The following is a 56,121-nucleotide window of genomic DNA, read 5'->3' as shown; positions in this document are numbered from 1 at the left end:
CGGGGCGGGCAGGTGCTTGGCGACGTACAGGATGCCCTGCTGGCCGTAGTTGAACGGGCTGCCGACGTCGAGCGCCTTCCACGGCAGCACATCCTCGGTGCGCTGTTCCAGACCCTGCTCCCCGGGCTTGAGTCCGAGGGTAGAGGCGACGGCGGAGAAGTCCCCGCCGAGCTTGAGGGTGGCCGAGGTGAAGACGACCGTCTTCTCGGTGAGGAGCTTGTCGCGCAGCTGCCCCCAGACCTGGAGCGGAGCGACGTAGAGCCGGAACCCGCCGCGGTCGCCGCCGTCGTTGAGCCAGAGCACGTCGGACTGGGCGCCCGATGCCATCCGCTCGGCGATGGTGAAGATGTCCTGGACCATGCCCTTGGCCTGCTGCACCCCGGCGTCGGCGCTGTCGCCGGCCTCCGAGCTCTGCTTCGGGAAGGCGCTGACGGCGGCGCGGGCGGCGTCACGGACGCGGGCCAGGGCGTCGAGCAGGTCGGCGCCGATGGAGTCGATCCGACCGACGTTCGTCTCGGCCATCGCCAGCTGGAGGGCATCGCTGGCCTCAGAGAGCTCGTCGGCGGCCTGGGACTCGTTGACGTGGCGCCGGGCGCGACGGGCGGCGCGCTCCACGTCGCCGGCACTGAGCTCGTCGGTAGCGGCCTGGGTGACGCGGGCGACCAGCTCGTGGGCCTCGTCGATCACCACGGCGTCGTACTCCGGGATCATCGGGATGCCCTCGATCGCGTCGATCGCGAGCAGGCTGTGGTTGGTGATCACCAGGTGCGACTTCGAGGCCTTCTCGCGGGCCCGCTCGGCGAAGCACTCCTCCCCGAAGGGGCACTTCGAGGCACCCAGGCAGTCGCGGGCCGAGACGGAGACCTGACGCCACTCGCGCTCGGTGTGGCGCGGAGCGGAGTCCTTGTCGCCGGTCGCGGCCGGGTCCGAGCTCTCGGCCTGGGACTCGGCCCACTCGCGCAGCTCGAGCACCTTGCCGGCCATCCCGCCGACGGTGACGTCCATCGTCATGGTGCCGTTGTCGTCCGGGACGCCTTCGCGGATCCGGTGGAGGCAGGCGTAGTTGGAGCGGCCCTTGAGCACGGCGTACGACGTGTCGAGCTCCTTGCGGTGCTCCAGCGCGCCCATCAGGCGCGGCAGATCGCGCTCGACGAGCTGGTGCTGCAGGGCCAGGGTGGCGGTGGCGATCACGACCCGGTTGTCGTGCAGCAGGCTCGGCACCAGGTAGGCCAGCGACTTTCCGGTGCCGGTGCCGGCCTGGACGATCAAGTGCTCCTCATCCACGAGGGCGGCGCCGACAGCCTCGGCCATCTGGATCTGGCCCTCGCGGGTGGAGCCGCCGAGGCCCTCCACCGCCTCGGCCAGCAGGGTGCGGACCGGGGACTCACTCACCGGTTCATCCTAGCTGTCGCCACCGACGAGACCCGAGCCGCCGAACCGCCCGGACCAGGCCGGGCAGGCCCGGTCAGAGACTCAGACCGCGAACTCGGCCAGGTCGGCGGCGAGGTCCTCCGAGGTCCGCCCGGCGATCAGGGTGCCCTCGGCGGTGTGCTCCAGCGAATCGATCTCCCCAGCCTGGTGGATCCGGTTGACCAGGTCGCCCCGGGAGTACGGCACCAGTGCGGTGAAGCTGACGGCCGGACGCGGCAGGTCGGCCTCGACCGCCTTGATCGCCGCCTCGATGCCCTCGCCGGTGCGGGCCGAGACCACCACGTGGTGCGGCTCGGCGCGCTGGAGCCGACCGAGCACCAGCGGGTCGGCGATGTCGGCCTTGTTGATCACGACCAGCTCGGGGATGTTCGCGGCACCGATCTCGGCGAAGACCTCACGCACGGCGCTGAGCTGGCCCTCGGGGTCGGGGTGCGAGCCGTCCACGACGTGCACGATCAGGTCGGCGTCGGCGACCTCCTCCAGGGTCGAGCGGAACGCCTCGACGAGCTGGTGGGGCAGGTGCCTGACGAACCCGACGGTGTCGCTCATCGTGTAGACCCGGCCGTCGGCGGCCTGGGTGCGCCGGGTGGTCGGGTCCAGGGTCGCGAAGAGGGCGTCCTCGACCAGGACGCCGGCGCCGGTGAGCCGGTTGAGCAGGGAGGACTTGCCGGCGTTGGTGTAGCCCGCGATCGCGACGGCCGGCACCTTGTTGCGCTGGCGCTCCTGACGCTTGGTGTCGCGGGTGCCCTTCATCTCGGCCAGGTCGCGCTTGAGCTTGGCGATCTTGGTGTTGATCCGGCGACGGTCGTTCTCGATCTTGGTCTCACCGGGACCACGCGAGCCGATGCCCGCACCGCCGGCGACACGACCACCGGCCTGGCGGGAGAGGTTGCCACCCCACCCGCGCAGACGCTGCTTCATGTAGGTCAGCTGGGCGAGCTCGACCTGCGCCTGGCCCTCGCGGGACTTGGCGTGCTGGGCGAAGATGTCGAGGATCAGGGCGGTCCGGTCGACGACCTTGACCCCGACCTTGTCCTCCAGGTTGCGCAGCTGCGAGGGGGCGAGCTCACCGTCGCAGATCACGGTGTCGGCACCGGTGAACTGGACGATCTCCTTGACCGCCTCGACCTTCCCGCGGCCGATGTACGTCGCCGGGTCCGGTGCCTGGCGGCGCTGGTAGATCGCCTCCAGCACCTCCGAGCCCGCGGTCTCGGCGAGCAGGGCGAGCTCGGCCATCGAGTTCTCGGCGTCGGTCTGGGTGCCGCTGGTCCACACCCCGACGAGCACGACGCGCTCTAGGCGCAGCTGGCGGTACTCGACCTCGGTGATGTCCTCGAGCTCGGTGCGCAGCCCGGCGACCCGGCGCAGGGCGTGCCGCTCGGCCAGCTCCATCGCGCCGACGGTGGGGTCGATCTCGGGGTCGTCGTCGTCGAACGGCTCGAACTCGGGCTCGTCGTCGAGCCGGTCCTCCCACCCTTCGGTGGCGTCGAGCTCGGCGTCGAGGGTGAACTCGTCCTCGGCCGCGCCTGCTCGGGTGGTGTTCTTGCGTGAAGTCATGAGACGACAAGAGTACGTCGGGCAGGGGTGCCCGACGTACTCCTTATTGTCACTTCGGGGGGAGCCGGATGCCGGCGTCGACGCGGATCGTCTCGCCGTTCATGTAGTCGTTGGTGATCAGCTCGCGCACCATGCTGGCCAGCTCGTCGGGGCGACCCAGGCGCTTGGGGAAGAGCACGCCGGCGCCGAGGTTGGCCTTGAACTCCTCGGGCTCGGGGAAGGAGTCGTAGATCGGGGTGTCGATCAGGCCCGGCGCGATGGTGTTGACCCGGATGCCGGCGGCCGACAGGTCGCGGGCCAGCGGCAGGGTGAGGCCGACGATGCCGCCCTTGGAGGCGCTGTAGGCGGCCTGCCCGATCTGGCCGTCGAAGGCGGCGACGGAGGCCATGTTGACGATCGCGCCACGGCCGCCGTTGGCGTCGGGCTCGTTGCGGCTCATCAGGGTGGCGGCCTGGCGGATCATGTCGAACGTGCCGATCAGGTTCACGTTGATCACCGCGGCGAACTTGTCCAGCGGGAAGGCGCTGTCGAGCTGGCCGTCGCGGCCGATCGTGCGGATGCCGTTGGCGATGCCGGCCGAGTTCACCAGCGAGCGCAGCGGCGCGATGCTGGCGGCGTGCTCGACGACCTCGGTGACCTGCTCGGTCTTGGTGACGTCGAGAGCCATGAAGATGCCGCCGATCTCAGCGGCGAGCTCCTCGCCCTTGGCGGCGTTGAGATCGGCGATCACGACGGTGGCACCGGCGGCGGAGAGGACACGGGCGCTCGCTGCGCCGATCCCGCTCGCGCCACCGGTGACGATGGCAGTGCTGTTGGTGAGCTCCATGCGCCGCAGGGTAGCGCGGACCGGGGGTCGATCCGATGCCCCGTTCCGATCAGGTGAACCGCGGCGCGGGTGCGGCTCAGGCCACCGACAGCGCGACCTCGATGTTGCCGCGGGTGGCGTTGGAGTACGGGCAGACCTGGTGGGCCTGGGCGACCAGTGCCTCGGCCTGCTCGCGCTCGACGCGGGGCAGGGTGATCTCCAGGGCGACTGCGAGGCCGAACCCGCCACCCTCGACGGTGCCGATCGAGACGTCGGCGACGACCTCGGACTCGCTGACGTCGGCCCCGGCCTGCTGGGCGACCAGGCGCAGCGCGGAGTGGAAGCAGGCGGCGTAGCCCGCGGCGAAGAGCTGCTCGGGGTTGGTCGCTCCCCCGGAGCCGCCGAGCTCGACCGGCATCCGGACGTCGGCGTTGAGGATCCCGTCGGTGGACTCGATGTGGCCGTTGCGGCCGTCCCCGGTGGCGACGGCGGTGGCGGTGTAAATAGGTGTCATGTGCACAACTGTATTGTGCACAATCGAATTGTGCAATCAAAATCTCGCCGTAGGATGGGGGCGTGACCGACTACCCACAGCTGGAGCTCGACCACCAGGTCTGCCTGCCGCTGTACGCCGCCTCGCGCGCCGTCACCCGGCGCTACACCCAGCTCCTGGCCGACGCGGGCCTCACCTACCCGCAGTACCTCTGCCTGCTCGGCCTGTGGGACGCCGAGGGACCGCTCACCGTCGGCGAGCTCGGCACCCGCCTGCACCTCGACTCCGGCACCCTCACCCCGCTGCTCAAGCGGATGGAGACGATGGGCCTGGTCAGCCGCGAGCGCGACCCGCACGACGAGCGCCGCGTCCTGGTCTCGGCCACGCCGGCAGGCTGGGCGCTGCGCGAACGGGTCACCGACGTCCCCTTCCGACTGGTGGAGTCGATGGGGATGAGCGAGGCCGACGGGGCCACCCTGCGTGGGTTGTTGGACCAGCTGCTGGGCGCGCTGGAGCCCCACTCCTGATCCCTCATCATTGCCACGCCGAGGTTTAGCCAGCCCTCACCCTTGGCAGCCCCGGCGCTGCGCCCTTAATATTGCTTGTCCCAAAGTTTGAGGAGAAGCAGTGGCCCTCCGGCGAAAGTCTCAGCGCACCCCGCTCGCCCGGGTGGAACGCGACGGCGTGCTGGCCGCGCTGGTCGCAGAACGTCGCCTGGACCTGCGGCTCAGCCAGGCAGAGCTGGCGGATCTGGCCGAGGTCGGCCAGAACGCGGTGGTCAACCTCGAGGCCGGTCGCCCCGTCCGCATCGAGATCCTGACGGCCGTGCTCAACGCACTCGGACTGCGGCTCGAGGTGACCCGCGGGGCCTCCCCGACCGTCGGCGTCTCACCCGAGCTGACCGCCATCTATCGACTCGATGGCCCCGCCGATGAGTGAGCACTCCCCCGAGGCCGAGTCAGATCTGGCGCGAGCGACCTCGATCGATCGCGCCGACGTCTACAAGGGCGGCCTGCTCGCGGCGCACCTCACCCGTACCTCCGGCGACGAGATCGAGTTCGCCTACACCGCGCAGTGGCTCGCCCAGGGCGGCGACCCCGTCGCGAGCACCCTGCCGCTGAGCGCGGCACCGGTCACCACCCGGGGCGGTGCGGTGCCGACGTACTTCGCCGGTCTCCTCCCAGAGGGGCGGCGCCTGACTGCGCTGCGCGCCAGTGTGAAGACGTCCGCTGACGACGAGCTCAGCCTGGTGCTGGGGATCGGGGCCGACACGGTCGGTGACGTCCGCGTCGTCCCCGAGGGCGAGCCACTCACCGCCGTCGAGCCGCTCCTCACCCTGTCGAGCTTCGCCCAGGCTGACTTCAGTGAGGTGCTGCGCAGCATCGGCGTCAGAGCCGATCGGGTCGGGCTGGCCGGCGTCCAGGACAAGGTGAGCGCGGCGATGCTCACCCTGCCGGTCGCCACCGCCGGATCGTCGTTCCTGCTCAAGCTCAACCCGCCCGAGTTCCGCCATCTCGTCGAGAACGAGGCCTTCTTCATCGCGGCAGCACGCGAGGCAGGGATCTCGACCGTGACGGCGGACCTCGTCCACGACCGGGCCGGCGCCACTGGACTCGCCGTCACCCGATTCGACAGGCTCGGCGTCGACGGAGCCACCACCTCCCTCGCTGTCGAGGACGGCTGCCAGGTCCTCGACCTCCATCCGGCCTCGAAGTACCGCGTCAGCACCGAGACTCTGCTCGCCGCGCTGTCAGCCCGCTGCGAAGCGCCGCGCCCGGCCGCGATGGAGTTCCTCGCCCAGATCGCCTTCGCCTACCTGAGCGGGAACGGCGACGCCCACGCCAAGAACTTCTCGATCCTGCGCGATGCCTCCGGCCGCTGGCAGCCCTCGCCCGCCTACGACCTGCCTTCCTCCCAGGTGTACGGCGACAGCACGATGGCCCTGTCGCTGGGAGGTCGACGCGACGGGAACCTCTCCCGCGCTCGCTTCGCAGCGCTCGGCGACTCCCTCGGCCTCGGTGCGCGCACGATCGACCGCACGCTCACCCGGGTCGCCGACTCCGCAGACCACTGGCTCGACGGCGTCGGCCTGCTTCCGTTCGAAGCCGGCCGACTCACCAAGCTCAAGCGCGTGATCGCCCATCGCCAGGCACTGCTGCGCGGCTGAGCCGGAGCTCCGACCGGCCCAGGGCTAGAGGTCGGTCGTCCCCGCCGCGACGATCTCGGCGGGCCCCTGCAGCAGGACCCGGTTGGCTGCGGTCCAGGTGATCGTCAGCCGACCACCCGGCACATCGACCGTGTACGCCGTGTCCCGCGGCGCCCCGTCGGCGTCGGCGGTCGTCACCATCACCGCACACGCCCCGGTGCCGCACGACCGGGTCTCCCCCGAGCCCCGCTCGTGCACCCGCATCGCGACGTGGTGCTCGGCGATCCGCTGGACGAACTCGACGTTGACCCCGTGCGGGTACACGTCGTGGTCGAAGCCCGGCTCCGCACTCAACGGTCCGACCGGACCGTCGGCGGCCAGCGACTCGACGAAGGCGACGGCGTGCGGGTTGCCCATGTCGACGTGGCGTGCGGGCCAGGTCCAGTCCCCGACCGAGACCGCGCTGGAGCCGAGCAGCTGCGGCTCCCCGATGTCGACGACCAGCTCGTCCCCGACCACCGCGACGGTCTTGATCCCGGCGCGGGTGGCGATCGGGATCGGGGCACCGGCGTCGACCAGGCCCTCGGCGATCAGGTGCCGGGCGAAGACCCGGGTGCCGTTGCCGCACATCTCGGCGATGGAGCCGTCGGCGTTGCGGTAGTCCATGAACCACTCGGCCTCGCTTGCCAGCGACGGGTCGATCACCGAGGTCCGCACCACCCGGAGCACCCCGTCGGCGCCGATCCCGGCCCGGCGGTCGCACAGCGCGACGATCCGCTCGACCGCGAGGTCACCGTGGACGGTGCCGTCGTGGTCGGGCAGCAGCACGAAGTCGTTCTCGGTGCCGTGTCCCTTGAGGAACGGGTAGCTCATCCGTAGAGGCCCTTCTTGTACGCGTCGCCGTAGTAGGCGTCCAGCTCTTCAACGCTCTCGCGAGCGCCTTCGTATTCCTTCGCGATCACCGCACGGCGTGGCACCTGCGGCGCCCGCGTCCAGGTCTCGGGCTCCCACAGCCCGCTGCGCAGGAACGCCTTGGCGCAGTGGAAGAAGATGTCGTCGATCTCGACCACCGCCGCGAGCACCGGGCGATGCCCCTTGACCACCATCTCGTCGAAGAACGGGGCGTCGGAGACCAGCCGTGCGCGGCCGTTGATCCGCAGCGTGTCGGTGCGACCGGGGATCAGGAAGAGCAGCCCGACGTGCGGGTTGGCCAGCATGTTGCGGTAGCCGTCGGCCCGCCGGTTGCCCGGCCGCTCGGCGATCGCGATCGTGGTGTCGTCCAGGACGTGCACCAGCTGCCCTGCCGGATCGCCCTTCGGCGAGGCGTCGGCGTTGCCCTCGGCATCGGCGGTGGCCAGCACGCAGAACGGGGAGGCGGCCAGCCAGGCACGGTCGACCTCCAGCAGTGCCGGGCGGCCCTTGTTCGCGGCCCGCTCGTTGGGCTCGCCCAGGATCGCGACGAGCTCGTCGACCGAGCGGACGTCGGTCCACTCCCCTGACGGCTCGGGCTGCTCGGGCTGCTCGCTCGGCTGCTGGCTCACCGCTCCAGCGTAGCGATCGCGTCGAGTGCCTTCTGGACCCGCGCGGGATCGTCGTACCGCACCCAGACCACGCGTGGGTCCTTGCGGAACCACTGGTCCTGACGGCGGGCGAACTGGCGGGTCTTGATCACGGTCCGCTCGATCGCCTGCTCCCGGGTGAGGTCGCCGGCCAGGAGCTGGGCGACCTCGCGGTAGCCGATCGCGGTGGCGGCCGTCCGGGTCTCGAGCAGCCCGCGTGCCAGCAGCGCCTCGACCTCGGCGACGAAGCCGTCGTCGAACATCTGCAGGACACGCTGCACGATCCGGGGCTCCAGCTCCTCGCGCTCGATCGCCACCCCGATCTGGATCGTGTGCGGGTCGACGTACTCGGCGACGGGCAGGCGAGCCGAGAAGGGCGCCCCGGTCAGCTCGATCACCTCCAGCGCCCGCACGATCCGGCGACCGTTGTCGGGCTCCATCCGGCTGGCGCTGAGCGGATCGAGCTCGCGCAGCCGCGCGAACAGCACCGCCGGGCCCGACTCCTCCAGCTCGGCCTCCAGCCGCGCCCGGACGGCCGGATCGGTGCCGGGGAAGTCGAACCGGTCGACGATGGCGCGGGTGTAGAGGGCGCTGCCGCCGACCAGGATCGGGGTCACGCTGCTGGCCCGGAGCGAGGCGATCAGGTCACGAGCCAGGGTCTGGAAGTCGGCGACGCTGGCCTGCTGACCGAGGTCGAGCAGGTCCATCAGGTGGTGCGTGACGCCCCGGCGCTGGGCGAGCGGGAGCTTCGCGGTGCCGATGTCCATGCCGCGGTAGACCTGCATCGCGTCGGTGTTGAGGATCTCCCCGCCGAGCGCCTCGGCCAGATCGAGGGAGAGGCCGGTCTTGCCTGAGGCCGTCGCCCCCACCACCGCGACGATCGGCGTCGTCCCCGGATCTGATGGATTCTCGGACCCGGGCGTGGCCGCCGTTTCGTGCATGGGCCTAGTGTTTCATCGACACGGTCCGCACTCGGACGGGCCGACGACCCGAGGGGGAAGCATGGGCTTTTTGGACGACGCGCTCGGCAAGGCTGAGGACCTGGCGCAGAAGAACCCGGACAAGGTGAAGGACGGCATCGAGAAGGCCAAGGACGTCATCTCGGACAAGACCGGCGGCAAGTACGACGACAAGGTCGACGCCGCTGCCGACAAGCTGACCGACAAGCTCGGCCTGGAGTGACCTCTCTCCATCTGACGCGGGGAGGCCGCCGGTGAGTCACGACCGCTTCGTCGTGGTCCCGGCGGCCTACCTGTACCTGCTGCGCACCACCGACGCCGGCACCACCGAGGTGCTGCTCCAGCAGCGCGGACCCGGGGTGCCCTACATGGCCGGACACTGGGCCGCTGCGGCCGCCGGCCACGTCGAGCAGGGCGAGACGGCGTACGTCGCGGTGGCGCGGGAGGCCGTCGAGGAGCTCGGCCTGCACGACATCGACGTCACGTTCCTCGCCTCGATGCACCGCACCGCGGGCGGTGAGGCGATCGACGAGCGGATCGACTTCTTCTTCACCGCCCGGACCTGGGCCGGCGAGCCCGCGATCCAGGAGCCGGACAAGGCCAGTGCGCTGGACTGGTTCGCCCTGGACGCGCTGCCGGCCCCGATGGTGCCGCACGAGGCCCATCTGCTGAGCCTGCTGCACGCTCAGGTCGCCTCGGGCGTGGCGGTGGCGCCGTACCTCACGTTCGGGTTCTCCTCGACCGACTAGTCGCAGCCTCTGGGCGCGCTTCACCCGACGACCTACGCTGGCCTCAGGCGCGGCCACTCGGGCCGCCTGACGCCAGGGAGAACCCATGAGCTTCTTCGACAAGGCCAAGGAGCGCGCCGCCGAGGCCGCCGGCATCGCCAAGGAGGCCGCCGACAAGGCCGGGGAGTCGATCAAGCTGGCTGCGGCAGGTGCCGCCCAGAAGATCGACGAGGGCGGCTACGTGGACAAGGCCGCCGCCAAGATCGACGAGAAGACGCACGGCAAGTACACCGACAAGATCGACAAGGTCGCCACCGGCACCAAGGGCACGATGGGCAAGCTCGTCACCGACGCCGGCGATCCGGAGACGGGCGAGAAGGTCACCGACGTGGAGTACTCCACCGAGTTCGGCACCGAGCCGACCGAGAACGCCGCTGACGCCGCCGAGGTGTTCAAGGAGCACCCCGAGGCCTGAACCGCGCCGATCGGCGTAGCGTGACAGTCACTGGGTGACGCTCACGCTACGCCGATCACGGCTGTGGATCAGCCGCAGACAGGTGCGTCCGGCAGCGGAGCCGGTACCCCGACCGTGGGCAGGCCCAGGCCGACCGTGCGGGTCTCTGCCTGCGCGGGCTTGCCCTGGCTGCGCTCCCAGACGTCGCCGGCCTTCGTACGACGCACCGCGTGCACCCCGGAGTCGGCCTCCAGGTAGTGCGGCGCACCACGCGTGATGGTGACGGTGACGACATCGCCGGGGCGGACGTCGACGCCGTACTCCAGGGAGCCGGCGGCGAAGTGGACCAGCCGGTTGTCGGGAGCGCGACCGGAGAGACGTCCGGTCTCGGTGTCCTTGCGGCCCTCGCCCTCGGCGACCATCACGTCGAGGGTGCGGCCCTCCTGGGCCTGGTTCTCCTCGTGGCTGATCCGGTTCTGCACGGCGACCAGTCGCTGGTAGCGATCGGTGACGACGGCCGGGTCGATCTGGCCCTCCATCGTGGCCGCCGGGGTGCCGGGACGCTTGGAGTACTGGAAGGTGAAGGCGCTGGCGAAGCGCGACTCCTCGACCACCTTGAGCGTCTCGAGGAAGTCCTCCTCGGTCTCGCCGGGGAAGCCGATGATGATGTCGGTGGTGATCGCGGCGTCCGGGATGGCGGCCTTGACCTTGTGGATGATGTCGAGGAACTTCTGCTGCCGGTAGGACCGGCGCATCTCCTGGAGCACCCTGCTCGAACCGGACTGGAGCGGCATGTGCAGCGACGGCATCACGTTCGGGGTCTCGGCCATCGCCTCGATCACGTCATCGGTGAACTCGGCCGGGTGCGGGCTGGTGAACCGGACCCGCTCCAGGCCCTCGATCTGGCCGCACGCGCGCAGCAGCTTGGAGAACGCCTGCCGGTCGCCGAACTCGACGCCGTACGCGTTGACGTTCTGGCCCAGCAGGGTGATTTCGGAGACCCCTTCGGCGACCAGCGCCTCGATCTCGGCCAGGATCTCGCCGGGGCGGCGGTCCTTCTCCTTGCCGCGCAGCGCGGGGACGATGCAGAAGGTGCAGGTGTTGTTGCAGCCGACGGAGACCGACACCCAGGCGGCGTACGGCGACTCGCGACGGGTCGGCAGCGTGGACGGGAAGACCTCGAGGGACTCCAGGATCTCGACCTGGGCCTCCTCCATCACCCGGGCGCGCTCCAGCAGCACCGGCAGCGAGCCGATGTTGTGCGTGCCGAAGACGACGTCGACCCAGGGGGCCTTGGTCGTGATGGTGTCGCGGTCCTTCTGCGCCAGGCAGCCACCGACGGCGATCTGCATGCCGGGTCGCTTGGCCTTCACCGAGGAGAGGTGGCCGAGGTTGCCGTAGAGCTTGTTGTCGGCGTTCTCCCGCACCGCGCAGGTGTTGAACACGACCACGTCGGCGGCCTCGCCCTGCTCGGGATCCCAGCGCAGGTAGCCGGCGCCCTCCAGCAGCCCCGAGAGTCGCTCGGAGTCGTGGACGTTCATCTGGCACCCGTAGGTCTTGACCTCGTAGGTGCGCGGCGTGCTCGCAGACTCGCTCGCGGGTGCGCTCACAGGGGTGTTGGCAGACGTCGACATAACGCCTGCAAGCGTACGGCGCTCACGGGGCCTCAGCCGAACCGACCGTGGACGTAGTCGGCGGTCCGAGGGTCGATCGGGTCGGTGAACATCGCCTCGGTGTCGCCGTGCTCGACGATCACCCCGGGCTCGCCGGCCCCGGCGAGGAAGAAGCCGCACTGGTCGGAGACCCGGCGGGCCTGCTGCATGTTGTGGGTGACGATCACGACCGTGACGTCGGCGGCGATGGCCAGGATCGTCTCCTCCACCACCCGGGTCGAGGTCGGGTCGAGGGCGGAGCAGGGCTCGTCCATCAGCAGCACCTGGGGCGAGACCGCCAGGGAGCGGGCGATGCACAGCCGTTGCTGCTGCCCGCCCGAGAGTGCCGAGCCCGGCTGGGTGAGGCGGTCCTTGACCTCGTCCCACAGCCCGGCGCGGCGCAGCGACACCTCGGTGAGCGCCGCGGCCTCGTCCTTGCGCACCCGCACCCCGGTCAGGGAGAGGCCGGCGAGCACGTTGTCCCGGATCGACATCGCCGGGAACGGGTTGGGCTTCTGGAAGACCATCCCGATCGAGCGGCGGGCCTCGGTCAGCGGCCGTTCGGGGTCGTAGAGGTCGTGCCCGTCGAGCATCACCGACCCGGCCAGCGCGGCGCCGGGGACCAGCTCGTGCATCCGGTTCAGGATCCGCAGGAACGTCGACTTCCCGCACCCCGAGGGGCCGATCAGGGCCGTGACCTGGCCGGCGGGCATGGTCAGCGAGACCCGGTCCAGGACCTTGCGCCGACCGAACCACGCCGAGACGGAGTCCGCCTCCAGAGCGCGCGCCGTCGTGGCGACGAGCGGCGCGGGCTCTCCCGAGACAGGTCCTGCGACCGCACGCGTGAGGGCACCGTCAGCGCCGGAGTCGGCCCCAGGCGGGGTCGACCCGGCGGCTGCCGGGGTCGCGCTGGAGGCGGTCAGGGTGCTCACTTGCAGGCAGCCGCCTTGGCTGCGGCGGCCTTCGCGGCGGCGCTCGCCGCCCGGGTCTTGGCAGCCAGGGCGGTCGCGGCCGTCTTCACCGCGGCGGTGTAGGTCCGCCCGGCCGAGCCGGCCTTGGTGGCAGCCTTCTTCGCGCTCTTCTGGGCGGTCTTGAGTGCCTTCTTCGCCTTGGTCAACGCCGCTGCGGCCTTCTTCTTGGCGCTTGCCGAGGTGGCGGCCTTGACCTTGGCCTGCGCGGTGGCGACCTTGGCCTGGGCCGCGGTGACCTTCGCGTTGGCCTTGATCAGGGCCTTGACGCTCGCCGGAGAGGAGGCCTTGGCGAGCGCACCGGCGGCCTTCGCCGACGCGGTGGTGGCGGTGGCCAGGGTCGCGCTGGCGGACTTCGCGGCCGCCGTCGCCGCCTGGCAGGCCGCCGACGGGCCGGGGCTCGTGGTGGTGGTCGCCGTCGGGGAGGCGGGGCCGGTCGGCTCGACCGTGGTCTCGCCATACAGATGCCACTGCCCCTGGGAGACCTGCAGGTCGAGCACGTCGTACGACGTGCTGAACGCACGGCCCGGCGCGCCGGTGGTCAGCCTCAGCTCGTAGCTGCCCTCGTAGCCCGCGGTGCTGACAGTGTTGGAGAAGCCGCCGAGGTACTGCGCCAGCGGCACCGACCCGGTCAGGTTGACGCTCGGCCCGGAGGCGAAGCCCGGCAGGCCGGTCTGCGCGGTCGGGGCGGCGATCGTGACGCCACTCCAGGCGTCGGCGTTGGCGGGCGTGCCGGAGGCGGCGTACGGCGTGTAGAGGGCGAGCGAGGCGATGGTGTCGCCCGAGCGCAGCCCGCCCGAGCCCACCGCGTAGGCGGCCAGCGGTGCGTCGACGGAGCCCGAGGTGACCGGCTGGCCGGCGGCGTCGACCAGGCTGATCGTGCCGACCGCGTTCGGGCTCTTCACCGAGGCGGCCTGCCAGGGCGCCTCGCTGGCGGCGTGGACGGCGGTGATCCCCGCAGCGGCGAGGCCGCCGCCGGCGAGCAGGCCGGCCAGGGTGAGCGTGACGGCGGGGAGCCGCAGACGGTGGGTGTTCTTCACGGGAGTTCCTCTCGGGAGATCGGGGGCGGCGGGTCAGGAGGCACAGCTGCCGGGGTCGACCGCGCGCCAGCGATCCCCGTCGATGGTCAGGTCGAGTGCGTCGTAGGTAGCCGTGCCGACGCCGTCGGCCGTGGAGCCGACCAGCAGCCGCAGCTGCACCCAGCCGTCCCAGGTCGCCGGGTAGCCGGCCAGGAACTGACGCAGCGTGATGGTGTCGGCGCCGAGGGTGAGCCTGGCGGTCGGCTCCCCGTGCACCAGGGTCGCGGCGCTCAGGGCGAGGCCGCTCCACTCCGAGGACTCGGCGCCCTGGCGCGGCTGGAACGCGAACAACGTCGCGGTCTGCCCCTCCCCTGCCGGGATCGCCGCGTGGCCACGGACCACGGCGGCCAGCGGTGCGGTGGTCGACCCCGAGGTCACCGCGGCGCCGTCGGAGGTGCACAGCGCGATCCGCCCGGTCGCCGCGGCGTCGGCGTACGGCGGCGTGCTCGGGCTCCGATGCACGAACCGCACCACGCCCACGGCCACGGCGCCGACGAGCAGCACCGCCACGACCAGAGCGACCACGGGCCGCCGGGAGCGACCGGGGACGGCTACAACGTCGGGGTTCTCGAGCAAGGTCATGGCGGTCCTTTCGTGTCCGTGGTGGGGCTGGGCGGGAGGCGCGGGAGGGGTCCGGCCGGCCCGGGCGGGGGTGCGCCGCGTCGGGCCGACCGGAGTCTGGGGCTACTCGGTGTAGTCGGTGCCGAAGTCCTTGTACGTCGGCGTCAACCCGAGCTGGGTGAGGATCTGCTTGCCGGCCGGGCTCTGGACGTACGGCGGCAGCACCGTGTTCGACGTGGAGTCGGCGTCGTAGTCCTCGTTGTAGAAGAGCGACTGCACCCAGTTCAGGGTGCTGCCCGGCTGCCACGGCGTGGTCGACGTGGCGTCGGACTCACGGAACACGACCAGGTAGCGGATGTCGGTCTTGAACGCGCCGGTGCCGGTCTGGAGCGCGATCCCGCCGGTGCCGAGCGGGGTGCCGAGGTTGGCCGAGTTGTAGTCGCCCGGGTCGGCGGTGCCGGTGCCGGCGGCGATCGCCTCAGTCTTGGTGGCCGGGTAGAAGTAGTGGTCGTTGAGCAGCGTGTAGCGCCCCTGCGGGAACGGCACCAGCGCGTTGGGCTTCTCCTCGGCGCTGAGCGTGGTGATCGTGGTCGGGTCGTTCTGCTTGACCTGCTGCACCCAGTTCACCGTGGAGGCCTTGGAGCCGCTGCTCCACAGGCCGAGGGCCTTGAGGAAGACCTGCTGCACCCCGGCGCCGTCCTGCGGCAGCAGCGGCACGATGGTGGCGTTCGGGGCGGGCGGGGTCCAGCTCCCCAGGTCACTCACGCCCGCCTTGAGCTGGGCCCAGGTGGCGCCGGAGTGGGTGTAGATCCAGGCCAGGTCGGCGACCGAGAGGGCCGGCGGCGCGTTGGTGGTGGTCGCGGTGGCGACGTACTGGACGTCCTTGGCGAACTGGATGGTGCGATAGCTGCCGATCCCGCCGGTACCCAGCGCGGTGGACTTCTGGGTGGCGCTGAGCGCGTTGGGGGTGCGGGCGAACTGGATCCGGTTGCCGTTGGTCGGGTCACCGTCGTTGAGCAGGGCGGTGATGCCCTTACCGCCGCCGTTGGGGCGCCGGATCGGCGAGGTGCCACCGCGCACCACCACGGTGGCGTTGAGGTTCTCGGCGGTGCCCAGGGCCGGGTCGGTGAACGCGTTGCGGCTGTTGGCGTCGCCGGTGGCGTCGTAGTTGAAGACCCGGTGCCGGTTGCCTGCGGTGTTGTAGCCGGGCAGGCCGGCGTAGCCGTCGGCGAGGAAGTTCACCGAGTTCTGGATGATGTCGGACCCGACGCCGACGACGTCGCCGGCCTGGGCGGCGGGGTCGGCGTGGACGGGAGCGGCCTGGCTCAGGGCCAGGCCGGCGACGGCGAGGGACCCGAGGACGGCGGCGCCGACGCGCGTGCGTCGCTGAATCATGGGCTGTGCCTTTCTGTCGTCCGACGGATCGGATCGCGGTAACACGACATAAAGTAGAGTAGAAAACTGGACTTAATAGGAAAAGTTCAGGATGTGGACAGGAGTGAGACGAGCGGTCTAGACCCGCGCGGCCTGCCCTCAGACCAGGCTCGGCAACAGCCGGCTCCCCACCGACGAGACCAGCCACAACGCCGCCAGCACTGCCGGCAGCCCGGTCGTCCAGGCCGCGACCAGCGACCAGCGCAGCCGCGCCCACACCGCCCAGCCCGCCGCCAGGATCAGCACCTGGAGGGCCAGCGCGAGCAGCGCGACCGTCACCACGCCGGTGTCACGACTCATCGGGGCGTCGGCGGGATCGACCGCGGCCACGGCACCCGCCGGGGCCACCTTCCCGACCAGGTCCGCGTCCACGTAGACGGTCCCCGACCTGCTCAGCCCGTGGCCGTCGGCGGTGACGAGCACCAGTCGCCCCGCCCCGGCCGCCAGCGTCGGCACTGCCGCACCAGCCCGGCGTACGCCGATCACGCGGTAGGTGAAGGCGCCCTGCTGGGTGGTGACCGCGATCTGGGACCCCACCGGCAGCGCCGCGATCGAGCCGAACGGCGCCCCGAAGCTGAGCGAACGGCCCTGCACCACGCTGGTGCCGACCTGGCCGGGCAGCACCGAACCGCGGACATGCCCCGCTCCCCCACGCAGCAGCGACGACGTCGCCCCCTCGACCACGACCTCGTCGCGCAGCCCCGCACCGGGGATGTCGAGCAGCGCCACCGGTGTCCCGGCGGCGATCGGGGCACCGGTCGGGGCGACCCCCTCGGCCAGCGCCGAACGGAGCTCGGGATAGAGCCGGGACTGGGTGTGACCGGCCTGGAAGCCACTGAGCACGACCAGGTAGAGCAGCCCCCAGCCGAGCACGATCGCCACGGCCAGGGCGATCTCGGAGACGACCAGGCGGTTCTCCCGCCCCGAGGGCGGGAGCGGTCGGGCGTCGACACCCTCGCTCCGAACCTGGGTCCGGGTCGGGGCCGGAACCTGAGCCGAGGCCGAGGCCTCGGCCGAAGCCGTGTCGGTCGCGCTCACCGCCGCACCCGCCGCACCCGCCGCAGTGCCCCCACCAGCTGAGCCGAGAGCGCCTCACCCCAGCGCAGCCCGGCACCGAAGACCAACAGCGCGACCGCGGCGAAGGCGGCGCTGGGCAGCCCGTAGCGCCCGAACCCGGTGGTCGCGGCGACAGTCAGCACCGGCTCGGCGACCGTGGCGACGCCGGGGGCGGCGACCGGCACGGTGCCCCCGGCGGCGGGCGCGGAGGGCACCACGTCCGGGATCGCCAGGGACGGTGCCGCCGGGACGACGGCGGGCGTGGCCGACGTACTCGCGCTCGGGCTCGCCGACGCGGTGGTCGGGCACGAGGTCAGCCCGACCCGCGGCACCTGTCCGCTCTGGGCGGCGACGGCCTGGGCCGCACAGGTCGTGTACGTCGCCAGCGCCCCCAGCCCCGAGGCCTTGGTCAGCGGCAGCAGACCGGCCGGCAGCTGGCCGATCGCGATCCCGGTGCTCTGCCCGGGCCCCGCGGCGTAGCGCAGGAACTGCGCCGCCCGGGCCGCGGTGGCACTGCTCAGGCCCTCGACGGGCACGGTGGCGAAGATCGGCATCGTGCCCGGGTAGGCCCGCGCCCCGGCGGCGGTGTGCAGGCTGGCGTAGGGCAGCGTCCACAGCCCCCGGTCGGTGTCGGGGGTCAGCAGGGCCGCTCCGGCCTTCAGACCGGCGGTGTCGGGGGCGACGAAGGTCCTGCCCTGAGCACTGGTGAAGGTGTCGGCCAGCGGCACCGAGCTGGTGGTCTGCAGGTCGGCCACATCGAGGCCGTAGCGCGAGGCCGCCGAGAGCGGCACCAGGCCGAGCAGGAACCGCCGCCCGGGGGTCTGGCGGCCCTGCGGACGCAGCTTCAGGGTGGCGGGGTTGCCGGCGTCGGCGTCACCGGAGCAGAGCAGGGTGACGTTCGAGATGGCGTACTGGACGTCCTGGATCAGGGTGGCGAGCTGGCCGACCGGGCTCGCGATCAGCCCCAGATACGGCGCGGGGCTGTAGTTGTAGCAGAGCGTGTCGTGCTCCAGGGTGAACGTGTCGAGCTGCGGCCACTGCGAGACCGGCAGCTCGATGTGCCGGTAGTTCGGGTTGACCTTCATCCCCCACGGGTCCGGGACGCCGTTGAGGAAGTCGCGGGCCTCGGTGTCCTGGTCGAGGTAGCTGGTCAGTGCCCGCATCAGGTCGGAGTCGGTGTTGAGGGTGAGCAGGGTCGAGGCCGCCTCGAAGACGCCCAGGTGCGGCGCGTCCGGGTTGAGGGCCTGGAACTCGGGGTCGTCGAGCAGGTTGAGCGGGTTGTCCGCCAGCGGGGCGTAGGCCCGGGCCAGCTGGGTGTTGCCCGGATAGGACTCGCTGAGCAGCTTGGCGATCAGCCGGGCGTCGAGCCGGAGCGAGGTCAGCCGTTGCCCGTCGGCGTCGTCGGCGGTGAACGCGATCGCGAAACCGCTCACCCCGACCGGTGCCTGCACCGCGGGGCGTTGATAGCCGTCGTCGGGGGCGAAGGTCGACAGCGCGACGGTCGCGGTGCCGGCGTCGATCATCGAGCGGGCCGCGCCGTCGGCGGCCTGCACCTGGATGATCGGGTCGAGGCTGCGGGTGGTGCAGAACTTCGGGGTCCATTGGGCGGCGACCTCGTTGAACAGGATCGAGCCGTACAGCGAGAGCGGGCTGGTCTTGTTGACCACGCCGCACACGCTGGAGGTCAGGGCGAAGGAGAGCGGCACCTGGATCCGGTTGTCCCAGTTCGACGCCGACCACCACAGCAGCCCCGAGGTGGACAGGTTGTAGTCGCCGGGCCGCTGCAGGTCCCCGGCCTGGTAGGCGTCGGTGCCCCGGCAGGCGGCGTCGGCACGGGTGGCGTCGTTGCCGGTCGGCTTGGCCGCACTCGCAGGCAGCTGCGTCCCCCACGCGTCGCAGCTGAGCCCCTCGATCGGGATCGCGACCAGCGAGCAGGCGGTGCTCGCCGAGCAGCCCAGGGAGCCGTTGTCGTCGCCGGTCCAGATGCTGAACCGGGTGCTCCCCTTGCCGTTGGCACCCGTGACGCCGTACGTCGTGTTGCTGGGCAGTCCGATGTCGGAGACCTCCGCGGACTCCGGTGCGGTCCCGGCACAGCCGGAGGGGCCACCGGCGTACGTGGTGCCGTCGGCGGCCACGAACGGCACCCACCGCGACGCCCCGCTGGTCACCGTCGGGCAGGCCGACGGCATCGGGTCGGGTGCGCCGACGAACTGGGCGCGCTCGGCGACCGTGGCCGCCGCGTCCGAGCGCCAGGCGGGCCACTTGAACGCGGTCGGGCTGGACCGCTGGTAGCGCTCCCCGTCGCTGGCGGTCCAGCAGGTCTTCGGGGTGACCGCAGCGCCCTGGCCCCGGCACTGCAGCAGCACGAACGGGTACTCCTCGCGGGCCGCGGTGGCCGAGGTGAGGTCCAGCGCCACCCCGCCGGTGGGGTGCGCGCCGCTCCAGGAGACGTCGATCTGCTGGCGGCTGCGCAGGTTGGTGGTGGCCGAGACCGTCAGCCGCACGGTGCGCCGGTCGGCCTCGGTGGCAGTGCCGGTCTCGTCGTAGAAGGTCCGCGAGACCTCCCCGGAGACGGTCACACCGGTCGCCGAGCTGGCCGCCGGAGCCGCCGGGAGCAGCACCACGAACGAGGCGCACCCCGCCGCCAGCGCCGCGATCAGGGACCCCCATACCCGCCTCACGACCGCCTCCGCAGCGCCCGCGAGAGCACCGACGGACCGACCACGGCGATGCCGAGCAGCCCGATCACCAGGGCGGTCAGCGCCCCCGAGGGCCCCGAGTCACGGTCCGGGGACAGGGTGGTCGGAGTGATCGACCCGGCCGCCAGCGAGGCGTCGCTCAGCGTGCCGGTCGTCCCGGCGGCGACGGTCGTGGAGCCGGTGCCGGTGGCGGGGGCCGCACCCGCGCTCGGGGCGCTGCCGACGCTCCCGGAGCCGGCGCCGGTGCCGGTCGTGCCCGTGGTCGTCGTACCGGACGGGGAGCCGGCGGCGTTGTTCTTGGCGTCGGTCGGGGCCGAGCCGTTGTAGGAGCCGACGCCCGCAGCGCACGGATCGGCGCCGATCTTGTCGCACGCCGGCGGGTTGGGGGCGATCTTGGCCAGGTGGTTCTGGTCGGGGTGGCCGGCGACGAAGGTCGGGTTGTGGCAGGTGCTGACCTCGCGCTGGGTCAGGTCGACCTTCGGGTCGGCGGCCTTGATCTTGGCGATCTGCTCGAACCCGGCGGTGACCAGGTTGACCGGCAGGCTGGAGTACCCGATCGGCCCGATCTCGGACTGCCCCTGGCAGATCCCGTAGTAGAGGAAGTCCGCCAGCGTCTGGCGCTGCCCGGTCTGGGTGAGCTTCGCGTCATCGGCGCTGGTCGGGATGATCGCGTAGACGTAGGAGCTGAGCGGGTAGGTCCGCTTGTCGGCGTTGACGTAGACCCCGTCGAGGTTCTGGGTCAGGTAGTTCGGGTCCTTCGGGTTCTTGTTGATCACCGCCTTGGTCAGCGCGACGGCGACGTTGTACTGGGTCGGCAGGGTGTAGTAGCCGGCCTGGTTGAGCACCTTCGCGGCCGGGTAGTTGGCCAGCAGCGGGTAGGAGTACTCCTCGATCCCGATCGCGCCGTTGGCGCCGGCCGCCTTGAGGAAGTTCATCACCCCGTCCGAGCCGGCCATCGCCTTCTGGTTGCCCGTTGCACGCCCGCAGTTGAGCGGGAAGTACTCCGTCTCGGCGACCTGTCCGCCGTTGCAGGCCTTCCAGATCGCCGGGTAGCGCTTCGACAGGTAGCGGGTGAACTGGTTGGTCACGCCCGCGCCCTCGGAGTGGACCACCGGGATGATCGGGATCGAGGGCAGCGCATGCCCGTTGTTGTCCTTCGTGATCAGGGGGTCGTTCCAGTTGGTGATCACCGAGGTGAAGATCTTCGCGATCGTCTCCCCCGACAGCCGCAGGTTGCGGACCTTCTGACCGCCCACCTCCAGGTGGTAGGGGAAGGCGGTGCCACCGGCGGCGATCGGCAGGTAGGCGTAGGAGCGGCCCTTGGGGTCGTCGACGGTGCCGGTGGTCGGGTCGGCGCCGCGGTAGCCGATGTCGGAGACACCGAAGTGGGTCAGCTTGTTGGCGTAGTCCTGGCGTCCCTGGGCCGCGCCGTTGGCGGTGAAGACGACCTGCATCCCCTGGGTCGCCACGTCGGCCACCCACTGGTTGACCGCGTTGGCCGCCCAGCTGGAGCCCGAGCCGAGGATCAGGGAGTGGGTGACGGCGTTGGCCGCCGTCGGGCCGCCGAGGGCGAGCGCCGTCGCTGCCGCGCTGAGCGCGAGGGCCCGCACGGTGCGGGTCAGGGAACGGGCTCCGGGTCCGGACCTGGGGCGAGAACTGGGTCGGGGGCGGGTCATCGGGCTCTCCGGGCGACGAAGCGGGCAAGGACGAACAGGACCAGGACGAGGACCAGCAGCACCGTGGCTGCGGCGTACCCGCGGGTCTCGAAGCCGGGCTCCCCCGAGGAGACGGCGTTGTAGATGAACAGCGGCAGCGAGTTCATCGGGTTGTGCAGCGGGTCGGCGTTGAAGAAGGTGCTCGCGCCGCTGGTCAGGATCAGGGGGCTGGTCTCCCCCACCATCCGGGCGATGCCGAGGATCAGGGCCGTGGCCAGACCGGGTCGCGCGGTCGGAAGCACCACCCGCCAGACCGTCTGCCACTGCCCGGCACCCAGGGCGTACGACGCCTCCCGCAGGCCCCCGGGCACGACCCGCAGCACCACGTCGGCAGCACGCGCCATGATCGGCAGGCCCATCACCGCCAGCGCCAGCGCGGCGGCCAGACCGCTGCTCGGGAACCCCAGGCCGACGATCAGGGTGGTGTAGACGAACAGGCCGGCCACGATCGAGGGCAGCGCCGTCATCGCCTCGATGATGGTCCGTACCAGCCGGGCGCCACGGCCGCCGACCTCGGACATGAAGACCGCGGTGGTGACGCCGAGCGGCAGCGCGATGGCCACCGCGATGGCGACCTCGATCAGGGTACCGATGATGGCGTGCGCGATCCCGCCCGAGGAGAACGCGTCGCTGGGCCGCACCCCGGCCATGTCGGAGGTGAAGAAGTTGAGGTGCACCAGCGCCGGCAGCCCCTTGCCGACGGTGACCACCACGGTCGAGGCCAGCGCGGTGCCGATCACGACCGGGGCTGCGACCACGAAGCAGCTCGCCACCCGGTCGCTGACCACCGCCAGCGGGCGGGTCAGGGCGGTCAGGCCTGCGTAGAACACGATGAAGACGGCGTACCAGAAGAGGACGAAGCCGATCCTGCCGCTGAAGGGCAGGATCTGGGCGTAGAGCAGCCAGGTGGTGGCGAGGCTGCCGATCACCGCGCCGAGCAGGGTGAGGCGGTCCTCGCGAGTGCTGGCGCGGGTGACGCGCAGCCGCTCGGCGGGCGGGTCGACGTGCGGGTCGACGGGGGTCGCGGGTGGCTCGGCCGGGCTGTCGGGAGCCGGGCGCAGGGCGGTCAGGCTCACAGCTCGGTCCCCGCTCCGCTCCGGCTGCGGGCGACGATCCGCGAGGCCAGCGTGTTGACTGCGAGGGTCATCACGAAGAGCACGAAGCCGCAGGTCAGCAGGGCGCTGAGCTGGGCGGGGGTGGCCTCCTTGTAGCCGATCGCGATCATCGAGGAGATCGTCGCGGTGCCGGACTCGAGCACGTTGACCTTGATGTGGAAGGCCTGGTTGATGATCAGGACGACGCTGATCGTCTCACCCAGCGCCCGGCCCAGGGCGAGCATCGAGCCGCCGACGATGCCGGACCTGCCGAACGGGAGGACGACCTTGCGCACCATCGCCCAGCGGGTGGCGCCCAGGGCGATCGCCGCCTCCTTCTCCCCGGCCGGGGCCTCGGCGAAGACCTCGCGCATCACCGAGGTGGCCATCGGGAAGATCATCATCGAGACCGCGATCGCGGCGATGAACGCGCTGCCCTGGTAGGCGGCGTACCCGGGTGCCTGGTTCCAGATCGGGTAGTCGACGTCGGTGTGGACGTAGAAGAACGGGATCCAGCCGAAGTGCGCCGAGAGCCAGTGCGACACGTGCGCGGCATGCGGCTGGATGAAGAGCAGCACCCACAGGCCGAAGACGATCCCGGGGACCGCTGCCATCAGGTCGACGGCGCGCACCAGCGTCGGGCGCAGCGCGGGCGGGGCCCAGTCGGTGATGAACAGGGCGGTGCCGATCGCCAGCGGCAGCGCGATGATCAGGGCGATCAGAGCTACCTCGATGGTGCCGACCAGGACCGCGGCGATGCCGACGATGTCCTGGCTGGGCAGCCAGCGCTGCTCGGTGAAGAACCCCAGGCCGTAGTGCGACAGCGTCGGCTTGGCCTGCAGTGCCAGGAAGACGCCGATCGAGGCGACCAGCACGAAGGTGAGGTAGCCGACCGCCCGCACCCCGTGCAGGAAGAGCCGATCGGCCCGCGAATGTCGCTGTACGAGCACGCGTGGCGCCGGCTCTGCGACGCGCACTGCTCCCACTGCCTCCGACACCATCAGCACCCCTCTGATCGATTAACACGATAAGATTAGGTGACTATCAGGTGATTCGTTGGCGGTCTCAGATTTCGCCTCAGGTTTTACTTTCGCCGACTTCCGGGTTCGCCACCGCCGACTTCCGGGTTCGCCACCGCCGAGATCCGGGTTCGCCACCGGCGACTTCCGGGTTCGCCACCAGCGTGGCCGTACGCCGACCCGCGGATCAGCCCTTCGACTTCTTGGTCGTCACCCAGAGGTTGATCGTTCCGTCGATCACGACGGTCCCATCGGCCAGCTCGCCGCGCACCCGCACCGGCAGGTCGCCCTCGGCCTCGTCCCACTGCACCTGGTCGGTCTCGGCGATGCAGGTGACGTTGCCCGCCGCCTTCGCGGTGTACGCCACGGTCATGCCCTTGGGGATCCAGCGCTTGGTCGAGGGCACAGTGACCTCGGCCAGGGCGCCCATCGCCATCTCCAGACCGTTGCACAGCGCGATCGCATGCACGGTGCCGATGTGGTTGTGCACCTTGCGGCGGTCGCGGATGACCAGCTCGGCATGGTTCGGCTCGAGCACGGTGACGGTCGCGCCGATCGAGGAGAAGTACGGCGCCACCTGGCTGTACAGCACGGAGAACGCCTTCTTGCCGAACCGCTCGCCGACCACGGGGAGGGTGGTGGTGCGCTGCCACAGGGTGCCGATGTTCATCATGCGCTCGATATTACTCACGAGTAACCACTGCTCACCAGCCCCGTGGCCCCTGCTCCCCCGCCACGCCAGCACCGCCGATCACCCGTGCGGCCCCCCGCCGATCACCCATCGCCCCTCCCGCCATCCGGCTTTCTCGACATCAAGAATCTCGATTCGCCGTATGCTGGAGCCATGCGAGACGAGGTCGACGAGCTGGCTGAGGCGTGGGCGCGCGAACGGCCCGACCTCGACCTCTCCCCCGTCGCGGTCTTCTCCCGGCTCTCGCGGCTGTCGCGTCACCTCGACCTCGCCCGGCGTGAGGCCTTCGCTGCCAACGGCGTCGAGGCCTGGGAGTTCGACGTCCTCGCCGCGCTGCGACGTGCCGGGTCGCCGTACGAGCTCTCGCCCGGCCGCCTCCTGCGCGAGACCCTGGTGACCTCGGGCACGATGACGAACCGGGTCGACCGACTGGCGGCGCGCGGCTTCGTGGAGCGCTACCCCGATCCCGAGGATCGCCGCGGCGTGCTGGTCCGGCTCACCCCGGAGGGCAAGAGCGCCGTCGACGCCGCCTTCACCCGGCTGGTCGACGCCGAGCACGCCTTCATGGCGGGGCTCAGCGCCGAGCAGGCCGACGAGCTCGCGGGGCTACTGCGCCGCCTGCTGATCCCGTTCAGCGCCGGGGAGTGAGCCCGACACCGCCGGAGCGCGGTTGACGTAGGACGTCACCGGCGTCGCCGTCGAGCGACGGTCGTCGGTGCGGTTGATCACCAGCTCCGCGATCAGGCCCATCCCCAGCAGCTGCACGGCCAGGATGTCGAGCAGGATGCCGAGCTGGAGCAGCGGCCGGGTCCCGATGGCGTGGTCGGTGAAGAGCCAGACCCCGGTCAGGTAGAGCAGGATCAGGGTGCCGATGAAGCCGAACAGCAGCCCGAACCCGCCGAAGAGGTGCGAGGGGCGCCGGTCGTAGCGCGTGATCGAGACGACGGTGAGCAGGTCGAGCGCACCGCGGGTGTAGCGCTCCCAGCCGTACTTGGAGTGACCGTGCAGCCGCGGCCGGTGGTTGACCGCGAGCTCGGTGACCTTGAACCCGTTGGCGTGGGCCAGCGCGGGGACGTAACGGTGCAGCTCGCCGTACAGCGGGACGATGTCGTAGATCTCGGCGTACCCGACCCGGAGCCCGCTGTTGTGGTCGTTGAGCTTGAGGCCGGTGACGACGCCGGTGGCGCGGTTGAAGACCTTCGAGGGCAGCCGCTTGTGCAGCGGGTCCTTGCGCACCTTCTTGTAGCCCGTGACCAGGTCGAACCCCTCGTCGAGCTTGGCCAGCAGGTGCGGCAGCTCGGCGGGGTCGTCCTGTCCGTCGGCGTCCATCGTCGCGATGATCCGCCCGCAGGCCTCGCTCAGGCCGACGGCGAGCGCCTCGGCCTTGCCCATGTTCGTGCGCAGCCGTACGCCGCGCACCTGGCCGAACCGCTGACAGGCCGCCTCGATCGCGGCCCAGGTGCCGTCCGTGCTGCCGTCGTCGACCAGGATGACCTCGTACTCGGCGATCCGATCGACGTGGGTCATCACCCCCGCGATCTCCTCCATCAGGCCGGCGAGGCTGGCGGCCTCGTCCTTCGCGGGGATCACAATCGAGAGGTCGATGATCGGCTCCTGAGGTCCATGCGCGCCGCGGGTCGGCATCACCCGGCGAGCCTAGCCCCTGCGGTGCTCGGGCCACGACGGCGGCGGCACTGTTCAGGGCGGGCTCGACGGGAGTTCACTCCAGGATCTCCGAGGCCTCGAGCCACTCCAGCTCGAGCTCGTCCTTCTCCTCCATCAGGGTCTGCAGCTGGGCACCCAGGTCCGCGAGGCGCTCGTAGTCGGCGCTGTGGGCCTCGAGCTGGACGTGCAGTGCCGCCTCGGCCTCGGCGATCTTGGCCAGGCGGCGGTCGACGCGGGCGATGGTCTTCTTCGCCTCGCGCTCCTCGGCCGAGCCCGCCTTCGCCCGCCGAGATCCGGCTTCGCCACGCTCGACTTCCGGGTTCGCCACGGAGGTCGGTGAGGAACCCGGAACTGGGCTGTGGGAAACCCGGGTCTCGGGGGTGGTGAACCCGGAAGTCGCGGCGGCGGCGCGCTTCTCCAGATACTCATCCACCCCACGCGGCAGCATCTGGATCTGCCCGTTGCCCATCAGCGCCCAGATCGAGTCGGTCACCCGCTCCAGGAAGTACCGGTCGTGGGAGACCACGATCAGGGTGCCCGGCCAGCCGTCGAGGAAGTCCTCCAGCACCGTCAGGGTGTCGATGTCGAGGTCGTTGGTCGGCTCGTCCAGGAGCAGCACGTTCGGCTCGTCGAGCAGCAGCCGCAGCAGCTGGAACCGGCGCCGCTCACCACCGGAGAGGTCACCGATCCGGGTGGTCAGCTTGTCGCCGGTGAAGCCGAACCGCTCCAGCAGGGAGGTCGCGCTGATCTCACGGCCGTCGGCGGTCTTGTTCACCCGACGGATCTCCTCGACCGCGTCGAGCACCCGCTTGTCGGGGTCGACGATGTCGAGCTGCTGGGTCAGGTGCGCCAACGCGACCGTCCGACCGGTCTTCACCGTGCCCACCCGCGGGGCCAGGGTGCCGTCGAGCACCGCGAGCATCGAGGTCTTGCCCGCGCCGTTGACGCCGACGATCCCGATCCGGTCCCCCGGACCGATCCGCCAGGTGGCGTGGTCGAGCAGCTGCCGCTCGCCGCGGAAGACGTCGACGTCCTCGACGTCGATCACGTCCTTGCCCAACCGCTGGGTGGCGAACCGCTCCAGCTCCAGCCGGTCGCGCGGCGGCGGCTCGTTCTCGATCAGGGCGTTGGCGGCGTCGATCCTGAACTTCGGCTTCGAGGTCCGGGCCGGCGCTCCGCGGCGCAGCCAGGCCAGCTCCTTGCGCATCAGGTTCTGCCGACGCGCCTCCGACGCGGCGGCCTGACGGGCACGCTCGGCCTTGGCCAGCACGAAGGCGGCGTACCCGCCCTCGTAGACGTCGACGACACCGTCGTGCACCTCCCAGGTCCACTGGCACACCGCGTCGAGGAACCACCGATCGTGGGTCACGACCACCAGCGCCGAGGCCCGCTTGGAGAGGTGCTCGGCCAGCCAGGCGACCGCCTCGACGTCGAGGTGGTTGGTCGGCTCGTCGAGGATCAGCAGGTCCTGGTCACCGAGCAGCAGCTGCGCCAGGGCGCACCGACGGCGCTCGCCACCCGAGAGCCCCTCGACCACCCGGTCCAGGCCGATCCCGGCGAGCAGCACCTCGACCACCTCGCGGGTGCGGCCGTCGGCGGCCCACTCGTGGTCGTCGCGACCGCCGAGCACCGCCTCGCGAACGCTGTGGGTGTCGTCGAGCTGGTCGCCCTGGTGCAGGTAGCCCAGCAGCAGGCCGCGCTGCTGCGAGACCCGGCCCCGATCGGGCTCCTCGATCCCGCTCATCACCTCGAGCAGGGTGGTCTTGCCGTCGCCGTTGCGCCCGACGATCCCGATCCGGTCGCCGAGGTTGACGCCGAGCGAGACGTCGTCGAGCAGCGGCCTGATGCCGTACGACTTCGAGACGTGCTCCAGGTTGAGCAGATTGGCCACTAGAGGATCTCCACCACGTGAGCGCCCGCGACCGGAGCCGGTGCGAGCCAATGAGTGATACCGGCCTCGGTCAGACGCGAGGCGGCGGCACGGGCCGCCTCGACACCGGAGACCAGCGCCAGCAGGGTCGGGCCCGACCCCGACAGCAGGACGGCGTCAGGACGCGCGACCTCGACGATCTGATCGCGCAACGCCACCAGATCCGGCCGCAGGTCGTACGCCGGCACCGCCAGGTCGTTGTGCAGCGCGGCCGCCACTCCTGCAGCATCGCCGTCGGCCAGCGCCGCCAGCAGCGGCTCGGGCACCACCGGCGGGACCGGGGAGAGCATGCCGGCCTCGGCCATCGTGTCGAAGTGCCGGTAGACCACCGGCGTGGACAGGCCCACCTCGTGCGGCACGACCAGCCACCACAGGGTGCTGGCGTCGGCGACCGGGTCGACCAGCTCGCCACGGCCGGTGCCCAGCGCGGTGGCGCCGATCAGGGCGAACGGCACATCGCTGCCCAGGTCGGCGGCGAGCGCGAGCAGGTCGTCGTCACTGGTCTGGAGGTCGAAGAGCCGGTCGATCGCGACCAGGGCCGCGGCTGCGTCGGCGGAGCCGCCGGCCATCCCACCGGCGACCGGGATCCCCTTGTGGATCTCCAGGTGCGCGGCCAGGTCGGGGCGGCCGTGGTGGGCGACCAGCGCCCGGCCGGCACGGATCGCGATGTTGTCGGCGTCGGTCGGGACCGTGGCCAGGTCGATGTGGGCGTCGGCGACGGTGTGGATCGTCCACGCCGCACCGGGCGCTGCGGGGGTGGCCGTCACGTCGTCGTACAGCCCGATCGCCTGATAGACGGTCACCAGCGGATGGAACCCGTCGGCGCGGACCGGCCCGACCCCCAGGTGCAGGTTGATCTTGGCCGGGGCCCGGACGGTGACGGCGACGCCCTCGGAGGTCGGAGCCAGACTCATCAGGCGACGGCCTCGGCGAGACGGACGAAGTCCTCGATCGTCAGCGACTCCCCCCGGGCGAGCGGGTCGATCCCGGCCGCCTCCAGGTGGTCGGAGGTGACGCCCGCGCCCTTGAGCACGCCCCGCAGCGCCTTGCGGCGCTGGGCGAAGGCGGCGTCGATCAGGGCGAAGACCTGCTCGCGGCTGACCCGCGTGGTCGGCGGTGCGTGGTGCGTCCAGGCCACCAGGCCGGAGTCGACGTTGGGGGCGGGCCAGAAAACGTTGCGGCCGATCGCCCCGGCCTTGCGCACGTCGGCGTACCAGGCGGCCTTGACCGACGGCACGCCGTAGACCTTCGACCCGGGCGCGGCGGCGAGCCGGTCGGCGACCTCGGCCTGGACCATCACCAGCCCCTTGCGCAGGCTCGGCAGCAGCTCCATCAGGTGCAGCAGGACCGGCACCGAGACGTTGTAGGGCAGGTTGGCGACCAGGGCGGTCGGTGCCGGGTCGGGCAGCTCGGTCACCTTGAGCGCGTCGGAGAGGACGAGCTGGAACCGGTCGGCCTGGTCGGGGGCGAGCTCCGCGATCGTGCGGGGCAGCCGGCCGGCGAGCAGCTCGTCGATCTCGATCGCCGTGACCCGCGCGCCGGACTCCAGGATCGCCAGCGTCAGCGAGCCGAGCCCGGGGCCGACCTCGACCACCACGTCGGTCTCGTCGATGCCCGCCTCGCGGACGATCTTGCGGACCGTGTTCGGGTCGATGACGAAGTTCTGACCCTTCTGCTTCGTCGGTCGCAGATCCAGCTCGGCCGCGAGCGCCCGCACCTCGGTGGGACCCAACAGACGCGGCGCAGACATGCGGGCCAGGTTATCGGCTCAACGCGGAAGGCCGAGCTTCGCGGCGCAGCCGGGCCAGGCGCCGTAGCCGCCCGAGGCGTCGCGGACCTTGGTCGCGATCCGGATCTGCTCCTCACGGCTGGCCTGGTCGGGGCGACCCGAGCCACCGTTGGCACGCCAGGTGCCGAGGTTGAACTGGAGGCCGCCGTAGTAGCCGTTGCCGGTGTTGATGTGCCAGTTGCCGCCGGCCTCGCACTGGGCCAGACGGTCCCAGGTGCTGCCGCCGGAGACGCTGCCGGAGCCGCCCGAGCTGCCCGTGCTACCCGAGTTGGCCGAGGTGTCGACGACCGGCGCCGGACGCTCCTTGGTGCCGACCAGCACGATCTTGTCGACCGCCTTGCGCTTGAGCGCGGCACGCAGCAGGGTGCGGTCGGTGACCTTCCCGGCGCGACGCGTGACGTCGTACGTCGCCAGGCGCGAGCCGGCGACACCGGCACGGGACACCTTCGTCTCGCCGACGTACAGGGTCGAGGAGCTCTTCTTCACCGTGTCGTAGGCGACGGCCTCGGTGCGCTCGATGATGGAGTGCAGCTCGAGCTGGCGCCAGGTGCGCTGCCCGTCGGCGTTGAAGACCCGCTGGGAGGTGACCGCTCCGACGGTCTGGGTGGCGAGCGGTGCGCGGCGGCTCATCGAGCGCGAGAGCTCGTCGTCGCGGGTGGTCGAGGTCGAGCTCGACGCGGTGCTCGGGGTCGTCGTCGCCGAGCTCAGGGAGGCGGCGTCAGCGGTGATCTCCGCAGGCGTCGACTGCTGCGATACGAGCACTCCGACGGTGACCGCCCCGAGGGTGAGTCCCGTGGCTGCGATCGCGGCTCGGCGCTGGGTGCGTGTGAACATGACACCCCACCGAACGTGACGATCTGCCCGAAATCAAACCCACAGCCCCCACTCAGGCGGAAAATGTGACCTATCCCACACGATTTCAGGGGTCCTTCGGTTCGCGCGCGGGGTCGGTGCGGGTGTAGCGAAACCGGATCTCGACGGTGGCGAACCCGGATCTGGGAGGTGGTGAACCCGGATCTCGACGGTGGCGAACCCGGATCTCGGCTACCAGGTGCCGCCGAAGGCAGCCGAGGTGTTCGCGTCGACCGCGGCACACAGGTCACCCAGGTCCATCCCCCGGGTCTCGGCCATCACCCGCAGCGTGGTCGGGATCAGGTACGGACTGTTCGTCGCACCCCGGTGCGGCGCCGGCGTCAGGAACGGCGCGTCGGTCTCGACCAGGATCCGGTCCAGCGGGGCGATCGCCAGCGCCTCGCGCAGCTCGGGGGCGTTCTTGAACGTCACCGTGCCCGCGAAGGAGAGGTACGCACCCCGGTCCAGGCACTGTCGGGCGAAGTCGGCGTCGCCGGAGAAGCAGTGCATCACCCAGCGATCGGGCAGCCCCTCGGCGTCGAGGCACTCCAGGATCTGCTGGTGCGCCTCCCGGTCGTGGATCTGCAGGGTGCGGTCGTGCCGCTTGGCGATGTCGATGTGGCGCCGGAAGCTGTGCGTCTGGGCGTCGATCCCCTCAGGCCCGGTCCTGAAGAAGTCCAGCCCGGTCTCCCCCACGGCGCGGACCCGGTCGTGGGCGGCCGCCAGGGCCTCGATCTCGTCCAGCGCCGCATCCAGGCCCGCGCCCAGCGCGGGTGCCTCGTTGGGGTGCAGCGCGACCGCCGCGATCATCTGCGGGTACGTCGCCGCCGCCTCGACCGCCCAGCGCGAGGAGGCCAGGTCGCAGCCGACCTGGACGAAGCGGGTGACGCCGACCGACGCGGCGGTGGCGAGCGCCTCGGCGACCTCCAGGTGGTCGCCGTTGCGCTCGATGTCGAGGTGGCAGTGGTTGTCGACGACCGGGTGCGGCAGCGCCTCGGGGATCGGCGGGAAGCTCATCAGCTCTCCTTCTTGTGCACCAGGTCGTAGACCTCGCGCTTGGGCACGCCGGCCTGCTTGGCCGCCGCCACGATGGCCTCCTTGCGGGTCATCCCGTCGGCCTCCAGGTCACCGACGAGCGCCAGCAGCGCCTCCGGCGAGGCGTCGATCTCGCCCGGCTGATAGCCCGTGACGACGATGGTGATCTCGCCCCGTACCTCGCCGCCGGCCCACGCCACCAGCTCGGCCAGTGAACCGCGGATGACCTCCTCGTGGGTCTTGGTCAGCTCCCGGCAGACTGCCGCCGAACGTTCCTGCCCGAACCCCTCGGCCATCGCCTCCAGGGCAGCCAGAGTGCGGTGCGGCGCCTCGAAGAAGACCATCGTCCGCTCCTCGGTGGCCAGGCCTGCCAGCCGCCGGGACCGCTCGCCTGCCTTGCGCGGCAGGAAGCCCTCGAAGCAGAACCGGTCCACCGGCAGGCCGCTGACGGCCAGGGCGGTGAGCACCGCGCTCGGGCCGGGCACCGCGGTGATGGTCACGTCGGCCTCCACCGCCGCGGCCACCAGCCGGTAGCCCGGGTCGGAGACCGACGGCATCCCGGCGTCGGTGACGAGCACGACCCGCTCCCCGGCGAGCAGCCACTCCAGCAGCTGCGGGGTCCGACCCACCTCGTTGCCCTCGAAGTAGGAGACCACCCGTCCGCGCAGCTCGACGCCGAGCTCGGAGACCAGCCGCTTGAACCGGCGGGTGTCCTCAGCGGCGATCACGTCCGCGGCGGCGATCTCGGTCGCCAGCCGCGGCGGCGCGTCCTCGATCCGCCCGATCGGTGTGGCCGCCAGGACCAGGACCCCTACCTCTGCGCTCACCCCCTGATCCTCCCACTGACCGCCACGCGTCCGGTCCTTGCGGGGTGCCGTGTTCGGCCCGGGGCCGTCTCACAGGTCACTCCTGCGCGCAGGTGCAGCGTGGGTCCGTCGGCACGCCGTACGCTGGCATCCGTGACCCTGCTGATCGATGGCGAGCCGCACGAGCCGATCTCCCGCACCCGGGGTCTGGGCAGCCCGGGCGACGGGGACCCCGTCCCCAACGCCTGGCAGCGGGCCCGCAGCGCGATCGCCGGCCACGACGCCGTCGTCGGCTGGTGCGCCACCATCCTGGTCACCGCCTTCGCGTTCGTGATGCGGCTGTGGCACCTCGGTACGCCGCGCGAGTTCGAGTTCGACGAGACGTACTACGCCAAGGACGCCTGGTCGCTGCTTCACTTCGGCTACGCCCGTGATTACGTCGACGGCGCGAACCAGAAGATCCTCGACGGCACCACCACCGGGATCTTCAAGGACACCCCGGAGATGATCGTCCACCCCGAGGTCGGCAAATGGATGATCGCGCTGGGCGAGAAGGTCTTCGGGATGGACCCGACCGGATGGCGGATCTCCTCGGCGATCGCCGGCGCGCTGCTCATCATGGTCCTGATCCGGCTGGTCCGCCGGCTCTCCGGCTCGACCCTGCTCGGCTGCGTCGCCGGTGTGCTGCTCTGCTTCGACGGCCTCGAGTTCGTGCTGTCACGGCTGGCCCTGCTCGACATCTTCGTCGCGCTGTTCACCCTCTCCGCGGTGAGCTGCCTGGTCGCCGACCGGGACTGGTACCGCAACCGGCTGGCCACCCGCCTGCACGGCCCCGCCACCGGCTGGGGCCCGCGCGTGCTGTGGCGGCCGTGGCTGCTGGCCTCCGGCCTGCTGTGGGGGCTCGCGATCGGCACCAAGTGGACCGCCCTGGTCCCGCTGGCCGCCTTCGGGATCCTGGTGTGGCTGTGGAGTGCCGGGGCCCGCCGCTCGTTCGGCGTACGGTGGGCGCTGCCCAAGTCCGTGATCGCCGACGGCATCCCGGCCTTCTTCCACCTCGTCGTGGTCGCGGCCTTCGTGTACGTCGCCAGCTGGGGTGGCTGGCTGGCGCACGCCGACGTCTACGTGAAGAACCTGTCCTCCACGCAGTACACGCACTACACCGGCCACGGGAAGTGCGACGGCGAGACCTGGGTCGCCACCGATCCCGACAACACCAAGAAGTGGCCCACCGCGACCGAGCCCGACAAGAGCGGTGTCGCCGGCGTCGTGCAGGACCTGCGCAGCCTGTACTACTACCACCGCGACGTGCAGACCTTCCACACCCACTTCCTCAACTGCGCGACCCACACCTACGCCTCGAAGCCATCGGGCTGGCTGATCCTCAACCGTCCGGTCGGCGTCGCGGCCGACACCGGGATCAAGCCCGGCGCCGTCAGCGGCGACCAGACCTGTCCGGCCGACGCGAACCCCGACTGCCTGCGCCAGGTGCTGCTGCTGGGCACGCCGGCGCTGTGGTGGGGCGGCGTGGTCGGACTGCTCTTCGCCGTCGTGATGTGGGTGGTCAAACGCGACTGGCGCTTCGGCGTCGCGGTGGTGGGCGTCGCCGCCAGCTGGCTGCCGTGGTTCCTGTACGACGACCGACCGATCTTCAGCTACTACGCGATCGTGGCGCTCCCGTTCACCGTCGTCGCTCTCGCTCTGGGCATCGGGCATCTGATCGGCCCCGCCCGCTCCGGCCGCCGTCGCATCATCGGTACGGCGATCGCCGGCACGTTCGTGATCGCCGTCGTCGCCAACTTCGCCTGGTTCTGGCCGATCTACACCAACGGGCTGCTGACCCATCAGGAATGGCTCCAGCGGATCTGGTTCAGTCGCTGGATCTAGCCCACTTCCGGGTTCACCACGCGCGAGATCCGGGTCCACCACCGCCCAGATCCGGGTTCACCACCGCCCAGATCCGGGTTCACCACCGCCCAGATCCGGGTTCACCACCAGCGGGTCCGTTCGTGCGTGCTCGGGCCGCAACACGCCGACACCTTCGGCGTGTCTCCCGGATCGGGCACAGGAACGGGATCGACCCACTGCCCGACGTACGACCATGTGAGCAATCCGGAACTCGACCGTGGCGAACCCGGAACTCGCGCGTGGCGAACCCGGAACTCGCGCGTGGCGAACCCGGAAGTCGCGCGTGGTGAACCCGGAAGTCGGCGGGGGTGAAGCCGGAAGTCGGCTAGGCGCCGGTGAGGGATGTGACGGCTGCGGAGCTGAGGCCTACGCCGAGGATCGTCACGCCGAGGCCTGCGAGGATCGGGGTGATGGTGCTGATCCGGCGGATCAGGACGCCGGTGCCGGCGTACCGGGTGACGAGGTTGCGACCGCCGAGGGCGAGCAGGCCGACGGCGAACAGCACCACCGCCATCCCCAGCCCGAAGCACAGCACCAGGATCAGGGCGAGGCCGGAGTGGCCGGTGAAGAAGCCCGTCACCAGCAGCAGGAACGCCGACGGCGACGGGGTCAGACCGCCGGACATCCCGAGCAGGAGCAGGCCGGGCTTGCTCGCCGCGATCCCGCCCTCGTGCCCGTGACCGTGGCCATGCCCATGCCCATGTCCATGCCCGAGGCCATGTCCGTGTCCGTGTCCGTGTCCGTGGCCCACCAGCCCGGCCCGCCGCCGCGCCAGATGCCGCCTGATCAGCCAGATCCCCAGACCGATGGTGAGCACGCCGGCGACCAGCTGGATCCCGGTCGTCAGCGACTGCAGGGTGACCAGGTCCGAGAGCGAGAAGAACGTCCACAGCACCGCGATCACCAGCACCGACAGGGTGTGCATCAGCGCCACGCTCAGGCCGAGCCCGGCCGCGTCCTTCACCCTCCCCTCTCCCCCGACGAGGTACGCCGCCGCCAGCGTCTTGCCGTGCCCGGGGGCGACCGCATGGGCGGCACCGGCAGCGAAGGCGAGCGCGATCGCGAACGGGATGAACCCCGGCGCACTGATCAGGTTGACCATCCGGTCGCCGAGCTCGGTGGCCCCCGGGATCCCGGCAGGCAGCCCCGCAGGCAACCCCGCCGGCAGCCCGGCAGCGGGCACCGCGAGATCGGGACGGACGAGGGTCGGGCTGAGCGCGCTCACGGGCGGGCTTCCTTTCGGGTACGTCGGCGACGCACGCCGACGAGGAGGGCGGAGCCGGCCACCAGGCCGACCCCGGTGACAGAGAGCTGGAGCAGTGCGCTCCGGCCGGCCGACTCCGGGACGGAGCCGGCAGCGTCCAACGACCAGCGGTGCACGGGATGGTCGCCGTCGTAGACCGCCTTGGCGCCACCCGGACCGGTCGCGAAGGCGCGGTACGCCGGGTGGAGGTCGGTCAGGGTGCTGACCCGTACCTCCGCCTCGGCCACCGACGTCCCGCAGTCGAACGCCAGCGTGGCGCCCTCGCGCGGGAGGCTGGAGATCGGCTCCAGGGACGACGTACACGGGTGTCCGGCGGCGGTGACGTCGATGTGGTCGGCCAGGTAGGCGGCGAAGGCCGGGTCGGCGCGCAGCGCCCGAGCCGCCGCGGCGGAGTCGCTCAGCGAGATCGCCGACGGGTCGGCCAGCTCCGCGGCCGACACCGACCCCTCACGGAGGTGGCGCCACAGCAAGGCGAGATCGTCGACGGCTCCCGGCGACCACCGCACCCGTACGAAGCCCGCGGCACCGTCGGACGCTGCACTGATCGTGACGGTCTGCGGCGGCCCGAAGGGGTGCGCATGGGCAGGCACGACGGCGGTGCTCACCACCACCCAGGCGGCCAGGCCCGCGCCGATCAGGCGAAGCAGGCTCGACGACACGCGCCGAGGCTGCCGAGGTCACACGTCCGGCGCGGTGCGCTCAGGTGAACGGCAGGCAGCCGCAGCGCCAAGCCTCGGCGGTCACTCGCTCAGATGCGCCGACCATCGCTCCTCGACCCGCCCGAGACGCCAGATCGCGATCGCGACGGCCCAGGTGAGGACGAAGAGGCCGACGATCGCATAGCCCGCGTAGTCGAGGTTGATCCGGGCGATCCAGCCCAGTGGGCCGGTGGTGATGTCGAAGCGGTCGGCCAGCACGCCGACCAGCTCGATCGTCCCGATCACGAGGGCGACCAGTACCGAGATCGTGGTGATGGTGAGGTTGTAGAAGACCTTGCGCACCGGCCGGGCGAAGGCCCAGTCGTAGGCGGAGTTCATGAAGACGCCGTCGATGGTGTCCATCAGGCACATCGCGGCGGCGAAGAGGACCGGCAGCACCAGGATCGCGTAGAACGGCAGGTGGAACGCTGCTGCTCCCCCGGCCATCACCAGCAGGCCGACCTCGGTGGCGGTGTCGAAGCCGAGGCCGAACAGCACCCCGATCGGGTAGATCTGCCACGGCTTGCGGACCGTCTTGGTCAGGCCGCCGAGGAAGCGGTTCATGAAGCCGCGCGAGTCCAGGTGCCGCTCCAGCTCCGCCTCGCTGTAGCGCCCGGTGCGCATGTCGCCGAAGACCTTGAGGATGCCCAGCAGGGCTACCAGGTTGAGCAGGCCGAGCACCCACAGGAAGAGTCCGGAGACCGACGGCCCGATCACCGAGGTGAGGGTGTGCAGGGTCGAGGAGTCGTCGGCGACGGGGCCGACCAGGGAGCGGAAGCCGAGCGCGAAGAGGAACGAGAGCGTGAAGACGATCGTGGAGTGTCCCAGGGAGAACCAGAAGCCGACGGCGAGCGGCTTGGGTCCCGGCTCCCGGCCCTCGACCTGGGCGGTGAGGCTGTCGGAGATCAGCTTGCGGGTGGTGTTGTCGACGGCGGCGATGTGGTCGGCGTCGAAGGCGTGCCGCAGACCGAAGGTGTAGGCCAGGATGCCGACTCCGACGGAGAAGACCGGGTGGTCGCCGCCGAGGTGGTAGTGCCCGGGCACGACCAGGCCGAGCAGCACCCCGAAGCCGACCACGTGCAGCACCACGATCACGGTCGCCATCGCGATCAGGGACCGCTTGTCGCGCTCGTCGAGGGAGTCACGGAACTGCCGGAAGCGCCCAGCGCCACCGGAGGCGGCCGTGGTCGACCGGGTCGTGACCGTCACGCGGATCCCCCTTCGAGATGCATCTATTGCGAATGTATCTCAAGAAGGATCAGGTCGCAGTAGCACCCTCGTCGCTCTGTGGTGCCTGGCCGGGGCGACCCAGCGCCGATGGCCACCAGATCCGACGGCCGATGTCGAAGGCCAGGGCCGGCACCAGGAGGGTGCGCACCACGAAGGTGTCGAGCAGTACACCGAAGGCCACGATGAACGCGATCTGCGCCAGGAACAGGATCGGGAGTACGGCGAGCGCGGCGAACGTCGCGGCCAGCACCAGGCCCGCCGACGTGATCACTCCCCCCGTGATCGCCAGGCCCCGACCGATACCGGCAGCGGTGCCGTGTCGCACCGCCTCCTCGCGCACTCGGGTCATGAGGAAGATGTTGTAGTCCACGCCGAGCGCGACCAGGAAGACGAACGCAAACAGCGGCACCGCAGGATCCGCGCCAGGGAAGTCGAAGAGGTGATTGAACACGAGAGCGGACACACCGAGGGTGGCCCCGAAGGAGAGCACCGTGGTGAGGATCAACAGCAGCGGCGCGACCACCGCACGCAGCAGCAACGCGAGGATCACCAGGATCACCAGCAGCACCAACGGGGTGATCAGCTTGCGGTCATGGGCAGAGGCAGCGTTGGTATCGATCTCGGTCGCCGTGGAGCCACCGATCTGCGCCCGGGCACCCAGGTCGGAGCGCAGCGTACGCACCGTCGCCTCGGCGGCCGGCGAGTCGAATGGATCGGTCAGCGTGGCCTCGAGCAGCACCCGCCCGCCGACCTCGCGAGGCTGACCCTTGAACACACCACCGACGAAGCGGATCGTGCCCGCCGGCGAGTCCGGTGACACCGCGGTCACCGCGGCCACGCCGTCGTGCGCCACGAGGGTGCGGGCGACCGCCACCGCCTCAGAGGCGCCGGTGACGACGTACGCCGGGCTGCCGGACCCTGCCGGGAAGTGCTCGGCCAACACCTGCTGACCGGTGCGCGCGTCGGACGTGCCGAGCACCAGCTCACTCTGCGCCACGCCGCCAGCCTTGAAGCCGAATGCCCCCAGGCACGCCACACCGAGCAGCAGCGCCACCCCGATCCACGTCCGTCGAGGCCGCCGCTCCAGCGACCGAGGCAGCCGGGCCCACACGCCGCGACTCGGCAGCACCCCGTCCCGGTGGTCGTGCGGCAACCGCCCGGGCCAGTACGCCGTCGCACCACCGATCCACAGCAGGGCCGGCAGCAGGGTGAAGGCCGCCAGCATGGCGAACGCGATCCCGATCGCCGCGATCGGCCCCAGGTCCCGATTGGACTGGAGCTGAGAGAAGAGCAGGCAGAGTAGGCCGGCGATCACGGTGCCGGCCGAGGCCAGGATCGGCTCCCAGGACGCTCGCCACGCGGCGAGCGTCGCCGGGGTACGGGCACGATGGCGGGCCAGCTCCTCGCGGTAGCGCGCTACATAGAGCAGCCCGTAGTCGGTGGCAGCACCGATCACCAGGATGAAGAGGATCCCTTGACTCTGACCGTTGAGCAGCAGAACCCCCTCGCGGGCCAGCAGCCAGACCACGCCGAGGGCCGCGCACAACGCCATCATGCTCGTCGCCACCACCGCCAGCGCGACCAACGGCGCCCGATAGACGATGAAGAGGATGATCATCACCGCGCCGAGGGCGACTCCCAACAGCAGCAGGTCGACCCCGGCGAAGGCACCCGACAGGTCCGCACTGAATCCCGCCGGACCGGTCACGTAGTGTCGCAGGCCCGGCGCGTCGGCCAAGGCCGCGTCGAGGTGACGGTTGAGCGCATCGACCTGGTCCGAGGTCTCCCCTGAGGCATCGAGCTCGACGAAGATCTCGGCGGCGTGCCCGTCGTCGGACGGGATCATCGGGCTGACCGCGACCACTCCGTCGACCGACTCGCGCAGGCCAGCGGACGCATGGTCGATCACCCTCCGGGTCTGGGGCGTCATCTGCCCGGAACCGGTGATCACGACGACCGCAGGCACCGCGTCCTTGCCCAGGAAGTCGCCCAGCTGACGCTGCACCTCGGTCGCCTCGGCATTGCTGGGCAGGAACGTCGTGGCGTCGTTGGTGGCGACCTCGCTCACCCGGCCGAAGAGGGGCCCTCCGAACGCTCCGGCCGCAAGCCAGGCCGCGACCAGAAGAATCGGCACCAGGGCCCGCACGATCCGAGTCATCTACTTCCCCTCCGTGACTAGATGGCCCGAGAGCCGCTCGATCATCGCCGCACTCTCCGGGTTGAGCCCCCGGAGTCCCACCTCCGTACCCACCCGACCGTACTTGGTGCGGACGGCGTCGAGCGCCGCCACCGTGGAGGCGTCCCAGATGTGGGCGCCACTGACGTCGATCTCCACCCGGTCCGGGTCACCGGCGTAGTCGAACTGCCGGTAGAGGTCGTTGCTGGAGGCGAAGAAGAGCGACCCGGTGACGACGTACCGCGCGACAGCGCCGCCCTCCTCCAGGTGCCGCTCGACCCCGACCAGGTGGGCCACCCGGCGGGCGAAGAGCAGGCAGGCGACGACCACCCCGGCCACGACACCGATCGAGAGGTTGTCGGTGGCGACCACCACGACGACGGTCACGACCATCACGGCCGTCTCCGAGCGCGGCATCCGACGCAGCGTGCGGAGGCTGTGCCAGTCGAACGTCGCCACCGCGACCATGATCATCACGCCGGCCAGCGCCGCCATCGGGATGTGCCCGACGACGTCGCCGAGCGCGAGCAGCAGGACCAGCAGGAACGCCCCGGCGAGGAACGTCGAGATCCGGGTGCGGGCGCCGGACTGGCGGACGTTGATCATCGTCTGGCCGATCATCGCGCACCCGCCCATGCCCCCGAACAGGCCGGTGACGATGTTGGCCACACCCTGACCGCACGACTCACGGCGCTTGTCCGACCGGCTGTCGGTGAGGTCGTCGACCAGGGTCGCCGTCATCAGCGACTCCATCAGCCCGACCAGCGCCATCCCGAGCGCGTACGGCGCGATCGTGGAGAGCGTGTCCCACGTCCACGGCACGTCGGGAAGCCCGAACGGCGGCAGCGAGTCCGGCAGCTCACCCTTGTCGCTCACCGTCGGTACGCCGGCACCGGCCGCCCAGGTCACCGCGGTCAGCACCACGATCGCGACCAGCGGCGAGGGCACCGCGCGGGTCAGCTTCGGCAGCCCCCAGATGGTCACGATCGTGGCGATCACGAGCGGATAGACCAGCCACGGCACGTCATGCAGGTTGTCCCACTGCGCCCAGGCCAGCAGGATCCCGAGCGCGTTGACGAAGCCGACCATCACCGAGCGCGGCACGTACCGCATCAGCCGGGCGATCTGGAGCAGCCCCAGCACGATCTGGAACACCCCGGCAAGCAGCACGGTGGCGATCAGGTAGTCCAGCCCGTAGGTCTTCGCCACCGGCGCGATCACCAGCGCGACAGCGCCCGTGGCCGCCGAGATCATCGCGGGCCGACCGCCGACGAAGGAGATCGTGATCGCCATCGTGACCGACGCGAACAGGCCGATCCGAGGGTCGACGTGGGCGATCACAGAGAACGAGATCGCCTCGGGGATCAGGGCCAGGGCGACCACCAGGCCGCCGAGGATCTCGGTGCGCAAGGCCGCCGGCGACCTCAGCGCCGTCGCGACATCGAGCGGACGGGACACGGCGACAGACACGACGTACGGGCTCCAGGGACGGCCGGACAAGGACGGGTCAGCCTAGCGGCGACCCACCGACGACAACGCCGGCGCCTCCGGGTGGAGGCGCCGGCGTCGGCGGTACGTCGTCGGGGCGCGGATCAGCGGATCGTGACCTTGACCTGGGCGTCGGCCTCGTTGAACTCGTAGTCGACGGCCGCAGCCTGGACCAGGAGCTGACCCTTGGCGATGCCCTTGATCGTCGGCGAGGACCAGGTGCCGTTGGCCTTCGGCGTGAAGTACGCCCCGTTGGCCTTGGTCTTGCGCTCGGTCTTCTTGCGGTCCGCGTAGCCCTTGAGCCACTTCTTGGTCTTGAAGTCGTAGGCCCACCAGATGCCGGCCCGCTTCTGCATCAGCATGACCGCAGCCATGTAGACGCCGCTCTCGCTGTCCGTGGCGGTGCCACGCACGACGCGCCACGAGGCAGCCTTCTGCGCCTTGGCGGGCTTGGTGATGGTCAGGCGCGGCTTGGCGGTGTCGAGCAGGACCGTCACCTTCGGCAGGGCGACGTCGCGGACGTTGCCGTACGCGTCCTGGACCCGCACGCTCGGCGAGTAGATGCCGGCCTTGGTGTAGACGATCGAGGAGGTGGGCTTGCCGACCGGCCACGCGACCGCGGCGCTGCCATCACCGGGCAGCAGCGAACGCGAGGTGATCGGCTCGTCGGTGCTGGCCTGGCTGACCACGACCGGGGCACGGCGGCTGAAGTCGGTGCTCTGGAAGTCGAGGATCAGCACGGCGCGGGTGCGGTTGACCTTGAACGTCGGCTTCGGGGCGGTGACGTCGAGCGCCGGGACGGTGAACGGGGTGGTGACGATCGCGCTGCCCGCCGCCTTGGAGACGACGGCGAGGTAGTAGGTGACCCCAGCGGCGAACCTGCTGCTCGTCAAGACCGCAGCGCCGTCAGGAGTGTCAGTCCAGTCGTAGTCGTTGGTCTTGACGCCCAACGCGTTGTCAGCGATGTACGCCTCGTACGAGCTCGCGTCAGGGTTCTTCGTCCAGGTGCCGGTCACGGTCCAGCTGGAGTGCGAACCGGGGGTCTGCACCGCCGTCGCGTGCAGGTCGGTGACCGGATCGGTCGGGGCGGCGTGCGCGGCGCTCGGGGTCACTGCGAGGCCGGCGGCCAGCAGCGAGCCGAGGACGGCCAGGGAACGGAACTTCACGAGAATCCTCCAGGGGAAGCGGGCCGGCCCAGGATGGGGCGACCGAGGTTGAGGGGTGTCGCGACCGGTGGTCGCAGCGGTCAGCGGACGTCGTACTCCGGATACCAGGTGCGTGCGGCGTTACCGGCCCGGTCCCGTCCGTGGTACTCGACGAGGAGCCGCAACTTCTTCATCCGTTTGATCGGCGGGGTCACCCAGGTGCCATCGGCCCGCACCGTCAGCTCGGCCGCTCGCACGGTGTGGTGGAATCTCCGACCTTCGGCGGCCGGGTCGGTGATCCTGAACCAACGCCGGCGCGGGAAGTCATAGCCCCACCAGCGGCCGCCGTCGCGCTGCATCAGGTAGACGTCGACGTAGGCCATGCCGGTCTCCCGGTCGGAGGCCGTGCCGCGCACCACCTTCCACGACGAGATCTTCTTCGGCTTCTTCGGCTTCCGGAGCCGCACGGTCGGACGCACGGTGTCCCGCCGCACCGTGACCGCGGGCAGCCGCACCGTGGAGGCATTGCCGACGGCGTCGCTGAGGGAGACCGACGGAGTGAAGACCCCCGCCTGATCGTAGGTCAGCGTGAGCGACGTACCGGCCCGCCAGGCGACAGCGTCGGAGCCGTCCCCCAGGTCGACCCAGCGCAGGGCGGAGGGGTCGTCCAACGCGGTCTGGACGAGGGTGACCGTCGCCGTCAACGGCGGTGCCTCGAACGTCGTCGACCGCCACTGCGAGGAGGCGAGGTACGTCGTGGTCTGGGCGAGTCGGTAGCTGCCGGTCGGCGCGGTGGTGTCGACCGGCTCGTCGGCGTGCACCTGCGGGGTCGCCACCAGACTGGCGGCCACCAGGGAGCACAGCACAGCCAGGGAACGAGACGTCACGGTTCCTCCGTCGATCACAGCCGCCTCCGACCGGAACCGACAATTCGTCTAGTCAAGCGGATCCGGAGGACCCCCGCAGGCATATTCTGAGAATTCACTGTCAGTTTCTGTCAGGCACCTGGGCGCGACGCCGTCTGGCCCCGAGAAGACCACGAGCCGGTGCCGCCCACGAGGGCGACACCGGCTCGGGCGCAGAACGGGGTCAGCGCAAGGTGCGCGGGCCGACCTGGGCGAAGCCCTGGTTGAGCTCGAGGTCGAGGGCGGCGGCCTCGAAGATCGTCGAGCCCTTCTTCAGACCCTTGATCGCCGGGGTCACCCAGGTGCCGTTGGCACGCACGGTGACGAAGGCGGCGTTGGCCTTGGTGCGGTTCTCGGTCGTGGTGATCGAGCGGTAGCCCTTCAGCCACTTCTTCGTGGCGAAGTCGTAGGCCCACCAGACACCGGCACGCTTCTGCATCACGAAGGCGCCGACGGCCAGGACCCCGGTGCCGGCGTCGGAGGCGGTGCCCCGAACGACCTTCCAGGAGGCGAGCTTGGTGGCCTTCGAAGGCGTCATGATGGAGACCTTCGGGGCGACCGTGTCACGGATGACGGAGACCTTGCCGGCGGCGATCTCGGCCACGTTGCCGTAGATGTCGGCGACCCGGACCTTCGGCGTGAAGACGCCGGCCTTGGTGTAGCGGATCGTCGCGGTCGGCTTGTTCAGCGGCCACGCGACAGCGGCACTGCCGTCACCGGGGACGATCTGGCGCGAGGCGATCGTGTCGTCGGCGCTGGCCTGGGTCAGGACGACCGAGGTGCTGCGGACCGAGCTGTACGCGGCGGCGGGGACCAGCACGGCGCTGGAGCGGTTGACCTTGTACGTCGCCACCGGGGCGGTCGTGTCGAGCTGCGGCGAGTCGAACGGAGCGAAGTCGCTCTCCTCGGCGTTCGGGGCCGTCGTCGACACGAACACGCGGTAGGACTGACCGCTGGCACCGAGCTTCGTGGTGGTGAAGGTGGCGCTGGTGGTGGTGAACGGCCCGAACGTGCCGAGCTCCTCACCGGACTCGCTTGCGAGCCGGATGGTGTAGCCGGTCGCGTCAGGGTTGGCGGTCCAGGAGGCTGTCACGGTCCAGGTCCCGGGGGTGCCCAGCGTCTGCAGCGCCGACGCCTGGACGTTGGTCACTGGGTCGGTGGAGGCGGCGTACGCGCCCACCGGGGCCGTCAGGGTGAGACCGGCCGCCACCAGGGCGCCGGCTGCCATCAGGGAACGAACCTTCACGAACTGCCTCCATCGATCATGGCGGCGGCCCCAGTTCGGAGACGCCGAGCCTCAATTCAAGTCGATCGCGGGCGTCCGTGAGGGTGGAATCTGAGAATTTCCTTTGCTTTCACGACCCGGAGGCCGGCCCGTGCGGGCCGACCCCCGGTCGTTCACGATGAGAGGGGCTCAGCGCAGCCGACGCGGTCCGAGCCGGACCGCCTTGATGTTGCCGGCCTTGTCGAACGCGGCCGCCTCGAAGACCGTCGAGCCGCGGCGCAGACCCTTGATCGCGGGCGAGGCCCACCTCCCCTGCGGAGCCTGCACGAACGCCGGGCTGGCCTTCGACTTCTTCTCCGTCGGGCCGAGCTTGGCGTAGCCCTTGAGCCACTTCTTGGTCGCGAAGTCGTAGGTCCACCAGCGCGAGCCGCGCTTCTGCGCCACGAAGACGCCGACCATCGAGAGCCCACTGCCCGCATCGGACGCCGTACCGCGCACGACGCGCCACGACCTGACCTTCGACGGCTTGCGGGGCACGCTGATCCGGATCTTCGGCTTGACCTTGTCGGTGGTCGTGGCCGTCGTGCCGGTCGCGATCCCCGCGCCCCCTGCCACGCCTGCCTTCGGGGCGAGCGGCGCGGCCGCATGGGACGCGGGTGCCACCACCGTCAGACCGGCGACGGCGACCGCCGTCGACGCTACGAGAGAACGAACCTTCATCACAGCCTCCAGATGTCCTCGTCCACCCGAGCTGGGGACGACCCCACCATCCTCGGCGACCGGCTCGCCGCTGTGAAGGTACAACCCTCCCCCAGATGGGCGATTCACCACCGACGCCGCGAGATGCCGGCGTGCAATGCCGGCGTGAAATGCCAGAAGGGCGGTCCCTGTGGACCGCCCTTCTGTTCGGTGGAGGTAAGGGGATTCGAACCCCTGGCCTTCTCGATGCGAACGAGACGCGCTACCAGCTGCGCCATACCCCCGAACCGCGCTTCCCGAGTCGTCTCGGTGAGTGCCCGTGAAGGCTAGCACCGGCGGCTCGGCGACCTGAAATCAGGCCCCGCTTGCGCGCTTGATCGGTGCCTGCTCGGCCTGCGCACGGGCAGCGTCGGCCTCGCGCGCCTCGCGTGCGATAGCCGAGTCCGACTCGAGCGGACCCGAGGTCCAGACACCGGTGGAGTCGAGGTCGATGGTGACGGTCCGACGCGGCGCGACGTCCTTGGAGACGTACGTCGGCAACGGGGCCTGCACCGGCTCCCAGGTCCCGGCGGCGTCGGCGGCAGGGGCCTCGACGGCCTCGTCCACGATCGCCGGGATCGAGGTGGTGTCGTCGTCGGTGAACGTCGTCACGGCCTCGTGGACGACCACGGTGGCGGTGGACTCGGTGCGCTGACGGCGTACGACGACCGGGGCGGTGCGACGGGCACGCTCCCCGGTCACCATCATCCGGCAGGCGACCAGCCAGCCGGCGACGAGCAGGGTGGGCAGGATCAGCCACGGCCAGGCGATCACGTGGCCGACGGCGATCGCAGCGGTCGCGGCGAAGAGGAAGACCAGGACGCCGAGGACGCGACGACGGCGACGGGCCGCGACACCGGCGGCCGAGAGCGGCCCGGTGTCGCGGCGCACCGCGGGGCGCTCGCTGGGCAGGTGCAGACGGCCCGACTGGGTGGTCTCCAGGATGGACTCGTTGAGGGTCTCGGAGACGATCACCTCGACCGGACGGAGATCCTCGACCGGCATCGCTGCCTGACGCTCGGCAACCGGGCGCTCGGCGGCCGGAGCCTCGGTCTCGGCACCCTCCGTGGCGGCCTTCGTCGTCACCAGGGTGGACCGTCGACGACTCACCGCCTCACGGCGGGCCAGGACCCGCATCCGCTCGGAGAAGGTGGAGATCGTGCGGGTGCGGGCACCGGCGTCGTGATGCTCGAGGGCCTTCGGGATCAGATAGGCGCCCCACGCGATCGCGATAGCGACGAAGATCAACGGGCTGAGGTCCACGGAACGAGGTTAGGAGGGGACGCGCGACACGCCCGGGAGGTCGGCTGGTGTGTCGCAAATTGCGCCTGAGGTTTATGGGACTCGAGTGATCAATCCGCCGGGCGGAAGCTCCTCGGCGGTGATCGCGAAGTTCATGTGATCACGCCAGTCCCCGTCGATGTGCAGGTACCGCGGCGAGTACCCGACCTGGCCGATCTCGAGCTTCTCCACCACCCGCAGCGAGTTGTGGTTCTCCGGCCTGATCGACACCTCGATCCGGTGCAGCCCGGCCTCGAAGCAGTGGTCGATCACCAGCGCCACCGCGCGGGGCATCACACCCCGGCCGGCGTACCGCTCGTCGAGCCAGTAGCCGATCGAGGCGAAGTGCGCCGAGCCGTGCACGATGTTCGAGACCGTCACCTGGCCGGCGAAGGCACCGTCGACCTCGATCGCGAAGGGCAGGGCCTGGCCACGGCGTGCGGCCCGGCGTTGACGACGTACGAGGGCGGCGAAGCTGGCCGGGCGGGCCTCTCCCCCGGGCGGAACGGTCGCGTCCCAGGGCTCCAGCCAGTGCGCATTGCGCCGGCGGGCCTGCGACCAGGCGGGCCCGTCGCGCAGCGACAGCGGGCGCACCCGCACCTCACGGCTCTCCAGCACCACCGGCCACAGCCGTGCCCGACCGAGCGGACGCGTCATCGGTGGTCACTCCCCAGGATCTGGGCGAGCGCGTGCTCCAACACCGGCGTGAGGACGGCCAGGGCGTCGGTGACCCCACCGCGCGAGCCGGGCAGGTTGATCACCAGCGCATCGCCGATGGTGCCGGCCAGGCCCCGCGACAGCATCGCCGTCGGGACGCCCTGGGCGACACCGGCCGCGCGGATCGCCTCGGCGATGCCGGGCACCTCGCGGTCCAGCAGCGGCCCGGTGACCTCGGGGGTCTGGTCGGTCGGGGTGAGACCGGTGCCGCCGGTGGTCAGCACGAGCCGTGCGCCGCCGATGACGTACGCCGAGATGGCCTGGGCCACGGGCTGACCGTCGGGCACCACCGCCGGAGCCGGGACGCTGAACCCGAGTGCGGTCAGGGCCTCGACCAGGATCGGGCCGGTCAGGTCGGCGTACACGCCGGCGGAGGCACGGTTGGAGGCCACCACCACTCCGGCCTTGATCGAGCTCACCGCTGGTCCCCCTCGGGTTGGTCGTGGATCTCATCGCGCTGCCACTGACCCGAGCGGCCACCGGTCTTGGACTCGACCCGGACGTCGGTGATCACAGCGGCCTTGTCGACCGCCTTCACCATGTCGATCACGGTCAGCGCCGCGACGGTGACGGCGGTCAGCGCCTCCATCTCGACGCCGGTGCGGTCGGTGGTGCGCACGGTGGCGGCGATCTCGACGGCGTCGTCGGCCAGGGCGAGGTCGACGGTGACGCCGCTGATCGCCAGCGGGTGGCACAGCGGGATCAGGTCGGGGGTCTTCTTGGCACCCATGATCCCGGCGATCCGGGCGACGCCGAGCGCGTCGCCCTTGGCCACGCCGGGGCCGCGCAGCAGCGCGATCACCTCGGCCGAGACCAGCACCCGCCCGGTCGCGATGGCGGTCCGTGCGGTGACGTCCTTGGCCGAGACGTCGACCATCCGGGCCGCCCCGGTCTCGTCGATGTGGGTGAGCCGGATCTCGTCGGTGGTGAACCCGGAAGTCGGCGGTGGTGAACCCGGAAGTCGGTCAGTCATCGAACGCCAGCACCTCCACCTCGGCACCGGCGTCGAGCTCGGTGACCTCCTCGGGCACCACGATCAGACAGGTCGCCAGGGCCAGGTCGCCGAGCAGGTGCGAGCCGGGGCCTCCGGCCAGGGTCGCGGTCGGCACCCCGTCGGCACCGGCGGTGAGCATCCCGCGCAGGAACTGGCGCTTGCCCGGGATGGAGGTCAGCGGCTCGGCCAGCCGGGCCGAGGTCAGCGTCGGCTCCTCGGGAAAGATCCCCTGCAGACGCCGCAGCGCCGGCCTGACGAACAGCTGGAAGGAGACCCACGCCGAGACCGGGTTGCCGGGCAGCGCGAGCAGCGGGGTGCGGTCCGGGCCGACGTACCCGAAGCCCTGCGGCTTGCCGGGCTGCATCGCCAGCGGGCCGAACCAGACGCCGCGGCCGGCCAGGGCCTCCTTCACCACGTCGTAGTCCCCGGCCGAGACACCGCCCGAGGTCACCACCAGGTCCGCACGGACCAGCTGGTCGTCGAGCGCCTCCAGGAAGGCGTCGGGCTGGTCGGGCACGAGACCGACCCGGTAGACGATCGCACCGGCGGCCTTGGCGGCCCCGGCGAGCAGGAACGAGTTCGCGTCGTAGATCGAGTCCGGGCCCAGCGGCTGACCGGGGTCACGCAGCTCCGAGCCGGTGGAGAGCACCACCACCCGCGGCCGTGGCCGGGTCAGCACCGAGGCGTGACCGGTGGCGGCCAGCAGCCCGAGGTGGCGCGGCCCGATCCGGGTCCCGGCCGGGAGCACCAGGTCCCCGGCCTCGACGTCGTCGCCGCGCGAGCGGACGTAGTGCCCGAGCCGGTCGGGCGCATGCCGGATCTGTACGGCGGCCACGCCACGATCGGTGGACTCGTACGGCACCACCGTGTCGGCGCCGATCGGCAGCGGCGCACCGGTCATGATCTTGGCCGCCGTCCCCGGGGCGAGCGCGAGCAGGGTCGCCGCACCGGCGGCGTTCTCCCCCACGACCGGCAGCGTCACCGGGTAGAGCGGCGCCGCGCCGCGGACGTCCTCCCAGGCCACCGCGTAGCCGTCCATCGAGGAGTTGTCGAAGCCCGGCAGCGAGACCCGCGCCGTGACGTCGGCGACCGCGGTCAGGCCGAGGGTGTCGAGCAGCGGCATCGGGGAGGCGGGCAACGGCGCCAGGTCCTCCAGGATCCTGGCGCGATACTCCTCGACCGAGGCAGGAGCAGTGGGGGTGTCAGGCACCAGACGACAGTACCGAGTCCGGGGCCACCCGGACGGGCCCCGCTCCGTCGACCACCACATCGCCGATCACCTGGACGCCGGCACCGAAGGTGGCGTCGGCCTTGATCGTGAACGAGGTCGCCTTGCGCAGGCTCGGGGTGCCCTCGGGGAAGCGCTTCTCGAACTCGGCGACGACCTTGTAGTGCCGACCGGTGAGGTCCACGAACGGCACCTCCTCGACGGTCTGCTCCAGGCGGTAGTCACCGGCCATGTCGTAGACGTCGGAGCGCAGCACGAGCAGGTCGTTGGTGGTCTTCACCGGGATGAACCGGTCCCGGTCGACCTCGATCAGCTGGGCGCCCTCGAAGACCTCGATCGCCGCCCCCATCGCGGTCTCGACCTGCACCACCTTGGGGCTGGTGCCGTCGGCGGGGTCGACCGTCTTCACGTTGCGGATCATCGGCAGGCCGAGGATGCCGCTGCGGGCGTCGAGGGTCTCGCGCATCGCGACCAGGTCGAACCAGAGGTTGTTGGTGCTCATGTAGCGGTGCCGGTCCAGGTCGGCCAGCGCCTGCAGGTCCTCGGGTGCGGTCTGCGCGGTCTCGCGCAGCACGATCCGGCCGTCGGACTTGCGCCGGGCGAAGTGGCCGCCCTTACGGTCACTGGCGGTGCGCTGCACGGCCTCGATCGCGAACGGCGCTCCCGAGCGGGCGAACCAGCCAGCCACCCGCGGGTCCGGGATCGCACCGAGGTTGTCGGAGTTGGAGACGAAGACGTAGCGGAAGCCCTCGTCGATCAGCTGGTCGAGCAAGCCGGTGCCCCGCAGCGCGGTGTAGAGGTCGCCGTGACCGGGCGGGCACCACTCCTGGTCGGGGTCCTTGGGCCAGGTGACCGGGCTGAGGTCGCTGAGCAGGAGCTTGGGCTCCATGTTCTGCAGGAACTCCAGCGGCAGCCCCTCGACCGGGAGGTCGGTGTAGCGCGCCAGCGCCGCCAGCGTGTCGCCGCTGGTGCGGAAGGAGTTCATGAACAGCAGGGGCAGGGCGACCTGGTGCTTCTCCCTCAGGTGCAGCACCTGGCGGGCGATGACATCCAAGAAGGAGAGGCCCTTGCGGACACAGAGCAGGGACTTCGCCCTGTCCATCCCCATGGAGGTGCCCAGCCCACCGTTGAGCTTGATCACGACGACCTTCGCCAACGCTTCTGCCGCCGTCTCGTCGTCGACCTCGACATCGGACAAGGACGGCATCTCGACGGGTTCGATGGACGATTCCGGGATCAGACCGGTCTCTCCGAGCTCGAGCAGGCGGTAGTAGTGGGCAAAGGTCTCGATGGCGACCTTGTCGACGCCAGCCTCCCGCATCTTGACGGTGGCCTTCTGCAGCCCTGCGTTACCCATAAGGGGGATCGTAAGGTGAAGTGGTGACCTTGCGGGAACCGGACCCTCGAAAGACTGCGGCGCGTGACCAGATCCTGGCGGGCCGAAAGCGCCTCTCGGTGGGCGAGATCCGCCACGCCGCGGCCGCCCTCGCCGAGGTGGCGCAAGGCGCTGCCGCCGTACGCCGGGCTGCGACCGTGGCCGCCTACGTGTCGATCGGCGCCGAACCCGGCACCGGACCGCTCCTGGACGCTCTGGCCGCCGCTGGCAAGCGGGTGATCCTGCCCGTGCTCCAGCGCGACAACGACCTGGACTGGGCGGTCTACACCGGTGACCTGGTCCCGGCGAGCCGCGGGCTGCTCGAACCCACCGGACCACTCCTGGGCCCCGACGCGATCGCCACCGCCGACCTGGTGCTGGTGCCCGGGCTGGGCGTGTCGCACGCCGGGGAGCGGCTGGGCCGCGGGGGTGGCTCCTACGACCGGGCGCTGGCCCGGGTGCCGCGCGGCACCGACGTCTGGATCGTGCTCTACCCCAGCGAGGTGGGCCTCACGGTGCCCGTCGAGGAGCACGACCGACCCGTCACCGGGGCGCTCACCTCGCACGGCGTGACGCTCTTCGTCTGAGCCTCGGCGGGTGCCGCTGGGCGGGCGGCGAATAACCGGAGCCGTCCCGATGTTTGTATCCTTGGCACTCGAAAACCGAGAGTGCCAGAGCGAAGGAGAGTGACGTGCCGACTTATCAGTACGCCTGCACGGAATGCGGCTACGACTTCGAGCAGGTGCAGTCGTTCTCGGACGCGGCGCTGACCGAGTGCCCCCAGTGCCACGGGAAGCTGCGCAAGGTCTTCAGCGCCGCGGGTGTGGTGTTCAAGGGCAGCGGCTTCTACCGGACCGACTCGCGTTCGAGCGCGTCGTCCAGCTCCTCGTCCTCCGAGTAGAGCCCCCGACACGGCGTCCACGACGCGAACAGGCCCGGACCGCTGAGCGGTCCGGGCCTGGTGCGTGTCGGCTGCGTGTGCAGCCGCAAGCTCACTTGGCAGCGAGGCTGCTGCGGATCTCCTTGAGGACGTCGAGCTCGGTCTCGCCGGGCTCCGGGTCCGGGAAGAACCGCTCCTTGGCCTTCGTGTACGGCGCCACCACGAAGAAGTAGACGATCGCGGCGATGATCACGAACGCGACGACGGCGTTCAGGAACGCACCGAAGCTGTTGGGGGCATCGCTGAACACCTTGGAGGCGCTGTCGGGCATGAGGCTGGTCAGCCAGCTGGTGAAGGTGGTGACGACCTTCCCGAAGGCGGTCGCGATGATGACGGCAGTCGCCAGGGCCACCAAGTCGCCCTGGAGCAAGAACTTCTTGAACCCGTTCATGATGTAACTCCTGTAGTCCAGTGGGGAGTGCGGAGTGACCCCCGAGCACACCCGACCCTAACGGTCCCACGCGTACGTGAGAACCGACCGCACCGCTGCTGCAGTGACGGATGAGGCCTGTGTTCTGGTCACCCCGACAATGATCAGACGGCCCCCAGCGGCTCCCGTGACGCGATTCTGAGAACTTTCTGGCACGGTCTGCAAGATCGTGACGCCACTCGCCACCACCTGCGCGGCGGTGCTCTCGCCCGTCGCCGGTGTCGCCAGCAGCGTCACCGTGTCGCCTGGCTCGAGCAGGGCCGCCATCTCCGCGTCGGGCAGGCGCACCGGCAGCGGGGTGAGGCCGGGATGGTCAGCCAGCAGCCGCTCCCCCAGGGTGCGGGCCACCGCCGTCGGCACCGGGCCGGGTGGCGGATCGGGCCGCACCGCCTGGAGACCGGCGAGCACCGCGACAGCACTCAACAGTGCCGCCAGCAGCCGGCGATGACCGAGGACGACGCGGCGCACACGCCGCACCAGCGAGGTACGAGAGACCCGAGACGGTGCCATGCCCCGACGCTAGGCCGATCCGGCCGGAGGCGTCGGACGTTATCCACAGGCCCGGGTGGGGCGTGCCTCAGACCTTGCCGTGGTGCGGCGGGACCTGGGAGCGCAGCCAGGCGTCCTCCTCGCGATCACGCTGGTCGCGCGGCTCGTCGCGGTCGTCCAGGGTGCTCTCGGGCAGCGCGTCGCCGAAGATCCGCGCGAGGCGGGCCTTGCGCTTCCACTCCGGCTCGACGGGCTTCGCCGGCTTGGCCGGCTTGGCCGGGGCGTCGGACTCCTCCGGCTGGCTGGTGTCGTTGGTGTCGCTGGGGTCGTGGGGTTCGCTCACGTGCACAGGCCTGCCGCTTCGAGGGCGGCGTTGTCGGCCGCCGTACGACCGTTGGCCTCCAACGAGGGCGAGGCCGACGGGCTCTTCGTCGCCGACCCGCTGGCCGAGCCCGACGGGCTGCCGGACGCACTGCCCGAGGCGGTGGCCGACGGCGAGTCCGATGCGGTGGCCGACGGGGTCGGGTTGGGCGACTCGGACTGGCCCGGCAGGTGGTCGACGCTGATCACGGCCTGGCCGGTGAGGTCGGTCGGGAGGGTCTTGTCGTGCAGGATCCGCTTCCACACCACGTCGGCCTCCGAGGTCCAGGCGACCCGGTTCGGGTCCGAGGGGGCGGGGCCGTTGGGGATGGTGATGAACTTGATCCCGCCGGCGCCGACGTTCTTGAACTGGAGCGCGAGCTTGACCAGGTCGGTGAGGTTCATGTCGAGCGTGAGCGACTTGGTCGCCGCGTCGAGGAACTTGGTCACCTTGATCGGGTTGGCCAGGGTGTCGGCGGAGAGCACCTGGCTCACCATCGCGCCGATGAACGCCTGCTGGCGCTTGACCCGGCCGATGTCGGAGCCGTCACCGATGCCGTGCCGCACCCGGACGTAGGCCAGGGCGGCCTTGCCCTGGATCTTGCGGGTGCCGGCCTTGATGAAGATGCCGTACTGCTCGGAGTGGATGTCCTTGGGCACGCAGACCTCGACGCCGCCGATGGCGTCGACCATGTTCTTGAAGCTGCCGAAGTTGACAGTGACGTAGTGGTCGACCGGGATCCCGGTGTCGTGCATGAACTGGGCGACCGTGCAGGCCTCGCCGCCGATCGAGTAGGCCGCGTTCCACATCACGTTGGTGGCGGCCGGATGGATGATCGACTTGTCCTTCTTGTCCTTGCACTCGGGTCGGTCGACCAGCGAGTCACGCGGGATCGAGATGCCGTACGCCGTCTTCCGGTCCGCACTGAGGTGCACCAGGATCGTCGTGTCGGCGCCGTCGCCCCCGGGGATGCCGTCGATGTTGCAGCCGGCGCAATCGCGAGTGTCGGAGCCCATCACCAGGATGTTGAGCGCGCCGGTGGGGCCGACATCGGCCGGCACTGTCGGCTTCGGCTCCAGGATGTCTCCGGAGATATCGACGGTGTTCAGGTTGCCGTTGAGGTGCCGGTAGAAGAACGCCACCGACATCGCCGAGACCAGGGCCAGGGTGAGCAGCGTGGAGAGCAGCACCTTGCCGACCGTGTGCCGCTTGGCACTGTGCGCGCGGCGGCTGCCGGCACGCGAGGAGGAGCGGCGCTCGACACGCGGGTCACGGGGCGCGTCGTCGCCGTACCCGGCGGCGGCCCGGACGATCGGGTTCTCGCGGGTGGAGTCGTCTGTGGAAGGAACGACGGGATCGCCCGGCGTGTCGTCGGCGCGGTCCCATGCGTCGTTCATCTTGACATTGTGACGTGCCGACCTGAGAAGAGTCCAAGCGGTGCCCCCGGCAGGATTCGAACCTGCGACGCACGGTTTAGGAAACCGACGCTCTATCCCCTGAGCTACGAGGGCGGCGTGCGCCATCCTCCCGCACATGCCTGCCGACTTCGAATCCGCACCCCCGGGACCATCGTCCTCATTGTGGCGGCCGAGGTTTACGGCCCCGGCCAGTGGGTAGGTCAGGCGTCGAACCCCGGCACGAGAGGAGAGACGATGGAGACGCTGGAGCTCACGATCAGTGCGTTCACCCGTCGCACCCGCTCGCTGCTGGTCCGCCATACCCAGACCCCGCTGACCCGCGGCCTGGAGCCCGGTGAGCGGGTCGAGGTCCGCGACGGCGCGACCCGGTGGACCGCGACGGTCCGCGACATCGACTTCGAGCTGACCGACACCCTCTACCGGCTCGAGCTCGGCACCTCCTCGACGGTCCCCCAGCCGCTGGCCGGCGTGCCGCTCAGCACCGGCGACGTGGTCGACCTGCTGCGCGGGCTGACCACCCCGGTGGCCGCCGTGCCGACCCGGACCGGCGAGGGCCGCGACCGGGTGCTCCGCGCCACCTAGCCTCCACCCCAGGGCTCCCCGACCGGCCCGCAGGCTCCCCCGGACCGGCCCACTCCCTGGGGATGGCCGGAGATGACTAGTCCATCTGGGCTATCACCCGGGGGTGATGAGCGGCCGACCGCATCATTTTCACGGTGAGAACCTCGGAAATGCTGCGACTTTCGTCCCGAGTGCCGATGATCTAGACATGTCACAGGGAGGGAACGTCCGCGTGTTTCTCGTGGACGACCATGAAATCGTCCGCCGTGGGGTCAAGAGCCTGCTCGAGTCTGAGGGAGACATCGAGGTCGTCGGCGAGGCCGGCATGGCGACCGGCACCGCTGCCGCCATCCTGGCTGCGCGCCCCGATGTCTGCGTCCTCGACGCCAGTCTCCCTGACGGGTCGGGCATCGACGTGTGCCGTGAGGTGCGCGCCGCCGACCCGGAGATCAAGGCGCTGATCCTGACGTCGTACGACGACGACAACGCCATCTCCGCGGCGATCCTGGCCGGTGCCGCCGGCTTCGTGCTCAAGCAGATCGAGGGCAACTCCCTGATCAGCGGCGTGCGGCTGGTCGCCTCGGGCCACAGCCTGATCGACCCCGCCGTCGCGGCCCGGGTGGTGCAGCAGGTGCAGTTCCACCGCCGCACCCTCGACCTGATGGCCGACCTCACGCCGCAGCAGTCGAAGATCCTCTTCCTGATCGCCGAGGGTCTGACCAACCGCCAGATCGCCGAGCGGCTCTTCCTGGCCGAGAAGACGGTCAAGAACCACGTCACCGGCCTGCTGGCGCGCCTCGGGGTGCAGCACCGCACCCAGGCCGCCGTGCTGGCTCTCAAGTTCCGTGGCGAGCAGGGCACCCCGACCACGTCGACGGGCGCCCCGGTCCCGATGCAGCGCGACGGCGGCTCCTCGAGCCTGCTCTCGGAGCTCTCCCGCTGAGACCGATCTGCGCGCAGCAGGTCCAGCACTGCGACAGCACAAGGCGCTCGCCCCGATCGGGGCGAGCGCCTTGTGCGTTGTCCGGGCCGCAGAACGGCGCCGGTCCACTCAGAGCTTGAAGTGGCCGACCAGCTGCTTGAGGTCGTCAGCCATGCCGGTGAGCTCGGTCGCCGACTGCAGCGTGTTGTGGGCGCCCAGGCGGGTGTCGGCGGCAGCCGAGGCCACCTGCGTCACATCCTCAGCAATCCCATTGGCCCCCGCAGCAGCCTCCGTCACCGACCGCGCGATCTCATTCGTCGTCGCGGTCTGCTCCTCCACCGCCGAAGCGATCGTGGTCTGAATGTCGTTGATCTTCGCGATCACACCACTGATCCGACTGATCGCCGACACAGCACCCTGCGTATCAGCCTGAATCGCCTCGATCTTCGCCCCG

Annotated in this window: 56 protein-coding genes, 2 tRNA genes and 1 pseudogene (1 of these 59 only partly in view); 12 read left to right on the top strand and 47 right to left on the bottom strand. The window is 70.8% G+C overall.

Annotation, left to right across the window (positions count from 1 at the left end):
- From Q1V88_RS03470 to Q1V88_RS03455, 4 genes are all read right to left on the bottom strand, one after another.
- Positions 1-1,392, bottom strand: the 5' portion of a protein-coding gene (locus tag Q1V88_RS03470; protein ID WP_300677926.1) for an ATP-dependent DNA helicase. 588 nt of this gene lie to the left of the window's left edge; 1,392 of the gene's 1,980 nt are visible here — the first part of the coding sequence; the start codon lies at positions 1,390-1,392; the stop codon falls past the left edge of the window.
- A gap of 81 nt (positions 1,393-1,473) precedes the next feature.
- Complete coding sequence (gene hflX / locus Q1V88_RS03465; protein WP_300677924.1) at positions 1,474-2,988, bottom strand: GTPase HflX; 1,515 nt, start codon at positions 2,986-2,988, stop codon at positions 1,474-1,476.
- A 49-nt stretch (positions 2,989-3,037) separates the two neighbouring features.
- Positions 3,038-3,814 carry an SDR family oxidoreductase gene (locus Q1V88_RS03460; RefSeq protein WP_300677921.1) on the bottom strand — a complete coding sequence of 259 codons (777 nt, stop codon included), beginning with the start codon at positions 3,812-3,814 and terminating at the stop codon, positions 3,038-3,040.
- A 76-nt stretch (positions 3,815-3,890) separates the two neighbouring features.
- Complete coding sequence (locus Q1V88_RS03455) at positions 3,891-4,307, bottom strand: organic hydroperoxide resistance protein (RefSeq protein ID WP_300677918.1); 417 nt, start codon at positions 4,305-4,307, stop codon at positions 3,891-3,893.
- Between the two features lie 62 nt (positions 4,308-4,369).
- Between Q1V88_RS03455 and Q1V88_RS03450 the strand changes: the two genes are divergently transcribed.
- The 3 genes from Q1V88_RS03450 to Q1V88_RS03440 all read left to right on the top strand — a co-directional run bounded on the left by Q1V88_RS03450 (position 4,370) and on the right by Q1V88_RS03440 (position 6,453).
- Positions 4,370-4,813, top strand: coding sequence for a MarR family transcriptional regulator (locus Q1V88_RS03450; protein WP_300677915.1), 444 nt, complete (start codon positions 4,370-4,372; stop codon positions 4,811-4,813).
- 100 nt (positions 4,814-4,913) lie between these two features.
- The gene (locus tag Q1V88_RS03445; protein ID WP_300677912.1) at positions 4,914-5,225 is read left to right on the top strand and encodes a helix-turn-helix domain-containing protein; all 312 of its coding nucleotides are present in this window, start codon (positions 4,914-4,916) and stop codon (positions 5,223-5,225) included.
- Positions 5,218-6,453: a HipA domain-containing protein gene (locus Q1V88_RS03440; protein ID WP_300677909.1), complete on the top strand. Its 1,236-nt coding sequence runs from the start codon at positions 5,218-5,220 to the stop codon at positions 6,451-6,453. Before Q1V88_RS03445 ends, Q1V88_RS03440 begins: the two co-directional genes overlap by 8 nt.
- A 24-nt stretch (positions 6,454-6,477) precedes the next feature.
- On the opposite strand, the gene dapF is transcribed toward Q1V88_RS03440, so the two are convergent.
- Genes dapF through miaA form a run of 3 tightly spaced genes read right to left on the bottom strand, consistent with a single transcriptional unit; the run spans position 6,478 to position 8,932 of the window.
- Positions 6,478-7,305 (bottom strand): diaminopimelate epimerase, encoded by an 828-nt coding sequence (gene dapF / locus Q1V88_RS03435; protein WP_300677906.1) that lies wholly within the window; start codon positions 7,303-7,305, stop codon positions 6,478-6,480.
- Positions 7,302-7,973, bottom strand: a complete 672-nt coding sequence (locus Q1V88_RS03430) for a pyridoxamine 5'-phosphate oxidase family protein (protein ID WP_300677903.1) — start codon at positions 7,971-7,973, stop codon at positions 7,302-7,304. Before Q1V88_RS03430 ends, dapF begins: the two co-directional genes overlap by 4 nt.
- On the bottom strand, positions 7,970-8,932 hold the full coding sequence (miaA, locus tag Q1V88_RS03425) for a tRNA (adenosine(37)-N6)-dimethylallyltransferase MiaA (protein WP_300677900.1): 963 nt from the start codon (positions 8,930-8,932) through the stop codon (positions 7,970-7,972). The genes Q1V88_RS03430 and miaA overlap by 4 nt, the downstream gene beginning before the upstream one ends.
- A gap of 61 nt (positions 8,933-8,993) precedes the next feature.
- Between miaA and Q1V88_RS03420 the strand changes: the two genes are divergently transcribed.
- The 3 genes from Q1V88_RS03420 (at position 8,994) to Q1V88_RS03410 (ending at position 10,153) form a co-directional block, all read left to right on the top strand.
- On the top strand, positions 8,994-9,173 hold the full coding sequence (locus Q1V88_RS03420; protein ID WP_300677898.1) for an antitoxin: 180 nt from the start codon (positions 8,994-8,996) through the stop codon (positions 9,171-9,173).
- Between the two features lie 31 nt (positions 9,174-9,204).
- Positions 9,205-9,699 carry an NUDIX domain-containing protein gene (locus tag Q1V88_RS03415; protein WP_300677896.1) on the top strand — a complete coding sequence of 165 codons (495 nt, stop codon included), beginning with the start codon at positions 9,205-9,207 and terminating at the stop codon, positions 9,697-9,699.
- An 85-nt stretch (positions 9,700-9,784) separates the two neighbouring features.
- Entirely contained in the window at positions 9,785-10,153 is a 369-nt protein-coding gene (locus tag Q1V88_RS03410; protein WP_300677893.1) for an antitoxin, read from the top strand.
- Positions 10,154-10,221: 68 nt separating this feature from the next.
- Here the strand turns inward: Q1V88_RS03410 and miaB are convergent, their stop codons facing one another.
- From miaB to Q1V88_RS03355, 11 genes are all read right to left on the bottom strand, one after another.
- Positions 10,222-11,742 carry a tRNA (N6-isopentenyl adenosine(37)-C2)-methylthiotransferase MiaB gene (gene miaB, locus Q1V88_RS03405; protein WP_300677890.1) on the bottom strand — a complete coding sequence of 507 codons (1,521 nt, stop codon included), beginning with the start codon at positions 11,740-11,742 and terminating at the stop codon, positions 10,222-10,224.
- A gap of 56 nt (positions 11,743-11,798) precedes the next feature.
- Complete coding sequence (locus Q1V88_RS03400; RefSeq protein ID WP_300678234.1) at positions 11,799-12,563, bottom strand: phosphate ABC transporter ATP-binding protein; 765 nt, start codon at positions 12,561-12,563, stop codon at positions 11,799-11,801.
- Positions 12,564-12,712: 149 nt separating this feature from the next.
- Positions 12,713-13,792 (bottom strand): hypothetical protein, encoded by a 1,080-nt coding sequence (locus Q1V88_RS03395; protein ID WP_300677888.1) that lies wholly within the window; start codon positions 13,790-13,792, stop codon positions 12,713-12,715.
- A gap of 33 nt (positions 13,793-13,825) precedes the next feature.
- Positions 13,826-14,413: a hypothetical protein gene (locus tag Q1V88_RS03390; RefSeq protein ID WP_300677885.1), complete on the bottom strand. Its 588-nt coding sequence runs from the start codon at positions 14,411-14,413 to the stop codon at positions 13,826-13,828.
- 102 nt (positions 14,414-14,515) lie between these two features.
- The gene (locus tag Q1V88_RS03385) at positions 14,516-15,787 is read right to left on the bottom strand and encodes a hypothetical protein (RefSeq protein WP_300677882.1); all 1,272 of its coding nucleotides are present in this window, start codon (positions 15,785-15,787) and stop codon (positions 14,516-14,518) included.
- A 138-nt stretch (positions 15,788-15,925) separates the two neighbouring features.
- Positions 15,926-16,864, bottom strand: a complete 939-nt coding sequence (locus Q1V88_RS03380; RefSeq protein WP_300677880.1) for a sortase — start codon at positions 16,862-16,864, stop codon at positions 15,926-15,928.
- Positions 16,861-19,563 (bottom strand): hypothetical protein, encoded by a 2,703-nt coding sequence (locus Q1V88_RS03375; RefSeq protein WP_300677877.1) that lies wholly within the window; start codon positions 19,561-19,563, stop codon positions 16,861-16,863. The genes Q1V88_RS03380 and Q1V88_RS03375 overlap by 4 nt, the downstream gene beginning before the upstream one ends.
- Positions 19,560-21,191, bottom strand: a complete 1,632-nt coding sequence (locus Q1V88_RS03370) for a substrate-binding domain-containing protein (RefSeq protein ID WP_300677874.1) — start codon at positions 21,189-21,191, stop codon at positions 19,560-19,562. The genes Q1V88_RS03375 and Q1V88_RS03370 overlap by 4 nt, the downstream gene beginning before the upstream one ends.
- A 62-nt stretch (positions 21,192-21,253) precedes the next feature.
- Positions 21,254-22,372, bottom strand: a complete 1,119-nt coding sequence (gene pstA / locus Q1V88_RS03365; protein WP_300677872.1) for a phosphate ABC transporter permease PstA — start codon at positions 22,370-22,372, stop codon at positions 21,254-21,256.
- Entirely contained in the window at positions 22,369-23,340 is a 972-nt protein-coding gene (pstC, locus tag Q1V88_RS03360) for a phosphate ABC transporter permease subunit PstC (RefSeq protein WP_300677869.1), read from the bottom strand. Before pstC ends, pstA begins: the two co-directional genes overlap by 4 nt.
- Before the next feature lie 256 nt (positions 23,341-23,596).
- On the bottom strand, positions 23,597-24,082 hold the full coding sequence (locus tag Q1V88_RS03355) for a hotdog fold domain-containing protein (protein WP_366914060.1): 486 nt from the start codon (positions 24,080-24,082) through the stop codon (positions 23,597-23,599).
- Between the two features lie 171 nt (positions 24,083-24,253).
- Here Q1V88_RS03355 and Q1V88_RS03350 point away from each other — a divergent pair, with 171 nt between their 5' ends.
- A complete protein-coding gene (locus Q1V88_RS03350; RefSeq protein ID WP_300677866.1) occupies positions 24,254-24,748 on the top strand; it encodes a MarR family transcriptional regulator in 495 nt (164 codons plus the stop codon).
- Here Q1V88_RS03350 and Q1V88_RS03345 read toward each other — a convergent pair.
- From Q1V88_RS03345 to rsmI, 7 genes are all read right to left on the bottom strand, one after another.
- A complete protein-coding gene (locus Q1V88_RS03345) occupies positions 24,707-25,744 on the bottom strand; it encodes a glycosyltransferase family 2 protein (protein ID WP_300678230.1) in 1,038 nt (345 codons plus the stop codon). The genes Q1V88_RS03350 and Q1V88_RS03345 overlap by 42 nt on opposite strands.
- A gap of 76 nt (positions 25,745-25,820) precedes the next feature.
- Positions 25,821-27,656, bottom strand: coding sequence for an ABC-F family ATP-binding cassette domain-containing protein (locus tag Q1V88_RS03340; RefSeq protein WP_300677863.1), 1,836 nt, complete (start codon positions 27,654-27,656; stop codon positions 25,821-25,823).
- Positions 27,656-28,609 (bottom strand): 4-(cytidine 5'-diphospho)-2-C-methyl-D-erythritol kinase, encoded by a 954-nt coding sequence (locus Q1V88_RS03335; RefSeq protein ID WP_300677860.1) that lies wholly within the window; start codon positions 28,607-28,609, stop codon positions 27,656-27,658. Before Q1V88_RS03335 ends, Q1V88_RS03340 begins: the two co-directional genes overlap by 1 nt.
- Positions 28,609-29,445, bottom strand: coding sequence for a 16S rRNA (adenine(1518)-N(6)/adenine(1519)-N(6))-dimethyltransferase RsmA (rsmA, locus tag Q1V88_RS03330; protein ID WP_300677858.1), 837 nt, complete (start codon positions 29,443-29,445; stop codon positions 28,609-28,611). The genes Q1V88_RS03335 and rsmA overlap by 1 nt, the downstream gene beginning before the upstream one ends.
- 18 nt (positions 29,446-29,463) lie before the next feature.
- Positions 29,464-30,318: a resuscitation-promoting factor gene (locus tag Q1V88_RS03325; protein WP_300677855.1), complete on the bottom strand. Its 855-nt coding sequence runs from the start codon at positions 30,316-30,318 to the stop codon at positions 29,464-29,466.
- Positions 30,319-30,528: 210 nt separating this feature from the next.
- Positions 30,529-31,353, bottom strand: a complete 825-nt coding sequence (locus tag Q1V88_RS03320; RefSeq protein ID WP_300677852.1) for a TatD family hydrolase — start codon at positions 31,351-31,353, stop codon at positions 30,529-30,531.
- Entirely contained in the window at positions 31,353-32,198 is an 846-nt protein-coding gene (rsmI, locus tag Q1V88_RS03315; protein WP_300677849.1) for a 16S rRNA (cytidine(1402)-2'-O)-methyltransferase, read from the bottom strand. Before rsmI ends, Q1V88_RS03320 begins: the two co-directional genes overlap by 1 nt.
- Before the next feature lie 132 nt (positions 32,199-32,330).
- On the opposite strand from rsmI, the gene Q1V88_RS03310 reads away from it, so the two are divergent.
- A complete protein-coding gene (locus Q1V88_RS03310; RefSeq protein ID WP_300677846.1) occupies positions 32,331-34,061 on the top strand; it encodes a phospholipid carrier-dependent glycosyltransferase in 1,731 nt (576 codons plus the stop codon).
- Positions 34,062-34,407: 346 nt separating this feature from the next.
- On the opposite strand, the gene Q1V88_RS03305 is transcribed toward Q1V88_RS03310, so the two are convergent.
- The 16 genes from Q1V88_RS03305 to Q1V88_RS03230 all read right to left on the bottom strand — a co-directional run bounded on the left by Q1V88_RS03305 (position 34,408) and on the right by Q1V88_RS03230 (position 50,528).
- A complete protein-coding gene (locus tag Q1V88_RS03305) occupies positions 34,408-35,307 on the bottom strand; it encodes a cobalt transporter (RefSeq protein WP_300677844.1) in 900 nt (299 codons plus the stop codon).
- On the bottom strand, positions 35,304-36,005 hold the full coding sequence (locus Q1V88_RS03300) for a hypothetical protein (protein ID WP_300677841.1): 702 nt from the start codon (positions 36,003-36,005) through the stop codon (positions 35,304-35,306). The genes Q1V88_RS03305 and Q1V88_RS03300 overlap by 4 nt, the downstream gene beginning before the upstream one ends.
- An 81-nt stretch (positions 36,006-36,086) precedes the next feature.
- Positions 36,087-37,253: a HoxN/HupN/NixA family nickel/cobalt transporter gene (locus Q1V88_RS03295; RefSeq protein WP_300677840.1), complete on the bottom strand. Its 1,167-nt coding sequence runs from the start codon at positions 37,251-37,253 to the stop codon at positions 36,087-36,089.
- A gap of 49 nt (positions 37,254-37,302) precedes the next feature.
- On the bottom strand, positions 37,303-39,432 hold the full coding sequence (locus tag Q1V88_RS03290) for an MMPL family transporter (RefSeq protein WP_300677838.1): 2,130 nt from the start codon (positions 39,430-39,432) through the stop codon (positions 37,303-37,305).
- A complete protein-coding gene (locus tag Q1V88_RS03285) occupies positions 39,433-40,920 on the bottom strand; it encodes a SulP family inorganic anion transporter (protein ID WP_300677837.1) in 1,488 nt (495 codons plus the stop codon).
- Between the two features lie 122 nt (positions 40,921-41,042).
- Complete coding sequence (locus tag Q1V88_RS03280) at positions 41,043-42,104, bottom strand: hypothetical protein (protein ID WP_300677835.1); 1,062 nt, start codon at positions 42,102-42,104, stop codon at positions 41,043-41,045.
- 80 nt (positions 42,105-42,184) lie between these two features.
- Complete coding sequence (locus tag Q1V88_RS03275) at positions 42,185-42,970, bottom strand: PKD domain-containing protein (RefSeq protein WP_300677832.1); 786 nt, start codon at positions 42,968-42,970, stop codon at positions 42,185-42,187.
- Positions 42,971-43,172: 202 nt separating this feature from the next.
- Positions 43,173-44,234, bottom strand: coding sequence for a hypothetical protein (locus tag Q1V88_RS03270; RefSeq protein ID WP_300677829.1), 1,062 nt, complete (start codon positions 44,232-44,234; stop codon positions 43,173-43,175).
- 168 nt (positions 44,235-44,402) lie between these two features.
- Complete coding sequence (locus Q1V88_RS03265; protein ID WP_300677826.1) at positions 44,403-44,933, bottom strand: hypothetical protein; 531 nt, start codon at positions 44,931-44,933, stop codon at positions 44,403-44,405.
- A 190-nt stretch (positions 44,934-45,123) separates the two neighbouring features.
- Positions 45,124-45,196, bottom strand: a tRNA-Ala gene (locus Q1V88_RS03260).
- A gap of 70 nt (positions 45,197-45,266) precedes the next feature.
- Positions 45,267-46,214 (bottom strand): hypothetical protein, encoded by a 948-nt coding sequence (locus Q1V88_RS03255; RefSeq protein WP_300677823.1) that lies wholly within the window; start codon positions 46,212-46,214, stop codon positions 45,267-45,269.
- A 72-nt stretch (positions 46,215-46,286) separates the two neighbouring features.
- Positions 46,287-46,889 (bottom strand): GNAT family protein, encoded by a 603-nt coding sequence (locus Q1V88_RS03250; protein ID WP_300677820.1) that lies wholly within the window; start codon positions 46,887-46,889, stop codon positions 46,287-46,289.
- A complete protein-coding gene (locus tag Q1V88_RS03245; protein ID WP_366914059.1) occupies positions 46,886-47,368 on the bottom strand; it encodes a MogA/MoaB family molybdenum cofactor biosynthesis protein in 483 nt (160 codons plus the stop codon). Before Q1V88_RS03245 ends, Q1V88_RS03250 begins: the two co-directional genes overlap by 4 nt.
- Positions 47,365-47,922, bottom strand: coding sequence for a cyclic pyranopterin monophosphate synthase MoaC (gene moaC, locus Q1V88_RS03240; protein WP_300677818.1), 558 nt, complete (start codon positions 47,920-47,922; stop codon positions 47,365-47,367). Before moaC ends, Q1V88_RS03245 begins: the two co-directional genes overlap by 4 nt.
- Positions 47,915-49,153, bottom strand: coding sequence for a gephyrin-like molybdotransferase Glp (gene glp / locus Q1V88_RS03235; protein ID WP_300677815.1), 1,239 nt, complete (start codon positions 49,151-49,153; stop codon positions 47,915-47,917). Before glp ends, moaC begins: the two co-directional genes overlap by 8 nt.
- Entirely contained in the window at positions 49,146-50,528 is a 1,383-nt protein-coding gene (locus Q1V88_RS03230) for a UTP--glucose-1-phosphate uridylyltransferase (protein WP_300677812.1), read from the bottom strand. Before Q1V88_RS03230 ends, glp begins: the two co-directional genes overlap by 8 nt.
- A 20-nt stretch (positions 50,529-50,548) precedes the next feature.
- On the opposite strand from Q1V88_RS03230, the gene Q1V88_RS03225 reads away from it, so the two are divergent.
- Positions 50,549-51,133, top strand: coding sequence for a 5-formyltetrahydrofolate cyclo-ligase (locus tag Q1V88_RS03225; RefSeq protein ID WP_366914058.1), 585 nt, complete (start codon positions 50,549-50,551; stop codon positions 51,131-51,133).
- A gap of 104 nt (positions 51,134-51,237) precedes the next feature.
- A complete protein-coding gene (locus Q1V88_RS03220) occupies positions 51,238-51,447 on the top strand; it encodes an FmdB family zinc ribbon protein (protein WP_300677807.1) in 210 nt (69 codons plus the stop codon).
- Between the two features lie 91 nt (positions 51,448-51,538).
- On the opposite strand, the gene Q1V88_RS03215 is transcribed toward Q1V88_RS03220, so the two are convergent.
- The 5 genes from Q1V88_RS03215 to Q1V88_RS03195 all read right to left on the bottom strand — a co-directional run bounded on the left by Q1V88_RS03215 (position 51,539) and on the right by Q1V88_RS03195 (position 54,277).
- Entirely contained in the window at positions 51,539-51,877 is a 339-nt protein-coding gene (locus Q1V88_RS03215) for an MscL family protein (protein WP_300677805.1), read from the bottom strand.
- A gap of 57 nt (positions 51,878-51,934) precedes the next feature.
- Complete coding sequence (locus tag Q1V88_RS03210) at positions 51,935-52,426, bottom strand: hypothetical protein (protein WP_300677802.1); 492 nt, start codon at positions 52,424-52,426, stop codon at positions 51,935-51,937.
- 67 nt (positions 52,427-52,493) lie between these two features.
- A complete protein-coding gene (locus Q1V88_RS03205; protein WP_300677800.1) occupies positions 52,494-52,748 on the bottom strand; it encodes a hypothetical protein in 255 nt (84 codons plus the stop codon).
- On the bottom strand, positions 52,745-54,163 hold the full coding sequence (locus Q1V88_RS03200) for an LCP family protein (protein ID WP_300677797.1): 1,419 nt from the start codon (positions 54,161-54,163) through the stop codon (positions 52,745-52,747). The genes Q1V88_RS03205 and Q1V88_RS03200 overlap by 4 nt, the downstream gene beginning before the upstream one ends.
- Positions 54,164-54,204: 41 nt before the next feature.
- Positions 54,205-54,277 (bottom strand) — tRNA-Arg (locus tag Q1V88_RS03195).
- A 141-nt stretch (positions 54,278-54,418) separates the two neighbouring features.
- On the opposite strand from Q1V88_RS03195, the gene Q1V88_RS03190 reads away from it, so the two are divergent.
- Positions 54,419-54,766: a hypothetical protein gene (locus tag Q1V88_RS03190; RefSeq protein ID WP_300677795.1), complete on the top strand. Its 348-nt coding sequence runs from the start codon at positions 54,419-54,421 to the stop codon at positions 54,764-54,766.
- Positions 54,767-54,986: 220 nt separating this feature from the next.
- The gene (locus Q1V88_RS03185; RefSeq protein WP_366914057.1) at positions 54,987-55,688 is read left to right on the top strand and encodes a response regulator transcription factor; all 702 of its coding nucleotides are present in this window, start codon (positions 54,987-54,989) and stop codon (positions 55,686-55,688) included.
- Between the two features lie 108 nt (positions 55,689-55,796).
- Here the strand turns inward: Q1V88_RS03185 and Q1V88_RS03180 are convergent.
- Positions 55,797-56,121 (bottom strand): annotated as a pseudogene (locus Q1V88_RS03180) (hypothetical protein); the annotation flags it as partial.

The sequence above is a fragment of the Nocardioides sp. genome (assembly GCF_030150155.1).
Classification (GTDB): domain Bacteria; phylum Actinomycetota; class Actinomycetes; order Propionibacteriales; family Nocardioidaceae; genus Nocardioides.
This window is presented reverse-complemented; position numbering and strand designations above follow the sequence as displayed.

Bases quoted from the DNA above. Each gene is read 5' to 3' on its own strand.
- Q1V88_RS03345 (WP_300678230.1), bottom strand. From the start codon at position 25,744: ATGCCGACCCGCGGCGCGCATGGACCTCAGGAGCCGATCATCGACCTC.
- rsmA (WP_300677858.1), bottom strand. From the start codon at position 29,445: ATGTCTGCGCCGCGTCTGTTGGGTCCCACCGAGGTGCGGGCGCTCGCG.
- moaC (WP_300677818.1), bottom strand. From the start codon at position 47,922: ATGACTGACCGACTTCCGGGTTCACCACCGCCGACTTCCGGGTTCACC.
- Q1V88_RS03460 (WP_300677921.1), bottom strand. From the start codon at position 3,814: ATGGAGCTCACCAACAGCACTGCCATCGTCACCGGTGGCGCGAGCGGG.
- Q1V88_RS03200 (WP_300677797.1), bottom strand. From the start codon at position 54,163: ATGAACGACGCATGGGACCGCGCCGACGACACGCCGGGCGATCCCGTC.
- Q1V88_RS03355 (WP_366914060.1), bottom strand. From the start codon at position 24,082: ATGATGAACATCGGCACCCTGTGGCAGCGCACCACCACCCTCCCCGTG.
- Q1V88_RS03215 (WP_300677805.1), bottom strand. From the start codon at position 51,877: ATGAACGGGTTCAAGAAGTTCTTGCTCCAGGGCGACTTGGTGGCCCTG.
- Q1V88_RS03250 (WP_300677820.1), bottom strand. From the start codon at position 46,889: ATGACGCGTCCGCTCGGTCGGGCACGGCTGTGGCCGGTGGTGCTGGAG.
- miaA (WP_300677900.1), bottom strand. From the start codon at position 8,932: ATGCACGAAACGGCGGCCACGCCCGGGTCCGAGAATCCATCAGATCCG.
- Q1V88_RS03385 (WP_300677882.1), bottom strand. From the start codon at position 15,787: ATGATTCAGCGACGCACGCGCGTCGGCGCCGCCGTCCTCGGGTCCCTC.
- Q1V88_RS03410 (WP_300677893.1), top strand. From the start codon at position 9,785: ATGAGCTTCTTCGACAAGGCCAAGGAGCGCGCCGCCGAGGCCGCCGGC.
- dapF (WP_300677906.1), bottom strand. From the start codon at position 7,305: ATGAGCTACCCGTTCCTCAAGGGACACGGCACCGAGAACGACTTCGTG.
- Q1V88_RS03320 (WP_300677852.1), bottom strand. From the start codon at position 31,353: ATGAGCTTCCCGCCGATCCCCGAGGCGCTGCCGCACCCGGTCGTCGAC.
- Q1V88_RS03290 (WP_300677838.1), bottom strand. From the start codon at position 39,432: ATGACTCGGATCGTGCGGGCCCTGGTGCCGATTCTTCTGGTCGCGGCC.
- Q1V88_RS03390 (WP_300677885.1), bottom strand. From the start codon at position 14,413: ATGACCTTGCTCGAGAACCCCGACGTTGTAGCCGTCCCCGGTCGCTCC.
- Q1V88_RS03190 (WP_300677795.1), top strand. From the start codon at position 54,419: ATGGAGACGCTGGAGCTCACGATCAGTGCGTTCACCCGTCGCACCCGC.
- Q1V88_RS03210 (WP_300677802.1), bottom strand. From the start codon at position 52,426: ATGGCACCGTCTCGGGTCTCTCGTACCTCGCTGGTGCGGCGTGTGCGC.
- Q1V88_RS03455 (WP_300677918.1), bottom strand. From the start codon at position 4,307: ATGACACCTATTTACACCGCCACCGCCGTCGCCACCGGGGACGGCCGC.
- Q1V88_RS03440 (WP_300677909.1), top strand. From the start codon at position 5,218: ATGAGTGAGCACTCCCCCGAGGCCGAGTCAGATCTGGCGCGAGCGACC.
- Q1V88_RS03350 (WP_300677866.1), top strand. From the start codon at position 24,254: ATGCGAGACGAGGTCGACGAGCTGGCTGAGGCGTGGGCGCGCGAACGG.
- Q1V88_RS03265 (WP_300677826.1), bottom strand. From the start codon at position 44,933: ATGAAGGTTCGTTCTCTCGTAGCGTCGACGGCGGTCGCCGTCGCCGGT.
- Q1V88_RS03420 (WP_300677898.1), top strand. From the start codon at position 8,994: ATGGGCTTTTTGGACGACGCGCTCGGCAAGGCTGAGGACCTGGCGCAG.
- Q1V88_RS03335 (WP_300677860.1), bottom strand. From the start codon at position 28,609: ATGAGTCTGGCTCCGACCTCCGAGGGCGTCGCCGTCACCGTCCGGGCC.
- Q1V88_RS03325 (WP_300677855.1), bottom strand. From the start codon at position 30,318: ATGTTCACACGCACCCAGCGCCGAGCCGCGATCGCAGCCACGGGACTC.
- hflX (WP_300677924.1), bottom strand. From the start codon at position 2,988: ATGACTTCACGCAAGAACACCACCCGAGCAGGCGCGGCCGAGGACGAG.
- Q1V88_RS03230 (WP_300677812.1), bottom strand. From the start codon at position 50,528: ATGGGTAACGCAGGGCTGCAGAAGGCCACCGTCAAGATGCGGGAGGCT.